This is a genomic window from Microbacterium sp. 71-36 (assembly GCF_001898305.1).
Lineage (GTDB): Bacteria > Actinomycetota > Actinomycetes > Actinomycetales > Microbacteriaceae > Microbacterium.
Genome location: NZ_MKTP01000001.1, coordinates 1,413,653 through 1,470,897, shown reverse-complemented (window position 1 = coordinate 1,470,897; position 57,245 = coordinate 1,413,653). Strand labels below are relative to the sequence as shown.

Sequence of the window (57,245 nt, the reverse complement as noted above, 5' to 3'; positions counted from 1 at the left end):
GGGCGACGGCGCCGACGCGGGCGGGCGCCCAGGTCGCGCCGTCGGACACGGTCTGGGCCGCGCGACGCAGGTCCTGCTCCTCGCCGGCGTAGATCCCGCTCGCGCGCACCGGGCCGTCGGCGGACGCCTCCCAGCCGGGGCCGGTCGCGGCGAGCGTCTCGACGAGACCGTCCTCGTACGTCACGCGCAGCTGCGCGAGGAACGAGGGCTGGTCGCCGTAGACGCGGTCGGTGAACGTGAAGAAGCCGTACTTCTCGGTGTACCACGCTCCCGCGAGCGTCGCCCCGAGGACGTTGTCGCCGACGGCGAGGAGCGTCGTCACGTCGACCGTCTCGTGCACGAGACGGTCGCGGTAGGAGGTCCAGCCCGGCGAGAGCACGTCGTCGCTCACCGGGGTCCCGTTGATCTCGGGCTCGGCCGCGCCGAGCGCCGTCCAGAACAGCAGCGCGCGGCGCACCGGGCGCTCCAGCCGGAAGGAGGTCCGCACGAGGGCGGGCTGGGCCTCGGCCGTGGCGTCGGCGAGGCCGACGGGGGCGGCGACCCACTCGTCGGCGCCGAGGAAGCCCGCGGCGACGGGCAGGGGCACGCTCCACGGGCTCGTCGTGCCGGCGGCGTCGGTCACGCGGACGCGCACCTCGCGCTCCTCGCCCGGGGCGAGCGGGCGGAACGGCCAGTCCACGAGCACCGAGGCGTCGCCCTCGAGGGCGATCGTGTCGGTGCCGTCGGTCAGCTCGGCGCTGCTCTGATGCCAGTCCGGCGTCTCGGTCCGCACGCGCCACGACAGGCGCGGGTGCGCCGTCGCGACGAACGGGGTGTCCTCGCGCAGATCGGCGCGGAGGGCGACCTCGGCCACGCTCACTCGTCGTTCCCTTCGGACATCCAGTTCGCCGCATCCACTCGGCCTTCGCGGGCGTACACACCCACGACCCGGCCCGTGAACGACTCCGCCGTCTCCGATGACAGGAACCGACCGTCGACCTCCGCGAGATCGATGCGTCGCCCTTCGACGGTCGCGGCGAGGTGGAAGACGTCGCTCGTGCGGGCGAACCCACGGTCGGTGTCGGGACGACGCGACTCGATGTGGAGCGTGATCCGATCGACGTCCAGCGGCACCGGCCACTCCTGGACGAGACCGGCGACGTTCGCGCGCGCCACGACGCGCCCGGCTCCTGCCTCGACCTCGACGTGGAAGTCCTCGTCGTAGCGCACGGCCAGCCCGCCGACGCCGGCGGTGCAGTCCAGCTCGACCGAGGTCGACTGCGTCAGGTGCTCCTGGCGCCGCCCGACGAACACGGGGCGCGGGTCGTCGAGGGTGGCCCCGTCGGCCCGCAGCACGAGCCAGCCGGGTCGCGCGGTCAGGTCGGCGATCTCTGTGGGGAGCCTCCGCGGGGTGATCCATTCGCCGTCCAGCGGCACGTCGGGGGAGAACGTGACGTCCACGCGCGTGCCGGGGCGCGGAGCGAGCGCGACCGGCTCCATCGTGGGCCAGCCGTCCTCGTGCCAGTGCACGCGGGTGACGAACGTCTCGCGGCCCAGGGCCGAGAACGCGCGCGTCATGCTGCGCGGGCGGACGCCCAGCAGCACGCACACCCATTCGCCGTCCGGGCCGATCACGAGGTCGCCGTGCCCGGTGTTCTGCACCGGCCGGATCGTCGAGCGGGCCGACACCAGGGGATTCGCGGGGCCCGTCTCGAAGGGGCCCTCGGGGCGATCCGCGCGGGCGATCGAGACGCCGTGTCCGCGCTCGGTGCCGCCCTCGGCGATCAGCATGTACCAGCGCCCGTCGATCTCGTACAGGTGCGGGGCCTCGGGGAACATCCCCCCGGTGCCCGACCAGAGCGAGCGCGGTTCCTCGAGCGCGCGATGGGTGTCGAGATCGACGCGGGCCTGCAGGATGCCGAGGTGGCGCCCGGCGTCCTCCCCACCGAGGATGAGTCCCGAGTAGGTGATGAGCGCCGTCCCGTCGGCATCCCACGCGATGTCGGGGTCGATGCCGTCGAGCGAGGCCCGCCCCTCGGAGTCGGTGATGAGGTCGCCGTCGCTCCACGGCCCGGCGGGGTCGGCCGCGGTGAAGTGCAGCATGCCCCGGCCCATGGCATCCGTGACGACGAGATGGAACACCCCGTCGCGGTGCCGCAACGTCGGCGCCCACGCGCCGCCGGCGGTGCGGACGTCGTCGACGCCGAGCTGTCCCGGACGCGTCGCGACGTGGCCGATGAGCTCCCACGTGACGAAGTCCGTAGACCGGTGGATCGGGATGCCGGGGAGGTACTCGAACGTCGAGGTCGCCAGGTACCAGGCGTCGCCGACGCGCACCGCCGAGGGGTCGGGGTGGAAGCCGGGGATCAGGGGGTTGGGGTACGTGGTCATGCGGAGGTCTCCAGGGTCTGGCCGATCTCGGCCGCGAGGGCGATGGCGCGGGGATCTCCGCCGCCGGGCCACGGGCCGCGCACGATCGTCCACGCGAATGCGACGCCGGTGTCGGGGTCGACGCAGGCGAAGCATCCCGCCGCGCCGTCGTGGCCGAAGGCCCGCGGCCCGCCGAACGGCATGGCCGCCGAGGGCTTCTGGAAGACGATCGCGTGCGCGCGGTCCTGCTGGCCGAGCACCTCGTCGAACCCGCGGACCTGCTGCTGGCCGACGGCCGCGACGGTCTCGGTGGACAGGAACGGTGCGCGCCCGTCGACGCCCGTGACGGCGGCGGCGAGCAGCCGAGCGATGCCGCGGGCGCTCCCGGTGGCCGAGGTCGCCGGGTGCCCGTAGCCCCAGCTGCGGCGGTCGTTCGCCATGTCGACGCTCGAGCGTCCGGGGCCGAACACGAGGGCGCCGAGGGGCGTCGTCTGCCGCTCACCGGGCCCTGCGGCGGGCGGGACCATCGGGAGGACGTCCACGCGGCGGGCTTCCTCCTCGGCGGGGAGGCCGAGGAAGAAATCGATGCCATGGGGAGCGCGGATCTCCTCCTCGTAGAAGGCGTGCAGGCTCCGGCCGGTCACGCGCTGCACGAGTTCGGCGCCGAGCGTGCCGATCGTCGTCGCGTGGTAGCCGAACGCGCTCCCCGGATGCCAGAACGGGACGCTCGCGGCCAGGCTCGCGGCGGCGGCGGTCTGGTCGAGCATGTCGAGGAAGTCCAGCGCCGGTGTGGCCTGGGGGAGTCCGGCCTGGTGCGACAGCAACTGGCGCACCGTGACCGCCGCCTTGCCGGCCGCGGCGAACTCCGGCCAGTACTCCGCGACGGGGGCGTCGAGATCGAGCAGACCCCGCTCGACGAGCAGGCCCGCGGTGATCCCGATCGTGTTCTTCGACACCGAATAGGGCACCAGGACGCTGTCCTCGTCGAGGTGCGGCCCACCCCACACATCCAGCACCGGGGTGCCGTGGTGGAACGCCGCGGCCTGGAAGGACAGGTCGGGATCCGCGGCCAGCGCCGCGGCCAGTCGGTCGCCGGCGGCGGCCAGTCGCGGGTCGACGTGACCCTGCAGCGGTGCCGTCACTCGCCCGCCTCCCACGCGACGCTCAGGGGCGTCTCCGCGACGGAGGCTCCGACGCACAGCGTGAAGGCACCGGCCTCGACCTCCCAGCCGCCGTTCCAGTGGGCGAGCCGACGGGTCGGGACACCGACACGGATCGTGGCGGTCTCACCCGCCGCCGCGCGGACGACGCCGAAGCCCACGAGCCAGCGCACGGGACGGTCGACCTCCGAGTCGGCGCGCTCCGCGTAGACCTGCACGACCTGGCCGCCCGCGCGTGCGCCCGTGTTGGTCAGGGTCACCACGACATCATCGCCGTCGCGCACGACCCCGTCCCACGACCACGTCGTGTAGCCGAGGCCGTGACCGAAGGGGAACGCGGGGCGCGCGTCCGAACGCAGCCACGCGCGATAGCCGATGTGGATGCCCTCGCTGTAGCGCAGGACGCCCTGGTCGGGCGTGACGTCGCGGACCGGCACGTCCGCGAGCGCCGCGGGCCAGGTGGTGGGGAGTCGCCCGCCGGGTTCGGCGGCGCCGGTGAGGACGTCTGCGAGCGCGGTGCCGAACTCCTGGCCGCCGAAGTACCCCTGCACGATCGCGGCGGCGTCGTCGGCCCACGGCAGCACGACCGGCGAACCCGCGTTGATGATCACGATCGTCCGGGCGTTGGCGGCGACGACCGCGCGGACGAGATCGTCCTGACGTCCGGGCAGGTCGAGGTTCGCGCGGTCGTAGCCCTCCGACTCGACCTTGGAGTTGGTGCCGACCACGACGACCGCGACATCGGCGGCCGCGGCGGCCGCGGCCGCGCGGGCGATGAGCTCGTCGGCATCCGTGTTCTCCGGTGCGATGCCGAGCGTGACGCTCATCGCCCCCGGGATGCCGCTCTCGTCGCTGCGGTCGAACTCGGCGCGGACGGAGATCTCCCGACCCGCCTCGACGGTCACCGCCGCGGTCAGCGACGGGGGGTTGAGGAATGCCGCGCCGAGGTCGGACCCCTCGACCACCGGCGCATCATCGAGCAGGAGCTCGCCGTCGACGAAGAGGCGTCCGGGGTACGCGCCCGCGAATCCGAGTTGGATGGTGCCCGCCACGTCGGGGGTGTAGACGGTCTCGAGCACGAGGGTGCGCGTCTGCGCGATGGGGGCGTCGCCCCCGAACCACACCAGCGCCGTCGCGCGACGGTCCTCGGTGAAGAGCTCCTCACCGGCGTCGCCGAGGAACGTCACGCGCATGCCGAGGCGTCCGGTGGCGGGGTTGCGCAGCTGCGCGAGGGGGATCTCGGCCACGCCCTCCTGCACGACGGCGCCCAGCTCGTAGGCGACGCGGTCGGATCCGTAGGCGCGGCGCAGTCCTTCCAGCGGCGAGACGATCCGCTCGGGCACGACCGTCGCGCTTCCACCGCCCTGCGTGCGGGCGTCCCGCGCGTTCTGGCCGATCACCGCGAGCGACGTGATCGACGCGGGCTCGAGGGGCAGGATGCCGTCGTTGGCGAGCAGGACCGTGCCGGCGACCCCCGACTCGCGCGCGAAGGCCGTGGCATCCAGAGGGGCGGGCTCGATCGCGGGGGCGTCGCCGAGGGCTCCGACGCGCTCGGCGAGCAGCAGCATGCGCAGCACCTTGCGGTCGAGGTCGGCCTCGGGAACCCGGCCGTCGCGGACGGCGTCGGCGAGGTCCGCCCACGCCGGGGCCGGCCCGGGCATCGCCAGGTCCTGCGAGGCGGTGGCGGCATCCAGCGAACGCACCGCGGTCCAGTCGCTCATCACGACGCCGTCGAAGCCCCACTCGGAGTTCAGCGGCGTCTCGAGGAGGTCGTTCTCGGTCATCGTCACACCGTCGACCGAGTTGTAGGCGCTCATGATCGACCAGGCGCCTGCCTCCACGGCGCGCTCGAACGGCGCCAGGTAGAGCTCGCGCAGGGTGCGCTCGTCCATCTGCACGTCGACGGTGAAGCGATCGGTCTCGGAGTCGTTCGCGACGTAGTGCTTGGGGGTCGCGGCGACACCGTTGTCCTGCAGACCGCGCACGTACGCGGCGCCGAGTTCGGCGGACAGCTCCGGGTCTTCGCTCAGGCATTCGAAGTGCCGGCCGCCCAGCGGTGAACGGTGCAGGTTGATGGTCGGTCCGAGCACCACGTCCACGCCCTTGCGTCGGGCCTCGGCGGCCGCCGCCGCGCCGTAGCGGTACGCCAGCTCGACGTCCCAGGAAGCGGCGAGGGCCGACCCCGACGGCATGTTCAGCGAGGGCTCGCGCTCGTCCCACCGCGGTCCGCGGACACCGGCCGGACCGTCGGACAGCGTCATGGCCCGCAGCCCGATCTCGGGCAGCGGAACGGTCGTCCAGAAATCGGCGCCCTGCACGAGGGCCGCCTTCTGCTCGAGGGTGAGCTTCTCCAGCAGGGGGACGAGGTGGGCGGTCGCGGGCGCGTCGACAGAAGGCAGGGTCACGATGATCTTTCCGGGTGCGAGGAGGACGAGACGGTCAGGATGCCGAAGAGGCCAGGAGCGCGCGACGGGCGGCGCGACGCTCCTCCTGCCGGTCGGGGTCGGGGACGGGTGCGGCCATGAAGAGGCGCTGCGTGTAGGGGTGCTCGGGACGCGAGGTCACGCGCTCGGCGGGACCGGTCTCGACGATCTCGCCCTTGTACATCACGGCCACACGGTGACTGATGTGACGCACGACCGCGAGGTCGTGCGTGACGAAGAGGTAGGCGACCCCGGTGCGGTTCTGGATCTCGATGAACAGGTCCAGCACACGTGCCTGCGTCGACAGATCGAGCGCCGACACCGGCTCGTCGCACACGATGAGCTTCGGCTGCAGGGCGAGCGCGCGCGCGATCGCGATGCGCTGACGCTGACCGCCGGAGAACTCCCGGGGGAGGCGGCTGCGCGCATCGGAGGGGAGCCCCACCTGATCGAGCAGGTCCCGCACGCGGGACCGGGCCTCGGATCCCGCGACGCCCGACGCCGTCAGCGGCTCGGCGAGGATCTGCTCGATCGTCATCGAGGGGTTGAGCGACGAGTAGGGGTCCTGGAAGACGACCTGGATCTCCGAGCTCAGCGCCCGGCGCTGGGCACGGCCGAGGTGCGAGATGTCGCGTCCGCCATAGGTGACGGTGCCACCGCTGACCGGCGCGAGACCCAGGACCGCACGGCCCAGCGTCGTCTTGCCCGAGCCGGACTCGCCGACCAGGCCCATCGTCTCGCCGGGCAGGATGTCCAGCGACACCCCCTTCAGGGCGCGGAAGGGCTGGGCGCGGAAACCCTTGCCCGGGTACTCGACGACGAGGTCGTCGACCGTGAGCAGCGGAGCGGTCATGCCCGCACCCCTTCCTCGGCGCCCAGCGGCGGCCGTGCCGGACCCTCGTCGAGGATCGCGTCCAGCAGCGCCCGCGTGTACGGGTGCTGCGCTTCGGTGAAGATCGCCCGGACCGGGCCCTGCTCGACGAACACGCCGTTCTGCATGACCGTCACGCGGTCGCAGAGGTCGGCGACGACGCCGAAGTTGTGCGTCACGAGCAGCATCGCCATGTGCCGCTCCTTCTGGAGGTCGCGCAGCAGCTCGAGGACCTCGGCCTGCACCGTGACGTCGAGGGCGGTGGTCGGCTCGTCGGCGATGATGAGCTCGGGATCGGTCGAGACGGCGCCGGCGATCAGCACGCGCTGGGCCATGCCGCCGGAGACCTCGAACGGGTACGCGTCGAACGTGCGCGCCGGGTCGGGGATGCCGACGCGGGCGAGCAGCTCGAGGGCGCGCTCGCGCGCCTGCTTCTTCGACAGCCCGAGGTTCTTGCGCAGCGGCTCGACGAGCTGGCTGCCGATGGTGAAGGCCGGGTCCAGGTTGCTCATCGGCTCCTGGGGGATGTAGGCGATGCGCTTGCCGCGCACGCCCCCGTAGACCTTCTCGTCGGCGTCGGCCAGCTCGGTGCCGTCGAAGAGGATCGACCCGCCCGTGACCGAGCCGCCGCGGGGGAGGAGACCGAGGACGGCGAACGCCGTCTGGGACTTGCCCGAGCCGGACTCGCCGATCAGACCGTGCACCTCTCCCTTGCGGACGTCGAGCGAGACGCCGTGGACGACCTCGATGTGGGAGCCGTCGGCCTGGTCGTACCCGACGTGGAGGTCGCGGACGCGCAGGAGCGTGTCGGTCGCCTTGCTGCGGGTGTCGTCGGCGTGCACGATCACGTCGCTGTCCACGATCGGGAGCTCGTCCGGGTCGAGCACGTCGCCGCCGGTCAGCGAGACCGAGGTGGTGACGGCGGCGATCGAGCCGGTACGGCTCGACACCGCGCGACGGCGGCGGCGGCGCACGGTGACGGTGCGTTCGAGCTCGTCGCGGAGGACGTTGGCCAGCAGCGTCAGGGCGATGCAGGTGAGGGCGATCGCGAGCGAGGGCCAGATCAGGCCGGCGGGGTTCTTGTAGATGTTCTTGAACGCGTCGGTGAGCATCGACCCCCAGGTGGGGACGTTGGAATCGCCGAGACCGAGGAACTCCAGCCCGGACTGGATCGCGATGGCGATGCCCGAGACGATCGCGGCCTGGATGATGATGGGCGCGCGGACGACCGACAGCACGTGCCGGCCGATGATGCGCGTGTCGCTGAGGCCCGAGACCCGGGCCGCGTCGACGTAGAGCTCGCCGCGGACGGCGGTCACCGAGGCGAAGACCAGGCGGAAGAAGCCGGGCGAGAGGAGGATGCCGAAGATCACCATCGACAGCCACACGGAGGGTCCGAGCACGGCGCGCGCCGCGAGCAGCACGACGATGCCCGGGAGGGCCATGGTCAGCTCCGTGACCCACGTGGCCACGGTGTTGAACCAGCCCTGGTAGTACCCGGCGATGAGGCCGCTGATCACGCCGATCAGGACGGCGACGACGACCGCGACGAGGGCGGCGGCGATGCTCGTCTGCGTGGCGGCGAGGAGGCGGGACAGCACGTCGCGGCCGCTGCCGTCGGTGCCGAGCAGGTGCGCGGGGCTGGGCCCGGACAGGATGCTGCGGATGTCGGCGAAGTTCGGGTCCTGCGGCGCCACGAGCGGACCGATGAAGGTCAGCACCGCGACGATCGCCAGGAAGATCAGTGAGACGAGCCCGACCGGGCGGCGCACCAGCCGTCGGAACAGGGCGACCCGTACGGGGGCGACGGGGACGGCGGGAGGGACGGCGATGGCGGTCATGCGAGTCGCACCTTCGGGTTGAGGGCCGCCTGGGCCAGGTCGATCAGGAGGTTGACGACGACCACGATGATCGCGAAGGCGATCACGAGGCCCATGACGACGGGGATGTCGCCGAGGGTCGTCGCCCGGACGCTCAGCTGACCCATGCCGGGGATGGCGAAGATCTGCTCGACGATGACGGCGCCGCCGAGGAGCCCGACGAACTGCACGGCGAGCACCGCGAGGGCGGGACCGCCGGCGTTGCGGAGCACGTGCTTGTAGACGACGGAGCGCTCGCTGAGGCCGCGCGAGCGGAGCGTGCGGACGTAGTCGCGGGAGGTGGCGTCGAGGACCGAGCCGCGCACCTGCTGCGCCACGGTCGCGATCGCGCCGATCGACAGCGCGGTGATGGGGAGGATCACGGAGGAGAGCCAGCCGCTCACGGACGTCGTGATCGGCGTGAAGCCGGTCGCCTTGAACCAGCCGAGGTTGACGGCGAACACGAGGACGAGGACGAGGGCGATGAGGAAGCCCGGGACGGCGAAGCCGACGAGCGAGAGGAACTGCACCGTGGCATCCACCGCGCCTCCGCGGCGGGCGGCGAGGACGCCGAGCAGCACGGAGAGGACGGCCGACACGAGCGTGGCGCCGATGACGATCGACAGCGTCACCCCGAGGCGCCCGGAGACGCTCGTCGAGACGAGCTCGCCGTTGAACCAGCTCCGACCGAGGTTCCCGGTCAGGGCGGAGGTCACCCAGTCGGTGTACTGCGTGAGCAGCGGCCGGTCCAGGCCCAGCTCCGCGGTCTTCTTGGCGACGGTCTCGGCGGTGGCGGTCTCGCCCAGGATGCGGCGGGCGATGTCGCCGCCCGCGGCGTAGAGCAGGGTGAAGGCCAGCAGCGAGATGACGGCGACGAGGACGACGCCGGACAGCAGCCGGCGCACGATGAATGCGAACATATGTGGTCCCTCGGGGCGGACCGGGCCCACCCGACGTGTGCGGGTGGGCCCGGTCGGCGGGTCAGTTCTTCGGCGAGAAGTCGAAGATCGACGGGTAGGCGTTGGTCGGCCAGAACTCGAGGTTCGTGTTCGGGTCGGTGGCGAAGGTGCCCTGGACGCGGAAGAACGGGGCGAACCACGCCTGGTCGACGATGTACTTGTTGAGCTCCTTGAGGGCGGAGTCGGACTCGGCCTGCGAGCCGGTCTGGATCGTCGAGATGAGCGCGTCGACCTTCGGGTCCTCGGACTTGAAGGGGTTGAAGGTCGCGTTCGGCGCGATCATGAAGTTGATCAGCTGCCAGTCCGGGTTCTGCTCGAGGGCCATCCAGGTCGCGGGGTACTTCGGCGCGAGCATGTCCGCGATGAAGTTGGCCGAGCCGGGATCGGTGTAGTTCACCGTGATGCCGATGTCGGACAGCTGCTGGGCGACCAGGTCGAACGTCTGCTGGAACGCCGGGGTGGTCGGCATGTTCAGCGTGAAGCCGTTGGGGTAGCCGGCCTCGGCGAGGAGCTTCTTCGCGGCGGCGGGGTCGTAGGCGTAGGTGGAGTCCAGCGACTCGTCGTAGGCGACGGAGGTCGCGGGGAACACCTGCTCGGTGACGGTGCCGTAGCCGGTCTGCAGCGACTGCAGGAGGGCTTCGCGGTCGAACGCCATGTTGATCGCCTGGCGCACCTTGACGTCCGCCAGCTCGGGCGCCATCGTGCCGGCGCGGTCGAGCAGGAGGAGGCCCTGGAAGTCGAGCTCGTTGGACTCGATCGTCCAGCCGGCGCCCTCGACCTCGGTGATCGTGTTGTTGTCGGCGATCTTCGCGCCGTTGAGCTCACCGGCCTTGATCGCGTTGATCGTCGCGGTGACGTCGTCGAAGACGTTGATGGTGAGCTTCTCGTACTTGACGGCGTCCTTGTTCCAGTAGTTGGGGTTGGCCGTGTAGTTGTACGTCGTGCCGGTCACCGAGGAGGCGGTGTCGAGGATGTAGGGGCCCGAGCCGACGGGGTTCGTCGACACGTCGGGGTTGTCGAACGACGACGGCGCCTCGACGAGACCGGGGGCGATGGAGAGCAGGTTAATGAGCGAGGGGTCGGGCGCCGACTGGGTGATGGTCACCGTCGTGGCATCCGGGGCGGCGAAGGTCTTGCCGGCGAGCGTCGCGGCCTGCGGCGAGGTGCCGTCGCGGAAACGCTCGAGGCTCTTGACCACGGCGTCCGCGTCGAGCTTGGTGCCGTCGGAGAACGTCACGTCGTCGCGGAGCGTCAGGGTCAGGACGGTGTTGTCGGCGTTGTACTCCCACTTCGTGGCGAGCCACGGTTCGATCTCGCCCTGCGCGTTCTTCTGCAGGATCGTGTCGAAGACGGCCTGGAAGAACGGGCTGCGGTTGCCGTACTCCGCTCCCGCGCCGATGTCGTAGCTCGTCGGTGCGGCGATCGCGCCCAGCGTCAGCTGTGCACCTTCTCCGCCGGTACCGCTGCCGGTGTTGTCACCGGCGCATCCGGTCAGTGTCAGCGCTGCCGCGACGGCGAGGGCTGCTGTGGCCTTCCATCGGAACATCCTTGTCCTCTTCTCTCTGGTGCGGGGCTCGGGTGAGTGGCCCTGCGGCGAGAAACTAACACCAAATCCGAGTGGCCGCTAGATTTTTGCAGCAAAAAACTAGCGACCACTAGAAATTCGTTGTAGAACGGTTCGTGAGAGGGCTCCCACCCGGCGATCGGTTCGGTGCGGGCGTTACGGTGATGCAATGACGGAGACGACGCAGGCTCCCCGCCGACAGCGGGGCGAGTATGCGAAATCCGAGGCGACCCGGCAGGCGATCCTGGATGCCGCGCTGGAGGTCTTCGCCGAAGCCGGCTATCGGTCGGGGTCGCTGCGTGAGATCGCGCAGCGCGTCGGCATGAGCGAAGCGGGGCTGCTCCACCACTTCCCGCGCAAGAGCGCGCTGCTGCAGGCGGTGCTCGACCACCGTGACGAGCTCGCCCGCTCGATCGTGGACTTCACCAAGGACGACGGCGTCGAGACCCTGCGCAACCTGGTCGACCTCGCGCGGCACAACGCCTCCGTCCCGGGTGTCGTCGAGCTGTACTGCACGGTCTCGGCCGAGGCGACCGCGCCCGACCACCCGGCCCACGATTACTTCCGCCGCCGCTACGAACAGGTGCGGGAGAGCACACGCGAAGCCTTCGAACGCATCGAGGCGGCGGGACGGCTCGCCCCCGGACTCCACCCCGGTCGCGCGGCGGTCGCCACGATCGCCCTGATGGACGGTCTGCAGGTGCAGTGGCTCCTCGATCCGGCGTCGACCGACATGGCCGACGCGCTCGCGGAGTACTTCCGGGGCATGGTGCGCGGGTTCGATCTGACCGCGCTGGAGGACCTGCTCGACACGGTGGCCGAGGACGCCTCGTGATCCGCACGCCCCTGCTCCACGGCTGGACCGTGGGGCCGAAGCTCGGCGCGTTCGAACAGCGCGACGCGGCCACCGCCTACGTCCCCGTCACCCTCCCGCACGATGCGCTGCGCGACCTCCCCCGCGATCCCGCCAGCCCGCAGGGGGTGACCTCCGGCTACTACCCGGGCGGCGTGTTCGAGTACGTCCGTGAGCTCGACGTCCCCGACGACTGGCGCGAGAAGACGGTGCTGTTGGAGTTCGAGGGCGTCTACCGCGACGCCGTCGTGTTCGTCAACGGCGACCGCGCCGCGCACGAGGCCAGCGGGTACGCCGCCTTCACCGTCCGCCTCGACGCCTACCTCCGCTTCGGCCGGGTGAACCGCATCACCGTCGAGGCCCGCGTCCACAAAGACTCTCGCTGGTACACGGGAGCCGGCATCCACCGTCCCGTGCACCTCGTCGTCGCCGATCCCGTTCACCTCGCCCTGGATGCCACGCGCATCACCACGCCCGACGTCGACGACGAGCGCGCGATCGTCGCGGTCTCGTCGGTGGTCGAGAACGAGACCCGCCACACGCGGACCGTGCGCGTCCGATGGGAGGCGACCGCGCCCGACGGCACGGTCGTCGCGACCGGCGACTCGCCCGTTTCGGTGCTCCCGGGCGAACGCGCGACGGCGCGGCAGCGCCTCTCCGTGCCCGCCCCGCGACGCTGGGGCATCGACGATCCCCAGCTGTACGGCCTGCGGACGACGCTCGTCGAGGAGGGCCGTGAGGCGCCGCTCGACGAGGAGACGACGGTGTTCGGCATCCGGACCCTCCGGCTCGACCCCGTGCACGGTCTGCGGATCAACGGCGAGAGCGTGACGCTCCGAGGCGCCTGCGTGCACCACGACAACGGGCCTCTCGGGGCGGTGACGATCCCCGCGGCCGAGGACCGGCGGATCCGGCTGCTGAAGGAGGCCGGGTTCACCGCGATCCGCAGCTCCCACAATCCCGCGAGCCGCGCGATGCTCGAGGCCTGCGACCGTCACGGGATGGTCGTGATGGACGAGCTCGGCGACGTCTGGACCCGGGCGAAGACCGGATTCGACCACTCCGTCGGCTTCGCCGATCACTGGCGCCGCGACGTCGAGGCGATGGTGGCGAAGGATGCCAACCACCCCAGCGTCGTGCTGTACTCCATCGGCAACGAGATCCTCGAAGTCGCGAGCGCGCACGGTGCCGTGTGGAGCCGGCGTCTCGCCGAAGCCGTCCGCGAACTCGACGACACCCGCTTCGTGACCAACGGCATCAACGGGATCATCGCGAACCTCGACCGGATGGCCGAGGCGAGGGCCGAGGCCGAGGCCACCGACCCGAACACGCTGATGGCCACGATGGGCGAGCAGATGGCCCTGCTGAACGCGTCGTCGCTCGTGACCGACTCGATCGAGGAGTCCGCCGCGGTCCTCGACGTCGTCGGCTTCAACTACGCCGACTCGCGCTACGCGTTGGATGCCGAGCTGTTCCCGAACCGCGTGATCGTCGGGTCCGAGACGTTCCCGGAGCGGATCGGGGCCCTGTGGCCGCTCGTGTCGAGCCAGCCCCACGTGATCGGCGACTTCACGTGGACCGGGTGGGACTACCTCGGCGAGGCCGGGATCGGGCGCGTCGACTACACCGACGAGCCGGGGTACGTCGCCACCGGCACCGCGGGACCCTACCCCTACCTGGCGGCCGAGTCCGGCGACCTCGACATCACCGGGCACCGCCGCACCGTCTCCTACTTCCGCGAGATCGTCTACGGCCTGCGCGACGAACCGTTCATCGCGGTCCACCCGCCGCGTCACCACGGCCGGCCGACCGCGGTCACGCCGTGGTCGTGGGACGACACCGTCGCGTCGTGGACCTGGGGCGTCGCGTCCGGATCGCCCGTGCGCGTCGACGTGTACGCCGACGCCGACGAGGTCGAGCTGCTCCGTGACGGCGTCCCGCTCGGCGTCGCGCCGGTCGGTGAGGCGCGCGAGTTCACCGCGCGCTTCGAGACCGAGTACGTCCCCGGCGAGCTCGTCGCGGTCGCTCGACGCGACGGCGTCGAGGTCGGCCGGACGGCGCTGCGGACGGCGGCCGCCGAGGTCGCGCTCACCGCGCGCGCCGAGGCCGGCACGATCGCCGCCGATCCCGACGCGTTGGGATTCGTGCGGATCGCGCTCGAGGATGCCGCGGGCATCGTCCCGTGCGACCGTGACGTGCCCGTCACCGTCCGGGTCGACGGGCCCGCGGTGCTCGCGGGCCTCGGCACCGGTCGCGCGGCGACCGAGGAGGCGTTCTCCGCGGCATCCGTGACGCTCTTCCACGGACGGGCGCTCGCCGTCGTCCGCCCCACCGGCGCGGGCGAGATCCGCCTCCGGGTCTCGGCCGAGGGGCACGGCGACACCGAGGTCGTCGTCCGGGCCGAGTGATCCCGGATACGACAGAAGGCCCCCGAGTACTCTCCGAGGCCCTCCGCAACGGATCCGACCATACGGAGACGAACGGGACGTGTCGGGGGGATTGCCATTCCGGCGCTGTTGACCTAAGCGCGACTCTGCCACACTCACCGCATGAGGTTCGAGACGACGCTGTTCCAGATGGGCAACAACACCGGCATCGAGGTGCCCCCCGAGGTGGTCGAGGGACTGGGTGGCGGCAAACGGGCCGCGGTGACGGTCGACGTCAACGGGTACGTCTACACCAGCACGCTCGCGGTCATGGGCGGGCGTCATCTCATCCCGTTCTCGGCCGACAAGCGGAAGGCCACGAAACTCGCGGGCGGTGACCCGATCACGGTCGAGCTGACCCTCGACACCACCGAGCGCATCGTCGAGCTTCCCGACGACCTCGCCGCCGCGCTCGACGCCGCGGGCGTCCGGGCGGCGTTCGACGCGCTGGCACCCAGCACACGCAAGGCGCACGCGGGCAGCGTGGGCGAGGCGAAGGCGGCCGAGACGCGGGCCCGTCGCATCCAGAAGATCGTCACCGCCCTGTCCTGACCGCCGTCGACCGACGGCGCGACCGATAGCCTGGAGAGGGAGGTCGTGTGGGCCGGACGAAGGATGCCATCGCCGAGGGGCTGTCGATCGCGACGGCCGCGGCGCGGCTCGCCGTACGCAACCGCATCCTGGTCGAGACGATCGCCCGCGGGGGACACTTCGACGGCGAGGTCTTCGCGGAGTTCGCCCGCGAGACCCTGCGTGCCCTCGCCACCGAGCAGGACCAGGCCGCGGATCGCGTGACCCAGCAGCGCAAGCGCGCGTGGGGGCGCTTCTCCGACTCGTCGGGCACGCACGACTACCGCGACCGCGACACGCGCAACCTCCGCCGTCGCGCCCGGCAGTCGCACGGGGTCGCGAAGGAGCTGCGCGCGTTCGCCGACGATCCCGTGCGCGTCGACGCCCTCGTCGCCGCGGCCCGCGCGGCCGCGTGGGGCGACGTCGAGGCGAACCTCTCCCAGCGGCTGGACGTCGAGGGCATGACGGCGGACGCCGATCCCGACTACGCCACCATGCGCCGCGCCCGCATGGATGCGCTGCGCATGGTCGATCTCGCGCGCCTGGCCTCCCAGGCGAAGAAGCGCGCGAAGGAGCAGGCCGCGGTCGCGGGCGACGAGGCCGAGGCCCCGGTGCCCAAGAAGAAGAAGTCGACCTCGGCCTGACGCGAACCGATGATGGCGATTTCCGCGGGTGAGCGACGTCGGGCGAGCGTCGTGGTGATCGGTGCGGGGCAGGCGGGGCTCTCGGCCGCCCATCACCTCGCCCGAGCCGGATTCGTGAGCGCCCTGGACCCCTCCCGCGACCCCGACGCCCCCTCGTTCGTGGTGCTGGATGCCGAGTCGGCGGCGGGCGGCGCCTGGCGGCACCGCTGGGAGTCTCTCACGATGTCGACGGTCAACGGCATCTTCGATCTGCCCGGCTTCCCGAAGCCGCCGATCGATCCGACCGCGTCGAGCCGGGATGCGGTGCCCGCGTACTTCGCCGCGTACGAGGAGCACCTGCGGCCGCCGATCCTGCGCCCGGTGACCGTGACCGCGGTGCGCTCAGCGGATGTCGACCCCGACGGCGACCTGCGCGTGGAGTCGACCGCGGGGGTGTGGGAGACGCGGGCGGTGATCAACGCGACCGGCACGTGGAACAACCCGGTGCTCCCGCACTATCCCGGACAGGAGACCTTCCGCGGGAGGCAGCTGCACACGCGCGACTACGTCTCGCTCGACGAGTTCGCGGGTCTCCGCGTGGCGATCGTCGGCGGCGGCATCTCGGCGGTGCAGCAGTTGGAGGAGGTCTCCCGGGTCGCGACGGTGTTCTGGTACACCCGGCGGGAGCCGGTGTTCCGGGCGGGGGAGTTCACCCCCGAGACGGCGGGCCGGGAGGTCATCGCCAAGGTCGTCGCCGACGTCGAGGCGGGGAACCCGTCCGGCAGCGTGGTCTCCTACACGGATCTCGCGTGGCTGCCCTACGCCGTCGCGGCGAGGGAGCGCGGCGCCCTCGTGCGGCGCCCGATGTTCACCGCGATCGAGCCCGACGGCGTGCGGGAGGCCGGCGGCGGGCTGACGCGCGTCGACGCGATCCTGTGGGCGACGGGCTTCCGGGCCGATCTGCGGCACCTCGACCCTCTCGGGCTCCGGAACGCGCGCGGGGGGATCCGGATGACGGGGACCCAGGTGGCCGACGAGCCGCGTGTCCACCTCATCGGATTCGGTCCGTCGCAGTCCACGGTGGGTGCCAACCGCGCGGGCCGCGACGCGGTCCGCGTGCTGCGGAAGCGGCTCCTGCCCGCGCGGACGACCTGACGCGGCGCCGCGCGGCGACGCGGAGCGGTGCTACTCGCCGCTGCGGAGGTCGCCCAGGGTGCGGCGCGTGAAGCGCGCGTCGCGGAATCGCGCGTCGCATCCGTCGCCGGTCGGGCTCTGCGCCTCGAAACCGACCCGGAGAATGTCGCGCGAGGCGCCGAGGCTGAACGCGCGGACGAAGTGCCACACGGTCCCGTCCAGGCTGTAGTGGAAGGCGAAGACGCCGCCCACCTTCGCGACACGCAGCGCGACGCGGTCGGCGGCGATCGTGGCGCAGTTGGCATCGTCGGAGACGCCGCGCGTGACGACCGAGACGACCATCGCCGTCCCCTGGGGCGAGCGCTCGAAGCACAGCTTCGCCCAGGTGGTCTCGTCGAGCCAGACCAGGAGCACGCCCGCGTCGAAGGTGGCCGCGAAGTCGACGGAGACCTCGGCCGACAGGGTCCAGTCTCCGTCGGGCGCCGCGCCGAGCAGACGCACGGCGTTGGACTGCGACTCCGCCGCCGTCGCCCCGCCGCCGCTCGGGTCGACGAAGAGATCGCTGTGGGCCCGCGCGCGGACGGTCAGATCGCCGTCGTGGACGGCCCACCCGGCGTCGTCGAGGTCGATCAGTTCGAGAGGGACGCCGTCGAGTGAGAGCATGCTCGTATTCTGGCCGGTCCGCGCTCCCCGCGAGCCGGGGCGCACCGCCGGGTGCGAAGACTCACGGGACGGTGTCGCCGAGGACGTCCACGATCGCGTCGAGGGTGCGGTCGATCTCCGGGAGGGCCGCGATCGGCGGGATGTTGAGGTGTCCGTGCGGCATCCCCGCGGCGACCTCGACGCGCACCGGGATCCCCGCGTCCCCCAACTGCACCGCGAACAGTTCGCCCGAGCCGCGCAGCTCGTCGATCTCGCTGAGGGCGAGGAGCGTGCGGGGCAGGCCGCGCGGATTCCGGCTCCCCGGGAGGGCATCCACGGGAAGGTCGTCGATGCGGCCGACGTAGGCGCGCATCACCTCGATGTCGCGGGCGAGTCCGAAGCGCAGGATGTCGGGCAGATCGTCGACCCCGTCGATCTCGACGCCGGGCACGGGGAAGTGCAGGAGCGGGTACCCGAGCACCAGGGCGGCCGGCTGCGGACCGCCCCGGTCGACGAGGCGGAAGGCCGTCGCGGCGGCGAGGTTGCCGCCGGCGGAGCACCCGCCGAGGCTCAGGCGTGCCGGGTGGATGCCGAACTCCTCGGCCCGTCCGCGGAGCCAGGTCCACGCGGCGTCGACGTCGTCCAGCGGAGCGGGGAACCGTGTCCCCGGGCCCGCGAGACGGTAGTCGACGCTCGCCACGACCGCGCCCGCCCGGGCGACCAGTTCGCGCGCCACGACGTCGGACTCGGCCATGTCGATGTCGCCGGCGGTGAAGCCGCCCCCGTGCACCCACAGGAGCCCCGGTACGTCGGTCGCGGCCTCGAGCGGGCGGTACACGCGTATCCGCACGGGTCCGCGTGGCCCCGGGGCGGAATGCTCCGACACGTCGACCGGCGGGCGGACGTAGGCGGACGTCAGGTCGGCGACCGCGCGGGCGTAGTCGTCCCATTCGAGCACGTCCCGCAGTGCGTGGGCCATGACGGCGTCCAGGCTCATGAACGCGGCCCCCGCGCGACGAACTCCACGGGGAAGACCTGTCGCACGCGGGCGCGGCGGGGGTCCTTCCGCTCGGCGAGCAGGATGTCGGCGCCCTGGTAGCCGATCGCCGTCAGGGGCGTCCGGATACCCGGGATGCCGAGGGCCTCGGCCACCTCCGAGTCCTGGCCGGCGATCACCAGGGGGCGTCGACCGCCGTTCGTCTCGCCGTCCTCGGCCAGTCGCCGCCAGGCTCCCGCGGCGGTGCGATCGTCCGGCAGGATGATCGCGTCGAAGCTCATTCCGCGCTCCCCGAGGAACTCCACCGCCGCGCGTCCGGCGGCGCCGTCGTGACCCCAGGCGTCGTGCTCGACGAGCACCTCGGCCGGGTCGAACCCCGCCGCGTGGACCGCCGCGCGCGCCGCCGTGCGCCGCAGCTCGGCGCCGGACCTGTCGTGCGGCGGATGGACGAGGACGATCCGCCGCCGCCCGTCGTCGAGGGCGTGCGCGACCGCCAGGGCGACGGCGGCCTCGTCGTCGACGGCGACGGAACTCAGCTCGGACGTGGCGGGCGAACCGATCACGGTCACCGAGACACCGCGTTCCGCGGCCTGCACGGCGACGGGTTCGGCTCCGGCGGTCAGTTCGATCAGGATGCCGCGGACACCGGCCCGCTCGAGGGCGCGCACCGCGTCGTCGAGCCCGGTGGGCTCGTCGGTGGGGAAGGTGACGAGCGGGTGTGCGCCGCCCAGCGCCAGCCGGCGACGGATTCCGTCCAGGAGTGCGGCGCGGTGCGGTTCCGCGCCCGCGAGGACGACGCCGACCAGGTCCGGACCCGCCGGTGCGCGTCGCCCGCGTCCGGTCGGTCGCCACCCGAGTTCGTCGATCGCGGACCGGACGCGGCGCAGCGTCGGTGGGGCCACGATTTCAGGCTTGTTCAAGACGTTGGAAACCGTCCCGATCGATACGCCTGCGACGCGGGCTACGTCGTGCATCGACGGAAAGTCCTGGTCTGCCATCGCTCGCCCTCCTTCCTTGGTGGCTGGGATCCATTGTGGCTCGTGTGGATCTCCATGTTCATCCTTGCATGAATTGAAATATTTCAACTAGCATCGCAGCGTCGCGATCCGCAGATCCGATCCAGCACTAGAGAGAGCTCGAGGTTTCAATGATGAATCTCCGTACCCGCGTCGGTTTCGGCGCGATCGTCGTGGGCGCGCTCGCCGTGTCCGCCACGGGGTGCGCCGGCGGGCAGCAGCAGCCGGCCATCGATCCCAGCGCCAGCGTCACCATCACCGTCGGCGACCTGCCCAGCACGAAGGCGGAGGCGGCGCGCAAGGGCTTCCTCGACGCCGTCGACCAGTTCGAGAAGGCGAACCCGAACATCACGATCGAACCCAGCGAGACGCGCTGGGACAACGGGTCGTTCTCCGCCCTCGTCGCCGGCGGCACCATGCCGACGGTCATGGGAGTGCCGTTCACCAACACGCAGCAGGTGATCGCCAACGGCCAGGTCGCCGACCTCACCGACGTCGTGAACCAGCTCGGACTGCTGGACCGACTCAACCCCGACACGCTCAAGCCCGCACAGGCCGACGGCAGGACGTACGGCATCCCGACGACCGTCGACACCGTCGCCCTCATGTACAACCGCGACCTCTTCACCAAGGCCGGCCTCGACCCGGACAAGCCGCCGACCACGTGGGACGAGGTCCGCACCGCGGCCAAGGCCATCACCAAGGCCACGGGCAACCCCGGCTACCTGCAGATCACGCAGGAGGGGCAGGCGGGCTGGATCTACACCGCGTCGGTGTACTCGCGCGGCGGGTCCATCGAGAACCCGGCCGGTGACGCGGTCACGATCGACGACCCCGCATCGATCGCGGCGCTCCAGGGTCTGCGCGACATGTTCTCCACCGACAAGTCCATGGGATCGTCCGTGATCATGGACCTCAAGACGATCATGCAGGAGTTCGCCGCCGGCCGCGCGGGCATGTTCGTCGCTCCCGTGGCGTCGTACGAGTGGCTCAACAACGTGTACGACATGGATCTGTCGGTCATCGGCGCCTCGCACCTTCCGCAGGGCAGCAGCACTCCGTCGGGCACGCCCCTGGGCGGCACGGTGCAGATGACGAACCCGAAGTCGACGCCCGAGCAGCTGCTCGCCGCCGCCAAGTGGGTCGACTTCTACTACTTCGGCAAGTTCACCAGCAAGGACACGGCCGTCGCGAACGCCCAGGCCGTGATCACGGACGGCGGCATCGTCGGCCTCCCCGGACTGTCGCCCCTCAGCGCCGACGCCTACACCCAGTACCGCGAGTGGATCGCGGACGACACCAACGTCGATGCGTCGCACTTCACGAGCTACACCGACTCGCTCACGAAGATCCCGCTGATCCCCGAGCCCGCGACCCGGGCGCAGGAGGTCTACGCCGACCTGGCGTCGACCGTGCAGGCGGTGCTGACCGATCCTTCGACGCCGATCGAGCCGCTCGTGAAGGATGCCGCTTCCCGCATCGAACGGATCATCTCGCAGTGACTCGAGTCCTCTCGGTACCGGTCGGGGTCCCCGCGCGCGAGGCGCGCGGGGGCCTCCTCCCGCGTGTGCAGCGCTGGGTGCGGAGCGGGGGACTGTGGTCCCTCGCCTTCGGCGCACCGCTGGTCCTCGTCTTCGCCTACTTCTCCTGGGGCCCGATCGTGCGGGGCCTCGTGCTGTCGTTCCAGAAGACGAACTTCCTCACCAGCAGCTGGGTGGGCCTGCACAACTTCGAGTACGTGCTGACCGACCCGGTGCTGCCCCGGGCGATCCTCAACACGGTGCTCTTCACCGCGATCGGGCTGCTGGTGGGCGCCCCGTTGCCGCTCGCGCTCGCCGTGGTGATGTCGGAGCTGCGCCGATGGAAGGGTCTCTACAGCGCGCTCGCCTATCTCCCCGTCGTGATCCCCCCGGTCGTGGCCATCCTGTTGTGGAAGGTCCTCTACATGCCCGGTCCGAGCGGGTTGCTGAACTCGCTGCTCGGCACGGTGGGGCTCGGACCCCTCGCGTGGCTGGACTCCGAGCAGCTCGTCATCCCCTCCATGGTGCTCGCGGCGACCTGGGCGGGTGCCGGCACGTCGGTCATCATCTATCTCGCCGCGCTCGGCGGCGTCCGGCCCGACCTCTACGAAGCGGCCGAGCTCGACGGGGCGGGCGTGTGGAGCCGGGTGTGGCACGTGACGTTGCCGCAGATCCGCGGCGTCATCCTCGTCCTCATCCTTCTGCAGCTGATCGGAACCATGCAGGTGTTCAACGAGCCGAAGCTCCTCACCGGCGGCGGCCCGAACAACGCATCGATCTCGATCCTGATGCTCATCTATCAATACGGCTTCGTGAACTCGAACTACGGCGCGGCGGCCGCGCTCAGCGTGATGCTCGCCGCGGTCCTGGCGATCGTCTCGATCGTCTTCCAGTTCTCGACGCGGAGGCTCAACGAGAATGACTGACACCTACACCCTGACCCAGCCGCCCGCGGCTCCGACGGCGCGGCGACGCCTCCGCCGCGACGACGACCCGGAAGAGGTCGTCCGTTCGGTCTCCTCCTGGGGCGACCGCCGGCGCCCCGTCGTGCGCTGGTCGTTGCGGATCGTCCAGGCGGTCGTGCTCGTCGGCCTGATCGTCGCGGCCGTGCTTCCGCTGGTGTGGCTCGCGAAGGCATCGGTCTCCACGACCACCGAGCTCGTGACCGACCCTCTGACGCTGATCCCCTCGGTCTTCGACTGGTCGAACTACGCCGTGGTCTGGAACGACCTCGGGATCTGGCGCTACCTGCTGAACACCCTCCTGATGGCGCTCGGGAGCGCGGCCGTCACCCTGTTCGTCTGCGTGACCGGCGCCTACACGCTGTCGATCCTCCGGCCGCGGTGGGGTGACGTCGTCTACTGGGCGGTGCTCGCGACGCTGTTCATCCCCGGGATCGTCTCCCTCGTGCCCCTCTATCTGACGGTGCTGGATCTGCCCGGTCTCGGGATCAGCCTCCTCAACACGATGTGGGCGGTCTGGCTGCCGGCCGGGGCGAGCGCCTTCTCGCTCGTGCTCGCCAAGCGCTTCTTCGACTCCATCCCCCGCGAGCTCATCGAGGCGGCGCGCATCGACGGCGCCGGTCCCGTACGGGTGCTCTGGTCGCTCGTCATCCCGCTGTCGCGTCCGATCCTGTCGGTGCTGGCGCTGCTGAGCGCCGTCGCGGCGTACAAGGAGTACCTGTGGCCGCTGCTGGTGCTCCAGGACCCGGGGGTTCAGCCGATCTCGGTCGCGCTGCCGCGGATCGAGCCCGCGCTGGAGTACTCGGTGATGATGGCCGCGCTGTTCCTGTCGATGGTCGTCCCGATCGGGCTGTTCCTGCTGTTCCAGCGGCAGTTCCTGCGCTCGGTCGGCATGGCCAACGGCATCAAGGGCTGACGGAGACGGCCCTGAGCTATCTTCGGAGGTATGGAGCGCGAGATCCGATGAGTGCGCCGGACGACACGGGCGCACGACGGGCGAATCTCCGCGAGGTCGCCGCGCTGGCCGGGGTGTCGGTGTCGACGGCATCCCGCGTGCTGTCGGGGACGTACCCGATCGCCGAGGCGACCCGCGGGCGCGTGGTCGCCGCGATGCGCGAGCTCGGGTACTCCGAGGCCCGCGCCCGCCGTCGTGAGGCGACCCGGACCATCGGCGTCATCGTCCCCGACGTGCGCTCGTCGCTGGTCTCGGGGGTGCTGGGCGGTATCGACGCCGCGGCCGTCGAGCACGGGCGCATCAGCATGATCTTCCCGACCGAGGGGGACGTCGATCGCGAACGCGACATCGTCCGTCTCGTCGCCCGCCAACGCGAATTGGATGCCGTGGTCTTCGTCGGCGGCGTCTACGCGTCGGCCGACTACGCCGACCGGCTGGGTGACTACGCGACGATGCTCGAGGAGATCGACGCGCGCCTGGTGATGTGCGCACGCCCGGGTCCGATCCCCGCGGATCGTGCGCTCGCGGCGGGGTACGACAACACCGGCGGGGCGTTCGCGATCACGAGCCACCTTCTCTCGCGCGGACACACGCGCGTCGCCTGGGTCGGCGGCGTCGAGGAGTACTCCACGACCGAGGGCCGTATCGCGGGCATGCGCGCCGCGCTCGCGGCCCACGGGCTGGACCCGGCGGCCGTCTACACCGACCCGTCGCCGCGGCGGTCGCGCCGGAGCCCCGCGCCCGATCAGGCGTACGCCCACACCGTCGCGCTGCTGCGCGAGCATCCCGACGTGACGGCGATCGTCGCCAACAGCGACTTCCACGCCCTTGACGTGGTACGGGCGCTGACGGATGCCGGGCTGTCGGTGCCCGAGGACATGTCGGTCGTCGGCTATGACGACGACCGCGTCGCGCAGCGCCTGCACCCGCCGCTCACGACGGTGCACCTGCCGGTGTTCGATCTGGGGTGGGAGGCCGCGCGCCTCGCCGTGGAGAAGCCGCTCCCCGGCCACGCCGGTTCGGTCGTCGAGCTCGGCACGCACGTCGTCGTGCGCGATTCGGTGGCGGCGCCGCGCCGCTGACACCCTTTCTCTCGGACACGAGCCCCGCCGTCTCGGCGGGGCTCGTTGCCGTTTCGTGGCCCGTGTTCGCTTGCGCTAGCAACTTGTTTCTGTAATGTTGCTACGCGAGAGCAGCATTGTTGCTGTCTCGCCGCCAGCCGAAGGAGTCCTCGATGATGCGACGACGCGCTTTCTCCACGCTCGGGATGAGCGAGGCCTCCCTCGTCGAGGTGGTCGCCCTGGCGATGGAGTCCGGCTGGACCGGCGTCGAGGTCGGCTCCGCCGACGACCGTGCCGTGAACGTCCATCTCTCCGCCGCGCAGCGCGCGGACGCCCGTGCCGTCCTCGCCGAGGTCGATCGCGTATGCCTCGCCACCTACGTGAACGTCGCCGACCCCGCCGCGACGGATGCCGATGTGCGGGCGCGCCTCCGCGCGGAGGCCGACCTCGCCCGCGACCTCGGCTTCCCGGCGATCCGCGTGTTCCCCGGCGGCGCGGACGATGCCGTCCTGGTGCGCCGACTGCGCGCGGCGGCCGGCGTCGCGCGCGAGACCGGGGTGGACCTCTGGCTCGAGACCCACGACTCGCACCCGACCGGCCTCGCCGTGGCGCGGGTCCTCGACGCCGTCGACGACGAGCACGTCGGCGCGATCTGGGACATCGCGCACCCGTGGGTCGCGGGGGAGCCCGTCTCGACGACGATCGCGCTCCTCGCGCCGTGGCTGCGGCACGTGCAGGTGAAGGATGTCGTCGGACGCGGCGACGGACGTCCCGTGCTGCCCGGTGCGGGTGGCATCCCGCTCGACGAGATCCTGCTGCAGCTCGACGCCCGCGGATACGACGGCCATCTCAGCCTCGAGTGGGAGCGCCGGTGGCATCCCGAGCTCCCGCCCCTCCGGGACGCGCTCGCCGCCGCCACCGCATGGCTCGACGCGCATCCCGTGCCCGAGCGGATGCCGGTCGTCGGCGTCGAGGGGGCGCTCGCCGCCCTGACGCTCGACGAGAAGATCACGCTCGTCACGGGCCGCGACTTCTGGTCCACCGCCGCCGTGCCGCGCATCGGCCTCCGGCCCCTCGTGCTCTCGGACGGACCGGTCGGGCTGCGCGGCCCGACGATGGACGAGCGGCAGCCGTCCGTCGTGTTCCCGTCCGCCGGCGCCCTCGCGGCGACGTGGGATCCCGCGCTCGCGCGCGACGCGGGACGCGCCGTGGCGGACGAAGCGGTGCGCCACGGCGTCGACGTCGTCCTCGGACCCACCGTCAACCTCCACCGCAGCCCGCTCGGGGGCCGGACGTTCGAGTCGTTCTCCGAGGACCCGGTGCTCTCGGGAGAGATCGCCGCCGGGTACGTCCGGGGTCTGCAGGACGGCGAGGTGGTCGCCTGCCCCAAGCACTACGTGCTCGGCGACTCCGAGACCGAGCGCATGACGGTGTCCGTGGATGCCGATGAGCGCACGCTCCACGAGCTCTACCTCGAACCCTTCCGCGTCGCCCTGGAGGCGGGGGCGGGGGCGATCATGAGCGCGTACAACGCCGTGGACGGGGTCACGATGAGCGAGAACCGTCTCCTGGACGACCCGCTCGTCAGCGCGTGGGGATTCGACGGCGTGGTCGTCTCGGACTGGTCCGCGGTGCGGTCGGTCGCCGCCGCGGCGGCGGGGCAGCACCTCGAGATGCCCGGGCCGCGCGGCGCATGGGGCGCAGCGCTCCGCGCCGCCGTCGAGGCGGGCGACGTGCCCGAGGCGATCCTCGACGAGAAGGTCCGGCGCATCCTGCGTCTCGCCGAGCGCACCGGCGCGCTCGGCGGTGGACTCCGGCCGCGGCTCTCGTCGGTCGACCCCGGCGGCCCGGCGCGCACGGTGCTGACGCGGGGCGCCGTGCTGCTGCAGAACGACGGCATCCTTCCCCTCGCCGGGACGCCCGACGCGCCGCTGCGCGTGGCCCTTCTCGGGCCGGGCGCGACGCGTCCGCGCGTGCAGGGCGGCGGGAGCTCCGAGGTGTTCCCCGTGCGCGTGTCGACACCGGCCGAGGCGCTCGCGGCGGAGCCCGGCATCCATCTCACCGTCGTCGACGGGACCGCGTCCGATCGGGTGGAGCCGTTCGAGGCCGACGAGCTGCGTGCACCCGACGGGACCGTCGGCGCCGTGCGCGCGCGGCTGTTCGACGGCGACGGCGCCGTGCTCTCGGACGAGCGGCGGGAGACCGCGCGCGTGATCTGGCTGGGCGACCTGCCCGACGCCGCACGTCGGTTGGAGATCGAGTTCGACGTCGTGCCGCCGCATTCGGGGCTCCTGCGCCTGGGGATCGACGTCCCGGCCGCGGGCACCCTCTCGATCGACGGCGTCCCCGTCGCCGCCGCGGACGGCGGAGCGCGCGTCGAGGGGGCGCACATCGCGCACACCGACCCGCTCGGCGTCGCGATCGACGTCGTCGCGGGGCGGGCGATCCGCGTCCGCGTCTCGGCGGAGGCGCCGGAGGACCTGCCGCTGCGGATCCTCGACGTCCGCCTCGGCCGCGCGTACGCGGTCGATCCCGCGTCCGCGCTCGAGGCCGCCGTCGCCGCGGCGCGGGAGGCGGACGTCGCGATCGTGTGCGTCGGCACACCCGCCGGAGGAGAGTCCGAGGGGCACGACCGCACCGACCTGACGCTGCCGCCCGAGCAGGACGCCCTCGTCGCCGCCGTCCTCGCGGCCCACCCACGCACGGTCGTCGTCGTGGCCGCGGGCGCGCCGGTCGAGATGCCCTGGCGTCACGACGCGGCGGCGGTGCTGCTGACGTGGTTCGGCGGGCAGGAGCTCGGCGCGGCGCTCGCGGACGTCCTGCTCGGCCGCGAAGAACCCGGCGGACGCCTCCCCACCACGTGGCCCGCGCGCCTCGAGGACGCCCCGGTCTCGGACGTGGTGCCGCGCGACGGCATCCTGAGCTATCGGGAGGGCCTGAACATCGGGTACCGCGCGTGGGCGACCGCGGACGCGGCACCCGCTTACCCGTTCGGGCACGGACTCGGGTACACGGCGTGGGCGCTCGGTGCCGTGCGCGTGGAGGAGGGCCGTGACCGTCTCTTCCTCGTTGCGGACCTCACCAACACCGGTCGTCGCCGTGGACGGCACGTCCTCCAGGTGTACCTGTCCCGCGGCGAATCCGCCGTGCATCGACCGCCGCTGTGGCTGGCGGCGTTCGCCGCGGTCGAGGCGGACGCGGGCGTGCGCAGCACGGTGCGGATCGAGATCCCGCCGCGCGCGTTCGCGCACTGGTCTCCGGCCGCGGGCGCGTGGACGACGGAGCCCGGGGAGTTCACCGTGTCGCTCGGTTTCTCGGCCGACGACGTCCGCTGGAGCGGGCGGGTCCAGCCCCTCGTGGGTGCCTCCCTCGGCAGCATCGTGACGGGGGCCGGCGCATGACCCGGCGTCCTCGTGTCCTGCTGTCGATGTGGGAGGACGTCGTTCCCGAGGTCTTCCCGCCGCGCCTGCGGGACGCACTCCACCGCACCGTCGACCTGCTCGACGACCGGCCACTGCACTCCCTCGACGACCCGGTCGCCGAGCACCTGCCGGAGGCCGAGCTCCTCCTCACCAGCTGGGGGGCGATCCACGTGGACGACGACCTCCTCGCCCGCGCGCCCCGGCTCCGCGGGATCTTCCACGCCGCCGGATCGGTGAAGAACGTGGTGGGCGATGCCGCGTGGCGCCGGGGACTCGATGTGACCTCGGCCGTGCGGGTCGGTGCCGCCCCGGTCATCGACTACACGGTCGCCATGGTGATGCTGAGCGCCCATCGTGCGCTGCCCCTCGCGCAGGAGTACCGGCTCGGGGGGTTCCCGCCGGTGCGCGGACGCCGCGGACGTTTCGGCCTGCGGATCGGCGTCGTGGGGGCGTCCGCGATCGGTCGCGGGGTGATCCAGCGGCTCGTCGCCGACGGCTGGGACGTCGCCGTGTACGACCCCGTCGTCGACCCCGCCGTCGTGCGGGCGATGGGCGCGCGGCAGCTCGAGCTCGACGAGCTGTGCGCCCACAGCGACATTCTCACGCTTCATGCGCCGAGCCTCCCCGGCACGCGCGGCATGATCGACGCGCGGCGTCTCGCGCTGCTGCCCGACGGCGCGACACTCATCAACACCGCGCGCGGAGCCCTTCTCGACCACGATGCCCTCCGCGCCGAATGTCTCAGCGGACGCCTGGACGCCGTCCTCGACGTGACCGAACCCGAGCCGCTGGCGCCGGGAGACATCCTGCTGAGCCTCCCGAACGTCGTGTGCACACCGCACGCCGCGGGCGTCCAGGGGAGCGAGATCGGCGAGATGGGGGCGTTCATCCTCGATGAGGTGCAGCGCTATCGCGCCGGCCAGCCCCTCACCGGCGCGGTCGATCCGGGGCTGCTGCCGACGCTGGCCTGAGGCCGGGTCCCGCGCGGCCCGCCCACGCCCCACCTCCTTCACCGATAAACGCGATCGACGGCGGGAAACGGCGCGACGTCGCGTTTCCCGCCGCGGATCGCGTTTATCGCTGAGGGGACTGCTCGGCTCACGGCATCCGTCGCCCTCAGAGGGAACTCCCGCCCGCGCACCCCTGTCGGGCGCGGGCGGGAGCTCCGGTCTGTGGCGTCAGGGGCGCGGGACGAGGACCTCGTGCCGGTCGGCCGGGGTGAGCGTGACCGTGACCTTCCCGTCGCCGCCCACCGTGAGGTGACGGACCGTCCCGTCGACGGTGACGTCGATCGCCCCGGGTGTGAGCTGCCCGACCACGAGGTCGGCCCCCGGCAGGTCGTCCGGCAGCACGCCGACGAGCGAGATGCGGATGTCGCTCGTCTCGACCTCGAGGCGGAGGTTCCGGCGACCGCCCTGGACGGCCACGCTGACTCCCGCCACGACGGCGGACGCGGCATCCACGACGGTCAGGACGCTCGGGTCGGCCGAGGAGGAGGCGCGGCGGACGACGAGCGCGCGCGCGTCCGCCTGGGCGCCCGGCGTCGAGAGGCTGCCGCGGCCGTCGGTGGTCGTCGCGACGGCCACCGTGTCGATCCGTCCCGGGCGCGTGAGGTCGGCGCTCAGCTGCCCGCTGGCCGTCGCCGACGTGAGCGTCGCGGCGTCGGCGGCGGACCGCTGCGGCACGAGAGCCGCCGCGAAGTGGGCCGCGGTGGTCGAGGGGACGGTCGACCGCCACGTCGTGCCGAGCACCGCCAGTGTGTCGGCCGCGTGCGAGTACGTCGCGCCGCTGTCGGGCGAGGCCTGCAGGTAGCGCGCGGTCACGGTGCTCGAGCCGATCGTCTGGGCGATGTCCGACCCGCCGGTGACGTCGGTCACGGTGCCCTTGCTGTGGAAGAGCGAGTGGATGTCCTTCGCGGTCCCGGCCGTCACGTCGTCGACGATCACGGCGGTCTGCCGGTCGAGGAACGCGATCGTCCGACGCGCCCGCGTGATCCCGGAGGTGCTCGGCGCGGCGTACAGCCCCGTGACGTCGGCCGCGATGATCGTGTCGTCGCCGAGACTGCACACCGCGGGGATCGACGCGCGATCGCGCATGTCCGTGTAGGGCTGCATGAAGCCGGTCCCCCGTTCGCCGGCCTGCCCCACATCGCTTCCGGCGACGATCGCGTTCGTCTGCTTCGTGAGGTAAGCGCCGTAGGGGGCGTAGGAGCCGAAGACGGCTCCGCCGAACGACATGCTGAAGTGGCCGCCGTCGGGGTGGTCGTGGCCGACGTTGATGTAGGTGGCGTTGGGGCCGAGGCGGTCGCGCCACTGGTTCAGGCGCCGACCGCCCATGACGCCGGCCTTCACGTGCAGCGAGACGTCGGTGCTCGCCCATCCGGACCGGGATGCCACGACCCCCAGGTCGCTGTACAGGCGTGTGGTCGGCCGGTCGTCGAGCCCCGTGGCGGCGAGGGAGTCGTCGAACCACAGCAGATTCCACGCGTTGTAGAAGAACGACGTCGCACCGGCGGACCCCGAGGTGTACAGCCGATGCAGGAAGTCCTGGACCTGCTCGTCGCCGTACTTGCCCGCGATCCGCCACAGGAACGGGTTGAAGTAGTACTGGCTGCCGTCGGTGTCGCCGTACCAGAACTGCGCGGGGTAGCCCGGCAGTGACATGTCGACCTTGAACGAGGCCATGCCGGGGAGCTCGGGCTCCGCCCACAGGTCGCCCCCGCCGATCCCGTCGAAGATGTCGACCGCGCGGACGATGTGCTCGTTGCCGTAGTTCGCGTACGTGATGCTCTCGTGCTGCGACCCGTCGGGCGAGATCCAGGTCAGGACGTGACGCAGCTGGGAGCGCGCGAACTCGAGGCGGTAGTCGTCGCTCTCTCCGGTGTCGGACGCCCCGTCGCCGTGGATCGCGGCGGCGGCCGCGGTGATGCCGTCGACGCGGAAGTGGCGGTGGTTGGGTTGCGGGTCGTTCTTCCAGTAGGCATCCGTCGCGACCGAAGTGTTGCCGAACTGTTCGATCAGGCGGTCGGCCTGCAGGGCGAGCTTGTCGCGGATGGTGGCGCGCTCGGCGGGGGAGAAGAGGTCGTAGCACCAGTCGTAGGCGATGGACACGCCGATGAGGCCGGCGGCGGCACCCATCGACCCGCCGTTCTCCCCGCCCCATTGCGGCCGTGTGGCCGGGTCGCAGACGTACAGCGTCCAGTTCCGCAGCTTCGTCGAATAGGTCGAGTTGCCGGTGATGAGGTACGCCATCGCGAGCTCGGGCAGGGTCCAGTACACGGTCTGCCACTGCCCGTCGTCGCCGTTGCCGGTGATCGTTGGGAGGGCCGCGCGGCCGTTGGCGTAGCTGATCAGGCTGTTCACGAACGGGGCGTAGGCGGGCGCGGCGGCGCGGCGGGCGAGCTCGGTCAGCGACACCCGCGTGCCGAGGATCAGGCGCGGGTGAACGCCCGCGAGGGCCGGGTCGATGAGCCCGCCGGCGGCGGGGACGGTGCCCAGGGCGGGGCGGTTCAGGCCGCCGCCGAGCGCGGCGCCGGCCGCGACGGCGCCGACGAGCGACCCGAGCAGCATGGAGCGCCGCGAGAAGTCACGACGGGGAAGGGGAAGGGACGGCTCTGTCACATCAAGTCCTTAGTCGCAGAAACAATGAGGATTTGTTGCGCAAACTAGCGCGAACACGCGCCGTGGGTCAAGAGATCCGCGAGCCTGAGTCGCCGAGATTCGTCGCCGCGCGGCGCGCGGAGGCGACAGATCTCGGCGACCCACGCCGCGGTCAGGCCGGGGGCGGTGGGGTCCTGCGGGCGCGGCCCGCGGCCAGACGCGCCGCACCGGCGAGGATCCGCGGGACGAAAACGTAGACCGCCGGCGGAACGACGATCACGGTCACCAGCGCCGAGCGGCCGACGGTCTCCAGAACGTTCGCCGACGGGGACAGCAGCACGTTCACCAGCGCCACCTCCGGGAAGATGACGCACCAGGTGACGAGGGCGCGCAGGTGCACCGACGGCGGTGACGGAGCGGATGCCTCGGTCACCGGCATCCGCTCCTCATCCCTGGTCCTCCTGGTGACGCTCGAGCGGCACGCCTTGCGCGGCCTGCGCCTCGCTCGCTGAGGCGGGGCCCCGGAGGATCCGCGCGATGCCGACGGCGAGGAGTGCGCCCGCGAGGGGTCCGACGACGTACGCCCAGTAGCCCGTGAAGTCGCCCGTCGCGACGGCCGGACCGAGGCTGCGGGCCGGGTTCATCGACGCCCCCTCGAACGGGCCGCCCATGGTGCCCCACGCGATGATGTAGCCGCCGACCGCGAGCGGGACGAACGGCCCGTTCAGCTTCGGGCCGTTCGCCATGTTCAGCACGAGGAGCACGAGCCCGCACGTCAGGACGGCCTCGAAGGCCGCGGCCTGCCACTCCATGCCCGGCTGAGGTCGGGTGGCGGCGAGGTTGCCGCCGTCGCCGGCGAAGAACCTCGCCAGTAGGGAACCCGCGCAGGCGGCCGCCGCCTGCACGAGCCAGTAGAACAGCGCCATCACCCAGCCGATGTCACCGCGCAGGGCGAAGGCGAAGGTCACCGCGGGGTCGAAGTGCGCCGAGATGTCGCCCAGGAAGAACACCGCGACCATGAGCCACAGGCCGGACACGGCCGAGAGCACCAGCGCGAGCTGCCACCCGCCCGCCGGGCCGCCCCAGCGCGTGATGATCGCGGCACCTCCGGACAGGATGAACGTCAGTCCGCCGACACCGATCGCCTCCGACATCAGGCGGCGGGCCCGGTGACGGGGGTTGGTCCAGTCGGCGTAGGCGCGCTGTCCGCCGATCGAGGCGATGAACGCCTCCTTGCCGATCTCGCGGCGGTGCGCGGTGTTCGTGGAGGTGGCCATGTCCGCGTGCCTCGCCTCAAGCCCCGCCGACGCCGGAGCCGACCATGTGGCCGGGCACGACGACCGCGTCGAACTGCTCGGCGGTGACCTTGCCGGAGGCCAGCGCCGCCTCCCGCAGCGTCGTGCCCGAGGCGATGGCGTGCTCGGCGATGTGCGCGGCGTTCTGGTAGCCGATGACCGGGCTCAGCGCGGTGACGAGCATGACGCTGTCGCCGACGTACTCCTCGATCTTCGGGCGGTTCAGCTGCGTGCCCTCGACCGAGTAGGTGAGGAACTTCTCGCATCCGTCGCCGAGGATCCGCGCCGAGTGCAGGAAGTTGTTGATGATGATGGGGCGCATCGCGTTGAGTTCGAAGTTGCCCTGGGACCCGGCGAACGCGACCGCCGAGTCGTCGCCGATCACCTGGATCGAGATCATCACGATGGCCTCGCACTGGGTCGGGTTGACCTTGCCCGGCATGATCGACGATCCCGGCTCGTTCTGCGGCAGCAGCAGTTCGCCGAGACCGCAGCGCGGACCGGATGCCAGCCACCGCATGTCATTCGCGATCTTCATGAGCGCGACGGCGACGCCCCGGAGGGCTCCGTGCGCCCGCACCATGGCATCCAGCGATCCCTGCGCCTCGAACTTGTTCGGGTTCGTGATGTATTTCTTCCCGGTGAGCGAGGCGATCTCGGCGGCGACGTTCTCCGAGAACCCCGCGGGCGCGTTCAGGCCGGTGCCCACCGCCGTCCCGCCGAGGGCCAGACGCAGCAGCCCCTCCCGGGCGTGCACGATCTCGCGGATGCACTCCTCGAGTTGGGCGGCGTAGCCCGACCATTCCTGCCCGACCGTCAGGGGCACCGCGTCCTCGAGGTGGGTGCGGCCGATCTTCACGACCGACATCCACTCCGCCGACTTGCGGGCGATCTCGCGGTGCAGGGCCCGCAGGCGCGGCAGGAGCCGTTCGTCGATCTCGGTGATCGCGGCGATGTGCATGGCCGTGGGGAACGAGTCGTTGCTGGATTGGCCCATGTTCACGTCGTCGTTGGGTCCGATGGGGACCTGGCTTCCCAGAACCCCGCCGAGCAGCTGGATGCCACGGTTGGAGATGACCTCGTTCACGTTCATGTTGCTCTGCGTGCCCGATCCGGTCTGCCACACGTAGAGCGGGAATTCGGCGTCGAGCCGACCGGCGATCGTCTCCTCCGCGGCTTGGACGATGACCTTCGCCTTCCAGTCCGGCAGGCGGCCGGCCCGCTGATTGACGAGCGCGGCGGCCTTCTTCACCACCCCGTACGCGCGATAGACCTCGATCGGCATGTGGTCGTGCCCGATCGAGAAGTGCTGCAGGGAGCGCTGGGTCTGTGCACCCCAGTAGTGCTCGGCGGGCACCTCCACCTCGCCCATGCTGTCGAATTCGGTGCGGGTGCCGATGGCATCCAGGCCGATGGGAACGTCCTGGTAGGTCGGCGCGGTCGTGGTGCTCATCGGGGGGATTCCTCTCTCTCGCGTGCCCGGCGACCCGATCGGATCGTCACGGGCCGAAGCTACGGCGGGGTGGGGCGGCGGGTCTCGGCCATGCGTCCCGATGTCGCTCGACGTCTGTCGAGCGGGCGGTCAGCGCAGCGGGACGATCCCCTGAGGGCCGCGCGGGAAGGTGCGCAGGACGTCCTCGGGGATGTTGAGGTGCTGCGAGACGAGCGCGGGAGGCACGTGCGCGAGCCAGTTGGCGAGCGAGACCTCTTCGTAGCGGTCGCTGCGGAACACCTCGAGGAACTGCAGCACGTCGTCGCCGGTGTTCTCGATGTAGTGGCCCAGGTTCCGGCGGACGACGCCGACGTCTCCCGCCCGGAAGTCGGTGGTGTTCGCGTGCGGCCCCGTGTTGAACACCGTCATCCGGGCCGAGCCGCGGAGGTAGTACTGCCACTCGTCGGCGTTCGGATGCCAGTGCAGTTCGCGCATCGACCCGGGTTCGACCGTGACGAGAGCCGTGGCGACGGTCGTCGCGACGCGGAAGTTGGTGCTGTCGGCGATCTGGATGCGGCCGCCGCTGTTCTCGTGCACGGGGGTCGAACGCGACAGTCGGAAGATCACGGGCTCGTCGCCCCATTCGACGCCCGCGGCGGCCTGGTCGGTCTCGAGGTCGCCGGGCTCGTCGCCGGGGAAGATCCACAGGTTGTGCAGCGGGATGTCCGCGAAGACGCTCTGCGCGACGCCGAAGTTCTTCGCCAACACCTCCGGAGGGGTGTGCGCGAACCAGTCGGTGAGAAGGAGCGTGTTCGACTCGGACTGCGAGCCGTCGTCGAAAGCGAGCACGAACTCCGCGCCGTCGGGGCCCAGGCCCTGCAGCGAATGGGGGAGTCCGGGCGGGAAGTACCAGAGGTCGCCCTCCTCGACGTCCTCGACGCTCGGCAGTCCGCGGCGGTTCAGCGTGGTGATGCGGCAACGACCCCGCGTCATGACGGCCCACTCGGCGGTCTGGTGCCAGTGGAGCTCGCGGATGCCGCCGGCCTCGAGGTACATGTTGACGCCCGAGATCTCTTCGGAGACGGCGAAGTCCTGCTGCGTCACTTCGCGCGCCCACCCGCCGCGTTGGATGCGGCGGGGGGAGATGTTGAACGACGACCAGAAGAACGGCTGCGTCGACACGTCGGTCGCGGGCGGGTCGATCTGGTTCGGGAACTGCGCGGCGAGCTCGGGGTTCTGCGGCCCCGACATCGTCAATGACGCCGCGTCGTCGGCGGCGTTCACCGCGCCCTCGGCGGGCAGGTCCGGATCGCCGAAGCGCGGGGCATCGTGGTTCGGGGCGGTCGGGGTCGTCATGACGGTCTCCTTCGTCGCGGTTTCTGCGGTACCGACAGGAGACACCGGCGCGCGGGCGCGGCGATCAGACGGATGACCGAAGCTCGTTCGGCATCCGGAGGGAAGCCCGGAAAGGGACGGAAAAAGCCCCGGCCGGAGAAATCTCACGACCGGGGCTTGTCACTGTCTCAACACAGTGTGCGCCCGAAGGGACTCGAACCCCTAACCTTCTGATCCGTAGTCAGATGCTCTATCCATTGAGCTACGGGCGCAGGGCCTCCGCGCGAAACGGCGCGCAGGCCGTGGTCCAGCATAGCCCGGACCCGCGTCGAGGTCTAATCGGCGCCGGAGGCAACGCATCCCGGGCGTGGCGCGCGAGTATCCGGACGGTGACGCGCGCGCGACGTACGCTGGACGGATGAGCGCCTACGTCTCGGCGTTCGAGCTGTTCTCCATCGGTGTAGGACCCTCGAGCTCCCACACGGTCGGCCCCATGCGGGCCGCCGCAGAATTCGCCGCACGCCTGCGCTCCACCCGAGCGCTCGACCGCGTGGCATCCGTCTCGTGCGCCCTCTACGGGTCGCTCGGCGCGACCGGGATCGGGCACGGCACACCGGATGCCGTCGTCGCGGGCCTGCAGGGGCTCGAGCCCGAGACGGTGGAGCCGGATGCCGTGCGCCGGGCGTGGTCGGACTGGCCCGATGGGCAGACGCTCGCGCTGGCCGGGAGCCATGGCATCCCGTTCTCGAAGAGCGACATCGTGCTGGCGCCGCGCACGCGGCTGCCCGGACACCCGAACGCGATGACGCTGTTCGCGCGCGACGCCGACGGCGCGATCCTCGCCGACGAGACCTATTACTCCGTCGGCGGAGGGTTCATCCGCCGGGACGGGGAGCCGCCGCGGGTCGCCGCAGCCCCCGTGCCGTTCCCCTACACCGACGCCGCGACGCTGCTCGCGCTGTGCGACGAGCACGGCATCACCATCGCCGAAGCCGCGCGGCGCAACGAGGAGGCGCTGCGCTCCGACGAGGAGATCGCCGAGGGGCTCGACAGGATCTGGGATGCCATGGCCTCCTGCGTGAACGCCGGGCTGCAGAGCGACGGCGTGCTCCCCGGCATCCTGAAGGTCAAGCGGCGGGCGTCGGTCATCCGCGCGCAGCTCGAGGAGATCCAGGCCGAAGGGCACCGCGAGCTTCCCGGGGAGTGGCTCGGGGCCTTCGCGCTGGCCGTGAACGAGGAGAACGCCGCCGGCGGGCGCGTCGTGACGGCTCCTACGAACGGAGCGGCCGGCATCCTCCCCGCTGTGGCGATGTACTGGTGGCGCTTCCTCGCGGATTCCGGGCTCGGCGTGGGGAACGCCGTCACCCCGCACGGGGAGCTCGTCGGCAGCGCGCTGCTCGGGTTCCACGGGCACGCCGCGACGCGCGCCGAGGCATCCGGGTGGGACGACGCGCAGGTCGCCGAGGCGAACCGGCGCCGTGGCATCCGTCGCTTCCTCCTGACGGCGGCGGCCCTGGGGTCACTGTTCAAGAACAACGCCTCGATCTCGGGAGCCGAGGGCGGATGCCAGGCCGAGGTCGGCTCCGCGTGCGCCATGGCCGCGGGCGGGCTCACGGCGGTCATGGGCGGGACGAACCGGCAGATCGAGAACGCCGCGGAGATCGCGATGGAGCACCACCTGGGGCTCACGTGCGATCCGGTCGGCGGGCTCGTGCAGATCCCGTGCATCGAGCGCAACGCGATCGCGGCGTCCACCGCTGTGACCGCAGCCCGCCTCGCGCTGCGCGGCGACGGCACGCACTACGTCTCGCTCGACACAGTCGTCGAGACGATGCGGCAGACCGGCATCGACATGTCGACGAAGTACAAGGAGACCAGCGAGGGCGGCCTCGCGGTGAACGTCATCGAGTGCTGACGCAGGGCGGCGGCGTCGCACCGCGCGCCAGTGTCCGAGACACGCCGATGCGGCGCGCGCGGAACGGCGTGTCCTGGACACTCGACCCGCGAAACGCCGGGCGCGTCAGCGCGTGTCGCGGAGCTTCGCCGTCAGCGCGTGGAGCTGGGTGAGCTCGGCGTCGTCGAGTCGCGCCATGCGCTCGGCGATCGACGTCGCGTGCGCGGCGGCGAGCTGCCGGAACGCCGCGGCGCCGGCCTCGGTCGCCGTCACGAGCGAGCCGCGGCCGTCCTCGGGGTCCGCGCATTTGGTGAGCAGGCCGCGGGCGACCATGCGCTCCACCAGGCGCGAGACGCTGGGCTGACTGATGAGCATGTTCGCCGTGACGTCGCGGAGGCGTGCGGTCATTCCGCGGCGACGCGTCACCGTCAGGAGCACGTCGTACTCGGCCTGCGACAGCTCCGTGCCCTCGAAGTCGTTCCGCAGATCCTCGAACACCTCGTGCTGCGCGCGGAACAGGCTCTCCCAGGCGCGGACGGCGAGGCGGCGATCGGTCATGCACTCAGGGTAGGGCGTTCTGACCCGACGGGGGCGGAGCCACGTCCATGTCGCTGAATACAGGAAGGGCCGGTCGAAGCGGCATCCGACCGGCCCTCTGCACCAGAGTGTCCTGCAATCACATGTCGGCAACCGCCACAGCAAAACAGTTACCGTGCGACGACTCTATAACGGTGAGGTAACGGAAGGGAAGAGGTTTCCGTGACCTTTTCGTGATCGCGCCGGCTCAGCGTCCGCGCACGTGGTTCCACTGCGTGATGACCTCGGAGCCGTGCTCGAACCCGAGCTCGCTGACCGCCGACGTCCCCAGCACGAAGTACTTCCCGCCCGCGGCCGTCAGGCCGAGCCACGTGCCCGCGAGGGCGCGGAGGAAGTGCGAGTGCGAGAACAGCAGCACCTGTTCGCCGGCGCGTACGCGCGGGCGCAGCTCGTCGAGGAGGGACTCGGCGCGGGCCGTGACCTGCGCGACCGTCTCGCCGGGGGTGGCGCCCGCGGGGGCGCCGGCCTGCCAGATGGTCCAGTCGTGGCCGAGCCGAGCGCTGATCTCCGGGGTCGTGAGGCCCTCGTAGGCGCCGTAGTCCCACTCGACGAGGCGCGGCTCGATCTCGGCCTGGGGGTACCCGGCGCGGGCCGCGGTCTCGACCGCACGCGCGAGGGGGCTCGTCAGGACGAGATCCCAGTGCCGTGTCGCCAGCAACGTACCGGCGAGCTCGGCCTTGTACGCGCCGGTCTCGGTGAGCGGGATGTCGGTGAGCCCGGTGTGGCGGCCCGTGCGGCTCCATTCGGTCTCGCCGTGGCGCACGAGCACGAGGCGCCCGTCGGGGTCGGTCAGATCCTCGTCTTTCACGTCCCCATCCTCCCGCGTTCCGACCCGGCGGTCGCCGACGGCGTCGAGAACGGACGAAGGGCCGGTCGAGGAGTCTCGACCGGCCCTTTTCCCTGCACCAGAGTGTCCTGCAATCACATGTCGGTGGCTGCCACAGCAAAACAACCACCGTGCGATGACTCTATAACGGTGAGGTAACGGAGCGGAAGGGGATGCCGTTATCTTTTCGTGACTTCATAGCTGCTTCATCAGTTCGCCCCTCGCCGTCACGACAGCCAGGTGTTCCAGCCGACCCTCACCGGCGACGTGACGGTCGAGGTGCGGCTCTCGACCGCCTCGCAGGACGGGCCGTACAGCGTCTCGGTGCCCGTCACCGTGACGGTGTAGACGCCGTACTCTCCGTTGCCGGTCTGCCCGGGCGGGATGTCGATGGTGATGTCGTTGCCGAGGCCGGCCGTGAGACTCGCCGAGAACGACGTGCCGTACGTCGCGGACATGCTCGCGAGCTTGGCGTCCAGGCTCACGTTCGCGCTTCCGCTGACGCTCGCCTCCACCGTCGCGGACGCCTGGGCGCTGAACGTCGTCGACGCCGTCGACCCGGTGCCGTTGTAGTTCGACTGGGGCGGCCCGGCCGAGACGAGCGACTCGGCGCTCTCGGTCTCCGGGCTGAACAGCCACTGGCCCGACTCCTCGCACGCGGCCTGAGCGGGGAGCGATCCGGCGGTGAGCATCGCGGTGATCAGTCCGACCGAGGCCGCCGTGCCCCCGAGCAGGCGGCGCCGACGGCGGGGGGAGCGGGTCTCGGTTGCGGTGGTCTGGCTGTCGGTCACGATGTCTCCGATCGTCGTGCGGATCCGAGGATCCGTCGTTCGTTCTGCCGACCGCCCCGTCGTCTGTGCGGGACGCGTTGCGTTCGACGTTTCTCCGCCGACCGGCTCGGATCAACCGGCCTCGCGAGTTGGGAGCGCTTTCATGGCACGACTCTCATCTTCCGCTGGATGCGGGGTGTGAGCCTTCTGGACAAGGTCGGTGAAGACGCCCGATGCGATCAGGGGAGTGGTTCGCTTCCGCCACTGTCCAGGCGGCGCGGCGGGTCGGCTCCGGCTCCTCGGCCGAGGGCTTCCCGGCATCCGTTAGCCTGACGTGCGCCGCGATTCGGGCCGAGGGTCGAAAGGTCGGCTGTGCGAGCCCCGGGTCCCGGTCTCTCCACGATTGCGAGTCCACATGACAACCTCCCCGGGTTCGTCCGCCCTGCCCACTGGGACCCCTGCCACGACGGCGCCGCCGCGCACTCTGCGGCGCGCGATGGATGCCAGGCATCTCGTCATGATCGCGCTCGGCGGGGTCATCGGGTCGGGACTGTTCCTCAGCTCGGGGTACACGATCCACCAGGCGGGCCCGCTCGGTGCCGTCATCGCGTACCTGCTCGGCGCGTTCGTCGTCTGGCTGGTCATGGTGTGCCTGGGCGAACTCGCCGTCGTCTACCCCGTTTCGGGATCCATCCACGTCTATGCGGCGCGCACGATGGGGCCCGCGACCGGGTTCGCGACCGCGTGGCTGTACTGGCTGTGCTGGGTGGTGGCACTCGGGTCGGAGTTCACCGCGTCGGGGATCCTCATGCAGCGGTGGTTCCCCGGCGTGGACGTCTGGGTGTGGTGTCTCGTCTTCGCGGCGGTGCTGTTCACCCTCAACGCCATCTCGGCGCGGGTGTTCGGTGAGACGGAGTTCTGGTTCTCGCTCATCAAGGTGCTGGCGATCGTGGCTCTCATCGTGCTCGGCGGCCTGGCGATCTTCGGGTTCACCCCGCTGTCGTCGTCGCCCCACGAGGCCGTGCTGTTCAGCAACTTCATGACCCCCGAGGGGCTGCTGCCCGCGGGGCTCGGGGGAGTGCTGATCACCTCGCTCGCGGTGTTCTACGCCTTCAGCGGCGCCGAGCTGGTCGGAGTCGCCGCGGGCGAGACCAAGGACCCCGGTCGCAACATCCCGCGCGCACTGCGCTCGACCGTCCTGCGGCTGCTGGTGCTGTTCGTGCTCTCGATCACGGTGATCGCCGCGCTCCTCCCGTACGAGCGCGCCGGTCTCAGCTCGAGCCCTTTCGTCGACGTCTTCGAATACGTCGGCGTTCCCTACGCGGCGGACATCATGAACTTCGTCGTGATCACGGCACTGCTGTCGGTCGGGAACAGCGGACTCTACTCGTGCGCCCGCATGCTCTTCTCGCTCGCCGAGGAGGGCTACGCGCCGCGCGCGTTCACGCGCCTGACGCGGCGTGGCATCCCGATCATCGCGCTCCTGGTGAGCCTGGCGATCGGACTCGTGTCGCTGATCTCCAGCGTGGTCGCGGCCGAGACGGTCTATCTCGTGCTCGTGTCGATCGCCGGTTTCGCCGCGGTGGCCGTGTGGATGTCGATCGTGGCGGCGCAGTTCTTCCACCGCCGCCAGTTCCTGCGGCGCGGAGGCGACCTGTCCGCGCTGGCGTACCGGACGCCGTTCTACCCGGCCGTGCCGATCCTCGCGTTCGTGCTGCTGACGGCCTCGATCGTGGCCATCGCCTTCGACCCCGCCCAGGCGCCCGCGCTGTACTTCGGCATCCCGTTCGTCCTGCTCTGCTACGGGTACTTCTGGGTGCGCTACGGCCGCCGCGGCGCGCGCCCGGTCCCGCTGGACGAGGAAGCGCCCGTCGACTCGCGCGAGTGATCTGCGACGCGCGTGCGGCGGCACCGGGGATCAGGGGAAGGTCCCGCGGTCGCTCGCACGGTCGCCCAGGTCGCGGCGGGATCGGGCGCCGACCTTGGCCCGCGCCTGGTAGATGTGGGACTCGACCGTGCGCACGGACAGGAACAGGCGATCGGCGATCTCGCGGTTCGACATCCCCGCGGCGATCAGACCGGCGATCTCCCTCTCCCGCCGGGTCAGCGAAGACGCGTCGGTCGTCCTCGACCCCGGGAGAAGGGCGGGCGACTCCGTCGGCGGGTGCGAGGCGGAGCGCGGCACCAGCGTGCGCACGAGGGCGTCCCGGAGATCGGAGTGCCGGCGACCGGCGACGAGAGGGACCGGCGCATCGTCCCAGATCCGGCGGACGGATGCCGTGGACCCGGAGAGCAGGCGACGGATCTCGTCCTGGAGATCCTGCTCCGCCACCCCCAGCGTCACCGCCCGATGGAGATCCCGCACCCGCAGCATCGGTGCCGGTCGCTCCGTCGTCAACGACAGTGCGTGCCGAGCCGCCCGGGCGGCGTCGTCGTAGCGCGCGTCCAACGCGTCGACCATCGACCGCGCGGCGACGCAGTCGTGACGGAGGCTCAGCGGGCCGTCCGCCCAGAGGCCCGAGACCCGGTCGACGATGCGTCGTGCCTCCGGGATGCGGCCGCGGACGGCGACGAACTGCGCGATCAGCAGCTTCACGCCCGCCACCGCCATGTCCTTGCGGATCAGGTGGAACCGCCCCCGCGCCGCGTGGAGATCGCGGAGGGCCCCGTCGTCGTCCCCGGTGACGGCCGCCGACAACGACGCGGCCAGTCCGGCCGCCCCCAGCGCGCGGTCGTCCCCCTCCCGCGCGGCTCGGCGTCGTTCATCGGCGATCCGTCCGTGGATCAGCGGGACGTCGGCGCCCAGCGTGAGGTGCGTCATCAGGGAGACCGTCAGCGCCCACGCCCGTTCCGCGGTGTCGAGACCGGCGACACCGCTCTCGTAGACGAACTCCTCGACGCGAGCCGACAGCCGGTCGGCGCCGTCCGCGTCCCCCAGCTGTGCGCGGGCGTACGCCTCCCGCAGCCACGCCCAGACCCGCCGGGAGCCGGAAGCCGTACGGGCCGTCTGCTGCGCGACGTCGCGCGCGAGCGGCCACTGCAGCGCGAACCCGAGAGTGTCGACCCGTGCGGAGGCGGGATCCTCCTCCGCACTCGGTGCGCGACCGCGGTCGAGCGCGGCGTGCAGGGCGCGGGAGGCGGAGGAGAACCCGCGCATCTCCCAGGCCGTCGCGATCTCCTGCGCCCGATGCCTGTCCCTCTCCGACGCGACCACCGGCGGCAGCGGGCTCTCGGTCTGCGGGGCGCCGGCGGAGACCCGCGCGTGCGCGAGTTCCAAGCGGAGGGCCCCGTCGTCGGGGTCGCCGGCGAGCCCGGTCGTCGCGAACGCCTCCGCCGTCGCGAAGCGCCCCTGGTCGTTGGAGTGTCTCGCGGCGTCGAGCAGCGCGCGGCGACACAGATCCTCGGTCGCCGGGACGGGCGGGGGATCCCCGCGGAGGAGTGACTCGGCCACGACGGCCGCGATCGGCGGGCTCCACCATCGGCCGCCGGCCTCGAACATCTGCGCCGCTGCGGCCTCGACGATGTCGCGGACGTGCGCGTCCCCGAGGCGGCGCGTGGCCTCGGCGGCCAGCACGGGATTGGCCCACAGGGCACCGGCATCCGAATCGTCTCTCCAGATGCAGCCGTACGCGCGGAGCGTCTCGACCTCATGACAGGGGCGGATGCGGGCCGCGTGCGACGACGATATGCCCGGGAAACGCCCGACGGCCACCAGCGTCGAGAGATGCTCGACGTCCAGCGCCGACAGATGCGTGTGCACCGCGTCCCCCAGTCGCGTCCACATCGGGGCCTCCCGCAGGGCGGTGAGCGGATCGCGCCCATGCCTCGAGGCGTGGGTCGCGACCTCGGCGAACTCGGAGAGCAGGGCGCGCGAGCCGTTCGCCATCCACACCAGCGCGTCCTGGGTCACGCCGTCGAGCGCGTCCGCCCCGCACTCGCGCAGGAAGGCGGACGCCTCCGTCTCTCCCAGGGGCTCGAGGTCGATGCGGAGTGCGAAGCCGCGGCTGCCCAGCTCCAGCAGCGAGTGCGTGAGATCGTCGGATGCCGGGCGCGTGAACCGCGGCGTCTCCACCGCGATGCACGCCGTGACGCGGCGATGGCACACCGCGCGCAGGAGGGTCGCCCCGGAGCGCTCGTCCAGAGCGTGGGCGTCGTCCACCAGCAGCGTCGTCCCCGGCGCGGGGAGGTCCTCCATCACCGCGGACCCGGCCTCGGGGGCCAGCTCCACGCCGCGCACGAGCTGGGTGGGGACCTCCCGCCGCGCCAGCGCGTGCGCGACGCGGCTCATCGTCACGGTCTTCCCGACCCCCACGGGCCCGACCAGGACCACGGGTGTCCCGGCCGCCAGATGTCGCGCGATCACCTCCGGGTCCGCCGCATGTCGAACGGTCCGCGGAGTGCTCTCCCCACCGCGGAAATCTGCGATCGCCCCCATTGCCACCCCCTCGTGGAATCGGTCCCACATCACGATAGCCGCACTCACGCAGACCGGGTCGGGTGCCTCTACGCAGGACTACTCACTTTCTCGGGCTCAGTAGTCACCCGGAAATACGGGGTTCTCATCCGAATGGACGAGCGCTCATCGGCATCCCACTGGTGTTCGCTCTGGTTCGCGTCTCCGGACCTTGGCGCGCCCTCCACGCGCCGAGAGGCTCGCCATCGCGGGGTCGTCCCGCTCGCTGGGCATCGGCCGAGCGGTCCTGAACCAATGGGGGTTTCCATGGAGAAGCAGAAGCACCGGGTCGTCCGGCGCCGGATTTTCGCCGTCGCCGCGGGAGGCGCGGCCCTCGGGGTCGGCGTGGCCGCCACCCTCGCGGCCTGGACGGACACCGAGTGGGTGTTCGGCGGGGACGGCACGGGGGGACCGGGCGTCGGGACCTCCACCTTCGCGATCGAGCAGAACACGGACCCGGGCTTCGACGCGGCCGCCTGGACCGATGAGCCGGACAACCCCGGCGGCGAGATGGTCTTCTCCGCCGCGGGTCTTCTCGGCACCGAACTGACGCCGGGCGACAGCGTCTACGCCGCGGTGGCGCTGCGCACCAAAGCCGCGTCGATCGCGGGCGACGTCGAGCTCCAGCCGGCCGTCACGGCGGCGGGGATCACCCCCGTCGACGCGGGCGACCTGCTCTTCGACGCGCTCGACGTGCGCGTCGCCACCGCGACCGCGGCCTTCACCTGCGACGCCTCGGCCTTCACCGGCGGTGCGACCATCATCGCCGACGGTCCGCTGTCCGGCACCGGCGGGTCCGTCACGCAGTCGCTCGCGGCGGCGGCCGGCTCGGTGCAGTACTACTGCTTCGAGGTCACGCTCCCCGACCCGATCCCGCTGGCTCCCGGGTTCGACGCCGCGGACTACATGGGCCGGACCATCGCCCCGGCCTGGGAGTTCGTGGCCACCTCGTGAACGATCTGGTCACGGCATCCCGGCCGATCGCCGCACACGCCGCCGGCGCCCGGCACAGGTCATCCTCTCGAGCGTCCGCCGTCGGAACGGTCGCACCGATCGAGCGGGTGCGGGATGCCGTGACCATCTTCGTCGGATGCCTCGGCATCCTCACCGTCGCCTGGTTGGCGGCCAGCGCCGTGTGGGGGCTGGGGATCATCGTCTTCGTGACCGGGTCGATGTCCCCCACGCTCCCCACGGGGGCCGCCGCCATCACCCGCACGGTCGACGCCGTCGATCTCGCCGTCGGCGACGTCGTGACCGTGCGACGGCCCGGCAACGGGGCCCAGGTGACCCATCGCATCATCGACATCGCGCCCGTCGCGGGGGACCCGCAGGCCCGCAGCCTCACCCTCCGCGGCGACGCGAACGACTCCGCCGACCTCCGGCCGTACGTCGTCACCAGCGCCCCTCGGGTCCTCGTCGGCGCACCCGGCGCGGGGTCGATCGTCACCGCCGCCAAGACGCCGGTGGCCATGCTCGGCGGGTCCGTTCTCGTCGCCGCCGTGATCGCGTGGGCACTGTGGCCCGCATCGGTCCGGACGCGCGCCGACGACGCGGACCCGCAACCGTCGCTTCCTTCCCGCTGATCCCAGGAGACCCATGTCCCTCTCTCCCCGCGCCGGTCGTCGGCGCGTCAGCGCGGTCCTCGCCGCCGCCGCCTCCCTCGCGCTCGTCGGCGCGGGAGGCCTGTTCGTCGCCGATGCCGCCCGTGCGGCGTTCATCGACGTCCCGCCCACCGGGGCGCCGGGACGGCTGGTGCTCTCCTCCGACCCGTACCCGGCGGAGTTCCTCGATCTCAGCCCCGGCGACCCTGCTTTCTGGCAGATCCGCGCCCGTCTGGAGGACGCCAGCCGGGCGACCCTCGCGCTCGAGCTGCGCAAGAGCGGTCCGCTCGCCGAGGCCCCTCGCGGCTTGATGATGCAGGTGGACGTGTGCGATTCGCCCTGGGCGGGGGTGCCCGAGCAGCCCACCTGCGCCTCCGGGAGCCGTGCGGTGACCCTGGCCACGCCGGCCGAGGACTACACGTCGTCGTCTCCGTCGTTCGAGTTGCGTCCCTTGACGCCGTCGGCGCCGCAATACCTGCTCGTGACGCTCTCCGTGGAGGATTCCGCCGCAGCGCAGGGGGACACCGCCCTCATGGGGCTGCGCGGTCGGATGGGGATCGGTCTGACGGCCATGTCGATCGACGACGTGGCCGTGAGGCCGCCGGGCCGCCTGCCGGCCACCGGGTTCGACCCCATGGCTCTGATCGGCGTGGGCGCGCTGGCCGCGGGCCTGCTCGGGCTCGGGGCGTCGCTGCGGATCGCGCGGAACGGGGGACGACGGTGAAGACATGGATGCGCGCGGCACTGGCCGCGTCGATGGGGGCGGCCCTCGTGGTGCCGCTCGGCATCACCGCCACGACCGCCAGCTGGAACGACGGCGAGTGGGTCCACGAGGATGCGCTCGGGACGTCCACGCTCGACTGCGCGCAGAGCCCGGCACTGGAGACCCGTTCGCGCGGCACGTTCCTCGCCGGGGAGTTGCTCGGCGTCGACCTCGACACCGTCGCCGCGCTCGAGGACATGCTCCTGACCGTGCAGGCGGACGGCACCGCCGTGCCCGACCCGTCGAACGCGATCGACCTCGGCTCGACACCGCCGACGGCCACGTTCGCGAATCCTCTGGACGTCACGGCCCTGGGCATCGTGGGTGTGGACCTGACCGGACTCGCCGTTCCGCTTCCCGGTGCCGCCCTCGGTGCGGCCAACCAGTGGGCGCAGGGATCGAGCGGCGGGCGCGCGGCCGGCGCGGCCGGGCTCATCAACGACTCCGGTGGCGTTCTCGTCTCGGACAGCACCCCGGACGACGATCTTCCGCAGCCGGCGACGATCGACCTCACCGCGTTGCTGCCCTCCGTCGTGGGGCTGGACACGGCGACGCTCGAGGTCGGTGCGGTCGCCGCGAGCTCTCAGCTCGACGGGTGCGCCGCCCTCCTGCAGCAGGTCTGGGGGGTCGCTCCGACGCAGCCGACGGTCGAGCGCGACTACGGCATCGCGTCGCTCGGGGTGGTGCTGGACGCCCCCGCGGTGGGGGCGCTGACGGGTGCCGTGACCACGACGGTCGGGCAGCTGGAGACCGCGGTCGCCGGACTCGTCGGGCAGAACGGTCTGATCGCGCAGAACCTGCGCGCCGCCCTGGCCCTGCGGGTGCCCGGGATCGCCGCGGCGAGCCTCACGGGTACGGTCACGATCACCGGACTGGACCTGCAGTCGACGGTCGCCCCTCTCCTGGGCCTCCAGCTGGAGGGCGACGGCTTCACGATCGATCTCGCGAACGGCCGGATCCTCGTCGACATCGAACGACTCACCGGTCCCCTCAACGACGCGGCGCCGAACACGGAGCTCGTGCTGAACGCGGGGGTCGTGAACGCGATCGTCGCCGAGGCCGGGACGCTGCTGGACGACTGGGCGGACGACGTCACCGATGCGCTCAGGACGGCGATCCGGAACGCGCAGCTGAAGATCGCCCTGACCACCACGGTCTCGGCCGTCGGGTACACGCTCGCCACGGTGACCCTCGGTCTGGATGCCACGATCGGGGCCGTCGTCGACGGCACCGCCACGATCGGGGTGACCCTGTCGAACACGCCCACGGGACCGCTCGTGAGCACCATCAACCTCGCGCTCGGGGTCGCGGGTCTTCCCACGCTCACCTCGATCCTGTCCACGCTCACCTCCTCCGGGTCCGCGCTGACCACATCGGTGGCCAATCTGCTCACGACGCAACTGTTCGACCGAGTGACCACACTCGGTGCCACCCTGTCGTCGCTCTCCGCGCCGGTGGTGACCGTGCTCGCCACCGTGCTGAACGCGCTCCCGACGGTGGTGTCCCTGATGGTCAACGTCCGGCCGGACCAGCCCGGTGCGCCGCCGGGATCGACCTTCACGGCGGCGACGTCGCGGTCGACGGCGGAGTACGCGGTCACCGCGCTGCGACTCGGACTCGCCGACTTCGCCGTCCCGGACGACGTGGCTCACGTCCTGTTCGGCACCGGATCCGCCGGTCCCGTCACCCTGCCCTGAGCGGGCCGCGGCGGTGAGGGATCACCGCCGCGGCTAGCTCTTCGCTCCGGTCAGCGCCAGCGCCCCGCCGAGCCCGATCATCATGACCCCTCCGGCCCCCGCCAGCCCCGAGATCCGCCGCGGGGACCGCGCGAACCAGGCCCGGGCCGTCCCGGCCGCGAGCGCCCACGTGCTGTCGCAGACCAGCGCCATGGCCTGGAACAGCAGTCCCAGCGCCAGCAGCTGAGCCCACACGGGCCCCGCCGCGGGTGAGACGAACTGCGGCAGCACGGCGACGAAGAAGGCGATCGTCTTAGGATTCGTCACCCCGACGACCATCCCCTGGCGCAGCAGCGTCCAGGTCGACCGGGTCCCGACCGCGGCGAAGGCGGCGCCGTCCCGCCGGTGCCGGATCGCCTGGATGCCGAGCCAGACGAGGTACAGCGCACCGACGATCTTGATCACCGTGAAGGCCACGACGGACGACGCGACGATCGCCCCCACGCCGAAGGCGACGGCGACCACGGCCGGGATCGTTCCGAGGGAGTTCCCGACGACGCTCAGCACGCCGGCGCGCCGACCGAGGGCGATCGACCGGCCGATGACGAACAGCACGCTCGGCCCCGGGATCACGATGATCACGGCGGAGGCGAGTACGAACGCCACCAGGTTCTCCCACGGAATCATGCGCTCACCGTATCCCCGCGGGCGGCGGCGCGACGACTACTCTCGTGACACGGTCGTCTACCCGAGGGAGCCGTCATGCAGGAGCAGTTCGACACCGTCGTCGTCGGAGCCGGAATCGCAGGTCTCTCCGCGGCTCGGCTCCTCGCTCGCGAAGGCCGTCGCGTCGTCGTCCTGGAGGCGCGCGACCGCGTGGGCGGCCGCGTGCACTCGCAGCGCGACGGGCACCACGTCACCGATCGCGGGGCGTCGTGGATCCACGGCATCGACGACAGTCCGGTCGAGGCCGCCGCCCGGAGCTTCGGGATGCCGATGGCGGAGTTCACCGTCGGCGGCTACCAGCCCGACAGCCGCCCTCTGGCGTACTTCGGGCCGGATGCCGCGCGCCTCTCCCCCGACGAGGTGCGGGCGTTCGCCGACGACGTCCGCACCCTGAACGCCGATCTGGTCGACGTCATCGCCCGGTCGGCTCCGGATGCCACCTACGCCGACGTGGTGGAGGAGGCGCTCGCCGCCCGCGACTGGGCGCCCGAGCGCGCGCAGCGCGTGCGCGAATACAACGGCCGCCGCGCGGAGGAGCAGTACGGCGTCCACATGTCGGTGCTCGGGGCGCACGGCCTCGACGACGACACCGTCAACGGGATCGAGGTCGTCTTCCCGCGCGGCTACGACGAACTCGCCACCCACCTCGCCGCGGGGCTCGACGTCCGCCTCGAGCACGTCGTCACCGCGATCGACCGGTCCGACGCCGGGGTGACCGTCACCACCGACCGCGGCACGTTCCGGGGCGCGACCGCCGTCGTCACGCTCCCCATCGGCGTCCTGCAGTCCGGTGATGTCGCGATCACGCCGCCGCTGCCGGACACCCATCAGCGGGTGCTCGGGGTGCTGGCATCCAATGCCTTCGAGAAGGTCGTGCTGCGCTTCCCCGAGAAGTTCTGGGATGCCGGGGTCTACGGCATCCGTCAGTTCGGCGACGAGGGGGAGTGGTGGCACTCCTGGTACGACCTGGGACGGATCCACGACGAGGCGGCGCTGCTGACGTTCGCCGCCGGTCCCGCAGCGGTCGCCACCCGGCACTGGAGCGACGAGGAGATCACGGCCTCGACGATGACGCAGCTGCGTCGCCTGTACGGCGAGGAGATCCCCGACCCCGACAGCGTGGTCGTCACGCGCTGGCAGGACGACCCGTTCTCGCGCGGGTCGTACAGCTACATGAAGCCCGGCTCGGTCGGCCCCGACCACGACGAGCTCGCCGCACCGATCGGGGGAGTGCTGCACCTCGCCGGAGAGGCCACGTGGGGCGACGACCCCGCGACGGTGCCCGGTGCCCTGCTGTCGGGGCACCGCGCCGCCGAGAATGTGCTCGGCCGCGCGGTGCCGATCGAGGAGCTCTGGGCCTGACTCAGCGCGGCTCGGCGCCGGTCGCGACCGGCAGCTCCGGGTGGTTCGACCACTGGCTCCACGACCCGGGGAACACGCGCGGCGTGAACCCGGCGAGCGTCAGCGCGACCGCCTGGTGCGCCGCCGTCACACCGGAGCCGCAGTACACACCCACCTCGACACCGGGCAGCGCACCGAGCTCGGTGAAGCGCGCGCGCAGCGCCTCCGGGGCGAGGAACCGCCCGTCGGCGCCGACGTTCTCGGTGGTGGGGGCGCTCACGGCGCCGGGCACGTGCCCGGCGCGGGGGTCGATCGGCTCGACCTCGCCCCGGTAGCGCTCGCCCGCCCGCGCGTCGAGCAGGAGCGCCCCGTCGGCGAACCCGGCGACCTCGTCGAGCGGGAGCACGGGCAGCGCGCCGTAGGCCAGCGTCACCGACCCGGGCGCGGGGGGAGTGGCATCCCCCGTCTCCGCATCGAACCCGGCGTCGGTCCACGCGCGGAGCGACCCGTCGAGCAGACGCACGTCCGCGACGCCGGCGTACCGCAGCAGCCACCAGGCGCGCGCGCTCGAGAGGTTCTTGAGGTCGTCGTAGACCACCACGGTGTCGCCGTCATCGATGCCCCAGCGCCGGGCCGCCTCCTGCAGCGCCTCGACGGGCGGGAGCGGATGCCGCCCGTCGGTGGGCTCCCCGTGCGCGGCGAGCTCGTGGTCGAGGTCGACGTACTGCGCGCCGGGGATGTGCCCGGCGCGGTACTCGGGCAGCCCGTCGGGTCGGTCGAGGCGCCAGCGCACGTCGAGCACGCGCACGGGACCGCCGTCGGCGAAACCCCCCGCGGCGAGGGCGTCGCGCAGTTCGGTCGCGGTGACCAGGACGTCAGACATGCGCGTGCACCGCCTCGTGATCGTGGATGCCGGACAGCTTGAACGCCAGCCGACCGTGCGCGAACCCGCCGCCGGCGCGGATCGCGGTCGCGACCCAGGCGGCCTCGGCGAGCTCGGCCTTCGAGGCGCCGGCGCGGACGGCGGCCTGCGAGTGCCCGTCGATGCAGTAGGTGCACTGCGTCGTGATGCCGACGGCGAGCGCGATGAGCTCGCGGAACTTCAGCGGGATCTCGCGACCCTCGGGCGCGAACACGCTGTCGTTGAACGCCGTGAACGCGGCGAGCACGTCCGGCGTCGTCTCCTTGTAGTCGCGCGTGTACGCGCGGTCTCCCTCGCGGTCGAAGAAGTCGCTCATCTCTCACTCCTCGTGGCGGCGCCGATCGGATGGCGCACCGGTCCGAGCCTAGGAAGACCGCGCGCGGGCGAGCAATGCCGGGTCCGTGATGAGCACCCATCGCCGTGCCCGATGGATGCCATGTGAACCCGCGTGACCGTCGCCGAGCGGGTGGGGCACGCGGCCGTCTATCGTCCAGGCATGGCCGAGACGCTCGACATCATCCAACTGCGCACCTTCGTCGCGATCGACGAGTGCGGGGGATTCGGCCGTGCCGCGGTGGCCCTCCACATGTCCCAGCCCACGGTCAGCCAGCACGTGCGCTCCCTCGAGAAGCGGCTGCAGCAGCCGCTGGTCGAGCGGGACGGCCGGCGCGCCCGCTTCACGCTGGCGGGGGAGAAGCTCCTCGCCGAGGCCCGCCGCATCCTCGCCGTCCACGACGAAGCCCTCGCGCGTCTGGACGTCACGCGCGCTCGCACGATCGTCGTGGGGTCCACCGAGACGGCCGCCGAGCAGATCCTGCCGGAGCTCCTCGGGACCCTCCGCCGCGCGTTCCCCGACCGCCAGGTGCAGTTCCACATCGACCGCTCCACCAAGATGACGGATGCCGTGACCAAGGGCACCATCGACCTCGCCGTGGTGCTCGACACCGGATCGACCGTCGCCGGCGTCGAGGTGGGCGAGCTGCCGCTCAACTGGTACGCATCGCCGTCCTGGCAGCCGCCCGGGCACGGCGAGGCCGTGCCGCTCGTGGCGTACGTCGAGCCGTGCGGCATGCGACAGCGCGCACTTCAGGAGCTCGGCGACATCGGTGCCCGCGTCGACATCGCGGCCGAATCCGGCAGTCTCGAGGGCGTCATCGCCGCGGCCCGTGCCGGCCTGGGCGTCGCGGTCCTGCCCACCGCGGGTCGTGCGCCCGCCGGTCTCGTGGTGCGGCGCGACTTCCCCGACCTCGGCCGGATCTTCGTCCGGCTCATCACACGGCGGGGGCTCGAACCCGACGTGGAGCAGGCGGCGCTGGCCTCCCTCGACGGGTTCTTCGCGGTCCGACGCCACATCCACGCCGTCTCGGCGTGACGTCCGCGCCCATCGGAATGCCCGATGGGTGCGGTTCGAGGATCGCTGTTGGACGCGCGCGGCCCCTCCCGCGGAGCATGGGGGCATGACTGCCTCTCCGACCCTCTCGCGCGTCGACCTCGGCGCCCTCACCGCCGCCGTCGCCGAAACCGCGGAACGCTACGACCGTTCCGCCGACTTCCCCACCGACGGTCTCGCCGCCGTCCACGGGGCCGGAGTGTTCCAGGCGGTGCTCGGAGAACGTTTCGGCGGCGATCAGGTCGACGCCCTGGAGCGGCTCCGCATCCTGCAGGCGATCGGGCGCGGCGACCCCTCGGTCGCCCTCATCGTCGCGAACACGCTGGCGACGCACATCGCCCAGATCGACCGGGACGTCTGGCCGGCGCACCTGTACGAGAGGGTCGTCGCCGAGACCGCCGAGCGTCCCGTTTCCATCAACACGGCGCGCGCCGAACCGGAGCTCGGCGCCCCGGCCCGCGGCGGTCTCCCCGCCACGACGGTCCGCCGCACCGCCAACGGCTGGGCCGTGACCGGACGCAAGGCCTACGTCACCGCGAGCACCGGGCTCGACTACCACCTCGTGTGGGCCAAGACCGACGACGCGGAGCCGCGGGTGGGGCATCTGATCGTGCGGGGCGACGCCCCGGGGATCACGATCATCCCCACCTGGGACCACCTGGGCCTGCGGGCCAGCTCCACCCATGACGTCGTCTACGACGGCGTCGAGGCCCCCGAGGACCACTTCCTCGAGATCCCGTTCACGGGGGTCTACCGCGACCCCGCGGCGCAGGCGAGTGCCCTTGGCCTCACGCACGCGGCGCTGTACGTCGGCGTCGCCCGCGCGGCGCAGGACTTCTTCACCCGCTTCGCCCACGACCGGGTCCCGGCGGGGCTCGGACGCCCGATCGCGACCACCGACCGCATCCAGACGGTCGCCGGCGAGATCGAAGCGCAGCTCGTGCAGGCCGAGACGCTGCTGTACGGGGTGACCGAGAAGGCGGTCGCGGGCGATGCCGACGCCGTCGCGCGCGTCCCCCTCGCGAAGATCCTCATCGTCCGCTCGGCGATCGCCGCCGTCGAGGCGGCCGTGGCCGCGCTCGGAAACCCGGCCCTGAGCCGGACCAACCCCCTCGAGCGACACCTGCGCGATGTCCTCTCGGCGCGCGTGCACCCGCCCCAGGAAGACCAGGCGCTCCTCGGCACGGGGCGGAGAGTCCTCGGCGTCTGACGCAACACGGCGTCATCGGAGCCGCCCCCACCGCGCGCGCCTCAACGGCCTCCGACACCCCGAAACCCCCGGAATCCCGCGGATCCCGGGGGTTTCGGCATCCATCATCCGCACCGATCGTTTCCCATCGGTCGTCGTCGTTGGACGCGTCATCGCGGCCCGCTGAGACTCGCTGAAGAGTTCCCGACCGCGCCCGGCGGTCGGTCCCGACCAAGGAACACAGCCCATGTCCTCATTCCCGAAGCGTCGACGGCGAGCCGCCCTCGGCGCCGCCCTCGCCCTCTCCCTGACCCTCCTCGCCGGCTGCGCAGGCTCCACCACGGCGACCGCCCCGACGGACGCAGCCCCCACCGAGGGCGGCGACGTCGTCTTCCTCATCAACTCCCTCGGCACCAGCTGGGTCCCCAACGAGAGCTCGATCTCCAGCTACCAGGGCAACATCTGGGGCCAGGTCACCGACAAGCTCGTCTACGTCGATGACAAGGGCGCCGTTTCGCCGTGGATCGCCGAGAGCTGGGAGCAGAACACGGATGCCACCGAGTTCACGCTGCACCTGAAGGACGGCGTCACGTTCTCCGACGGCACGCCCCTCGACGCCGCCGCGGTCGTCACGAACCTCGACTACTGGGCGTTCGGCAGCGCCGACAAGGGCATCGCCCCGATCGGCCTGTTCCCGAAGGCGTACCAGAAGGCCACGGCCGTCGACGCGAAGACGGTCACGGTCACCTTCTCCGCGCCGGCCCTCGGCTTCATCCCGACCCTGGGCTACCACGGCTCGATCCTCGTCTCCCCGAAGACGCTCGCCCTCAGCAAGCAGGACCAGGGCAACCTCGACAACTTCTCGGGCTCGGGTCCGTTCACGATCAAGAGCTGGGCGGACGGCGACGACGTCGTGCTCGAGAAGCGCGCCGACTACAGCTGGGGTCCGCAAGCGCTCGGACACACGGGCCCGGCGTACCTCGACACGCTCACCTACAAGCAGGTCGCCGAGTCGAGCACGCGCATCGGCGCGCTCACCTCCAACCAGGCGCAGGTCATCTACAACGTCCAGCCGAGCGAGATCGCGAGCCTCACCGACAAGGGCTTCGTCGCCGGTCTCCCGCGCTATCTCGGCTTCACCAACGGGTACGCCGTCAACGTCCAGGCCGCGCCCTTCGGCGACGTCAAGGTGCGCCAGGCGCTCCAGCACGGCATCGACCGCCAGCAGATCCTCGACACCGTGTACACCGACGGGTGGCAGGCCGCGGAGGGCTTCATCCAGAGCGGTGTCCCCGAGGCGACCGACCACTCCGCGGACTTCGCCTACGACCCGAAGGCCGCCGCCGCCCTCCTCGACGAAGCCGGATGGGTCGAGGGCGCCGACGGCAAGCGCACCAAGGACGGACAGCCGTTGGCGGTGACGCTCTACGCCAACCCGTACCTCGCGACGTCCGCCTCGATCGACGAGCTCGTCTCGCAGCAGCTCGGCGACCTGGGCTTCGACGTCACGGTGCAGACCTACGACGTGGCGACCTTCGGCGAGAAGGTCAAGATCGGTGCCAACACGCCGCTGTACGAGGTGACCCGGTCCTTCATCGACGTGGGCACGGTGGCCGGCATCCTCACGAACGCCAACAAGGGCGAGGACTGGTTCGGGCTCGGCGAGACCGACCCGAAGCTGAACGACCTGCGTGACCGGATCGCCCGGGCCACCGACAAGGACACCCGCGCGACAGCCGTCGACGAGCTGCAGACGTACGTGCTCCAGCAGGGGCTGTTCGTGCCGATCACGCAGATCGTGCAGCGCATCTACGTCCAGAGCCCGAAGCTCCAGGGCGTCACCTACAACGGCGTCGCGATCGCCGACTACGCGACCGCGTACCTGCAGAAGTAGGCCTCCGACATGAACTCCGCCTACCTGATCTTCGCGGCCAAGCGCCTCGGCCAAGCGGTCGTCGTGGTGCTGCTGGCCTACGTGCTGACCTTCGTGGTGATCAGCGTGCTCCCCGGCGATCCGCTGTCGAGCACCCTGCGCAACCCCGAGAACGGCTTCACCGAAGACCAGATCCAGAAGATGGTGGAGTTCTACGGACTGGACCGCCCGGTGTGGGTGCAGCTGGTTGAGGCGCTGGGGCGCTTCGTCCGCGGCGACCTGGGGATCTCGCTCCGGTCCAGCCAGCCGGTGGCCACCATCGTGGGAGACGCCCTGCCGTCGACGTTCGCCCTGGCGGCGTCGGCGCTGGGCGTCGCCCTCGTGCTCGCGTTCGCCCTCGCCTACGGCACCCAGGTGCTGCCGCGCCGAGCGGCGCAGCTGCTGCGCTCGGTTCCGGCCCTGTTCCTCTCGGTGCCGAACTTCGTCATCGGCCTGCTGCTGCTGAACGTCTTCGCGTTCCAGCTGAGCCTGTTCTCCGTGATCGACCCGGACGCCCCCGTGGCGACCTTCTTCGCGGCGGTGGCGCTCGGCATCCCGGTGTCCGCCCAGATCGCGCAGGTCCTCATCACCGGACTCGACCACGAGTTCGGCGAGGACTACGCGGTCGTCGCCTACGCCCGGGGGCTCGGGCGGGCGCGCCTGTTCTTCGCGCACCTGCTCAAGCCCTCGGCGCTCCCGGTCGTCACGATCATCGCGCTCACGGTGGGGGAGCTCCTCGGCGGCGCGCTCATCACCGAGACGGTGTTCGGCCGTGCGGGCATCGGCAGCGTCGTCCAGACCGCCGTCGCCACCCAGGACCTCCCGGTGATCCAGGCGGTGGTCGCGCTCGCGGCGGTCGTCTTCGTCGCGGTGAACCTGATCGCGGACCTCCTCTACCCCGTGCTGGACCCGCGGGTCTCCCTGCTCCAGCCGAATCGTCCCGCGGTCCCCTCCCCGGCCGCCGACCCGGCCCCCCTCTAGAAAGCGACCGTTCGATGACCGCCGTCCTCTCGCCCCTCCTCGCCGGTGCCGACGCGACGGCCCGTCGTCGTCGCGGCATCCCGGTCGCCGTCGTCGTGTCCTTCCTCGTGATCGTCGTCGCCGCGGCGTGGGCGCTCGCGCCCGCCCTCTTCACGGGCTACGACCCGATCGTCGGCGACACGAGCGAGAAGCTGCTGGCCCCGAGCGCGGTGCACTGGTTCGGCACCGACAACCTCGGCCGCGACGTCCTCGCGCGCGTCATCTTCGGCACGCGCTCGTCGGTGCTCAGCGCCCTCATCGCGGTGGGCATCGCGGTGGTCGTCGGTGGCCTGCTCGGGCTCGTCGCGGGATTCTTCGGCGGCCTCGTCGACGTCGTCACGGCCCGCGTCGTCGACGTGCTGCTGGCGATCCCGAGCTTCCTGCTCGCGGTCGTCGTCGTCAGCTCCCTGGGCTTCCAGACCATCAACGCCGCCATCGCGACCGGTGTCTCGGCCGTCGCCGTCTTCGCGCGCGTCATGCGCTCCGAGGCGCTGAAGGTGCGCGGCACCGTCTACGTCGAGGCGGCGGAACTCCAGGGCGGGTCGCGCGCGCACGTGCTGCTCACGCACGTCCTGCCCAACGCCTCCCGGTCGGTCCTGTCGCTCGCGGTCCTGCAGTTCGGGGTGTCGATCCTCGTCATCGCGGGACTCGCGTTCCTCGGCTACGGCGACCCGCCCCCGGCATCCGACTGGGGACTCCTGGTCTCGGCCGGGAAGGACTACCTCGTGTCGAGCCCGTGGCTCGTGTACGCCCCTTCGGCGGTCATCGTGGCCGTCGTGCTGTCGATCAACCGGGTCAGCCGCTGGCTGCGAGCGAAGGACTGAGCCATGACTGACACCCTCCTCTCCGTACGCGACCTGGCGGTGTCGTACGGCGGCCGTCGGGTCGTCTCCGACGTCTCGTTCGACCTGCACCGCGGCCGGAGCCTCGCGCTCATCGGCGAGTCCGGCTCGGGCAAGTCGACGATCGCGAAGGCCGTGCTGCGGCTCCTCCCGCGCGACTCCGGTCACGCCGAGGGCCGTGTCCTGCTCGAGGGCGACGACGTGCTCGCGCTGCCCCTCGCCCGCTTCCGCCCGTTGCGCGGCCGCCGCCTCGGTTTCGTGCCGCAGGACCCCGCCTCGGCCCTCAACCCCGTCCG

The 57,245-nt window shown here is 71.7% G+C and carries 47 protein-coding genes and 1 tRNA gene (2 of these 48 running past the window's edge); 24 read left to right on the top strand and 24 right to left on the bottom strand.

Annotated elements, in window-relative coordinates; all coding sequences use genetic code 11:
* The 8 genes from BGO45_RS07145 to BGO45_RS07110 form a co-directional block, all read right to left on the bottom strand.
* On the bottom strand, positions 1 to 859 hold the beginning of the coding sequence (locus BGO45_RS07145; protein ID WP_292692161.1) for a family 78 glycoside hydrolase catalytic domain. It extends 1,958 nt beyond the left edge of the window; the window shows 859 of its 2,817 coding nt (coding positions 1-859); the start codon lies at positions 857 to 859; its stop codon lies off the left edge, out of view.
* The gene (locus BGO45_RS07140) at positions 856 to 2,370 is read right to left on the bottom strand and encodes a glycoside hydrolase family 43 protein (RefSeq protein WP_292692159.1); all 1,515 of its coding nucleotides are present in this window, start codon (positions 2,368 to 2,370) and stop codon (positions 856 to 858) included. Before BGO45_RS07140 ends, BGO45_RS07145 begins: the two co-directional genes overlap by 4 nt.
* On the bottom strand, positions 2,367 to 3,491 hold the full coding sequence (locus BGO45_RS07135; RefSeq protein WP_292692157.1) for a serine hydrolase domain-containing protein: 1,125 nt from the start codon (positions 3,489 to 3,491) through the stop codon (positions 2,367 to 2,369). The genes BGO45_RS07140 and BGO45_RS07135 overlap by 4 nt, the downstream gene beginning before the upstream one ends.
* The gene (locus BGO45_RS07130) at positions 3,488 to 5,770 is read right to left on the bottom strand and encodes a glycoside hydrolase family 3 protein (RefSeq protein ID WP_292692921.1); all 2,283 of its coding nucleotides are present in this window, start codon (positions 5,768 to 5,770) and stop codon (positions 3,488 to 3,490) included. The genes BGO45_RS07135 and BGO45_RS07130 overlap by 4 nt, the downstream gene beginning before the upstream one ends.
* A 178-nt stretch (positions 5,771 to 5,948) precedes the next feature.
* Positions 5,949 to 6,785 carry an ATP-binding cassette domain-containing protein gene (locus BGO45_RS07125; protein ID WP_076495030.1) on the bottom strand — a complete coding sequence of 279 codons (837 nt, stop codon included), beginning with the start codon at positions 6,783 to 6,785 and terminating at the stop codon, positions 5,949 to 5,951.
* Positions 6,782 to 8,644: a dipeptide/oligopeptide/nickel ABC transporter permease/ATP-binding protein gene (locus BGO45_RS07120; RefSeq protein WP_292692153.1), complete on the bottom strand. Its 1,863-nt coding sequence runs from the start codon at positions 8,642 to 8,644 to the stop codon at positions 6,782 to 6,784. The genes BGO45_RS07125 and BGO45_RS07120 overlap by 4 nt, the downstream gene beginning before the upstream one ends.
* Positions 8,641 to 9,582: an ABC transporter permease gene (locus BGO45_RS07115; protein WP_076495034.1), complete on the bottom strand. Its 942-nt coding sequence runs from the start codon at positions 9,580 to 9,582 to the stop codon at positions 8,641 to 8,643. Before BGO45_RS07115 ends, BGO45_RS07120 begins: the two co-directional genes overlap by 4 nt.
* A gap of 61 nt (positions 9,583 to 9,643) precedes the next feature.
* Complete coding sequence (locus tag BGO45_RS07110) at positions 9,644 to 11,167, bottom strand: ABC transporter substrate-binding protein (protein ID WP_292692151.1); 1,524 nt, start codon at positions 11,165 to 11,167, stop codon at positions 9,644 to 9,646.
* 187 nt (positions 11,168 to 11,354) lie between these two features.
* Between BGO45_RS07110 and BGO45_RS07105 the strand changes: the two genes are divergently transcribed.
* From BGO45_RS07105 to BGO45_RS07085, 5 genes are all read left to right on the top strand, one after another.
* Positions 11,355 to 12,020, top strand: a complete 666-nt coding sequence (locus tag BGO45_RS07105) for a TetR/AcrR family transcriptional regulator (RefSeq protein ID WP_292692149.1) — start codon at positions 11,355 to 11,357, stop codon at positions 12,018 to 12,020.
* Positions 12,017 to 14,446, top strand: coding sequence for a glycoside hydrolase family 2 TIM barrel-domain containing protein (locus BGO45_RS07100; protein ID WP_292692147.1), 2,430 nt, complete (start codon positions 12,017 to 12,019; stop codon positions 14,444 to 14,446). Before BGO45_RS07105 ends, BGO45_RS07100 begins: the two co-directional genes overlap by 4 nt.
* A 141-nt stretch (positions 14,447 to 14,587) precedes the next feature.
* Entirely contained in the window at positions 14,588 to 15,016 is a 429-nt protein-coding gene (locus BGO45_RS07095) for a YdeI/OmpD-associated family protein (protein ID WP_292692145.1), read from the top strand.
* 47 nt (positions 15,017 to 15,063) lie between these two features.
* A complete protein-coding gene (locus BGO45_RS07090; RefSeq protein WP_292692143.1) occupies positions 15,064 to 15,678 on the top strand; it encodes an asparagine synthase in 615 nt (204 codons plus the stop codon).
* A gap of 9 nt (positions 15,679 to 15,687) precedes the next feature.
* Positions 15,688 to 16,812 (top strand): NAD(P)-binding domain-containing protein, encoded by a 1,125-nt coding sequence (locus tag BGO45_RS07085; RefSeq protein ID WP_292692142.1) that lies wholly within the window; start codon positions 15,688 to 15,690, stop codon positions 16,810 to 16,812.
* A 30-nt stretch (positions 16,813 to 16,842) separates the two neighbouring features.
* On the opposite strand, the gene BGO45_RS07080 is transcribed toward BGO45_RS07085, so the two are convergent.
* From BGO45_RS07080 to BGO45_RS07070, 3 genes are all read right to left on the bottom strand, one after another.
* Positions 16,843 to 17,454 carry a DUF1349 domain-containing protein gene (locus BGO45_RS07080; protein WP_292692140.1) on the bottom strand — a complete coding sequence of 204 codons (612 nt, stop codon included), beginning with the start codon at positions 17,452 to 17,454 and terminating at the stop codon, positions 16,843 to 16,845.
* 61 nt (positions 17,455 to 17,515) lie between these two features.
* Entirely contained in the window at positions 17,516 to 18,430 is a 915-nt protein-coding gene (locus tag BGO45_RS07075; protein WP_292692138.1) for an alpha/beta hydrolase, read from the bottom strand.
* On the bottom strand, positions 18,427 to 19,404 hold the full coding sequence (locus tag BGO45_RS07070) for a LacI family DNA-binding transcriptional regulator (RefSeq protein ID WP_292692919.1): 978 nt from the start codon (positions 19,402 to 19,404) through the stop codon (positions 18,427 to 18,429). Before BGO45_RS07070 ends, BGO45_RS07075 begins: the two co-directional genes overlap by 4 nt.
* 176 nt (positions 19,405 to 19,580) lie before the next feature.
* Here BGO45_RS07070 and BGO45_RS07065 point away from each other — a divergent pair, with 176 nt between their 5' ends.
* From BGO45_RS07065 to BGO45_RS07040, 6 genes are all read left to right on the top strand, one after another.
* Positions 19,581 to 20,948 carry an extracellular solute-binding protein gene (locus tag BGO45_RS07065; RefSeq protein ID WP_292692136.1) on the top strand — a complete coding sequence of 456 codons (1,368 nt, stop codon included), beginning with the start codon at positions 19,581 to 19,583 and terminating at the stop codon, positions 20,946 to 20,948.
* On the top strand, positions 20,945 to 21,892 hold the full coding sequence (locus tag BGO45_RS07060) for a carbohydrate ABC transporter permease (RefSeq protein ID WP_292692134.1): 948 nt from the start codon (positions 20,945 to 20,947) through the stop codon (positions 21,890 to 21,892). The genes BGO45_RS07065 and BGO45_RS07060 overlap by 4 nt, the downstream gene beginning before the upstream one ends.
* Positions 21,885 to 22,844, top strand: a complete 960-nt coding sequence (locus tag BGO45_RS07055; RefSeq protein WP_292692132.1) for a carbohydrate ABC transporter permease — start codon at positions 21,885 to 21,887, stop codon at positions 22,842 to 22,844. Before BGO45_RS07060 ends, BGO45_RS07055 begins: the two co-directional genes overlap by 8 nt.
* A 47-nt stretch (positions 22,845 to 22,891) precedes the next feature.
* Complete coding sequence (locus BGO45_RS07050; RefSeq protein ID WP_292692130.1) at positions 22,892 to 23,965, top strand: LacI family DNA-binding transcriptional regulator; 1,074 nt, start codon at positions 22,892 to 22,894, stop codon at positions 23,963 to 23,965.
* A 152-nt stretch (positions 23,966 to 24,117) separates the two neighbouring features.
* Positions 24,118 to 27,345: a glycoside hydrolase family 3 C-terminal domain-containing protein gene (locus BGO45_RS07045; RefSeq protein ID WP_292692128.1), complete on the top strand. Its 3,228-nt coding sequence runs from the start codon at positions 24,118 to 24,120 to the stop codon at positions 27,343 to 27,345.
* Positions 27,342 to 28,337: a hydroxyacid dehydrogenase gene (locus BGO45_RS07040; RefSeq protein WP_076495058.1), complete on the top strand. Its 996-nt coding sequence runs from the start codon at positions 27,342 to 27,344 to the stop codon at positions 28,335 to 28,337. The genes BGO45_RS07045 and BGO45_RS07040 overlap by 4 nt, the downstream gene beginning before the upstream one ends.
* 207 nt (positions 28,338 to 28,544) lie before the next feature.
* On the opposite strand, the gene BGO45_RS07035 is transcribed toward BGO45_RS07040, so the two are convergent.
* The 6 genes from BGO45_RS07035 to BGO45_RS07010 form a co-directional block, all read right to left on the bottom strand.
* Entirely contained in the window at positions 28,545 to 30,986 is a 2,442-nt protein-coding gene (locus BGO45_RS07035) for a hypothetical protein (RefSeq protein ID WP_292692126.1), read from the bottom strand.
* A 151-nt stretch (positions 30,987 to 31,137) separates the two neighbouring features.
* Positions 31,138 to 31,404, bottom strand: a complete 267-nt coding sequence (locus BGO45_RS07030; RefSeq protein WP_292692124.1) for a hypothetical protein — start codon at positions 31,402 to 31,404, stop codon at positions 31,138 to 31,140.
* Between the two features lie 7 nt (positions 31,405 to 31,411).
* Positions 31,412 to 32,242: an MIP/aquaporin family protein gene (locus BGO45_RS07025; RefSeq protein ID WP_292692122.1), complete on the bottom strand. Its 831-nt coding sequence runs from the start codon at positions 32,240 to 32,242 to the stop codon at positions 31,412 to 31,414.
* A 16-nt stretch (positions 32,243 to 32,258) separates the two neighbouring features.
* On the bottom strand, positions 32,259 to 33,659 hold the full coding sequence (fumC, locus tag BGO45_RS07020) for a class II fumarate hydratase (RefSeq protein WP_366515026.1): 1,401 nt from the start codon (positions 33,657 to 33,659) through the stop codon (positions 32,259 to 32,261).
* A 183-nt stretch (positions 33,660 to 33,842) separates the two neighbouring features.
* Positions 33,843 to 35,048: a cupin domain-containing protein gene (locus BGO45_RS07015; RefSeq protein ID WP_292692118.1), complete on the bottom strand. Its 1,206-nt coding sequence runs from the start codon at positions 35,046 to 35,048 to the stop codon at positions 33,843 to 33,845.
* A 178-nt stretch (positions 35,049 to 35,226) separates the two neighbouring features.
* Positions 35,227 to 35,299, bottom strand: a tRNA-Arg gene (locus BGO45_RS07010).
* A gap of 146 nt (positions 35,300 to 35,445) precedes the next feature.
* Here BGO45_RS07010 and BGO45_RS07005 point away from each other — a divergent pair.
* A complete protein-coding gene (locus tag BGO45_RS07005) occupies positions 35,446 to 36,942 on the top strand; it encodes an L-serine ammonia-lyase, iron-sulfur-dependent, subunit alpha (protein WP_292692116.1) in 1,497 nt (498 codons plus the stop codon).
* Between the two features lie 105 nt (positions 36,943 to 37,047).
* Here BGO45_RS07005 and BGO45_RS07000 read toward each other — a convergent pair whose 3' ends face one another.
* The 3 genes from BGO45_RS07000 to BGO45_RS06990 all read right to left on the bottom strand — a co-directional run bounded on the left by BGO45_RS07000 (position 37,048) and on the right by BGO45_RS06990 (position 39,135).
* On the bottom strand, positions 37,048 to 37,479 hold the full coding sequence (locus BGO45_RS07000; RefSeq protein ID WP_076495158.1) for a MarR family transcriptional regulator: 432 nt from the start codon (positions 37,477 to 37,479) through the stop codon (positions 37,048 to 37,050).
* 226 nt (positions 37,480 to 37,705) lie between these two features.
* Positions 37,706 to 38,326, bottom strand: coding sequence for a histidine phosphatase family protein (locus BGO45_RS06995; protein WP_292692115.1), 621 nt, complete (start codon positions 38,324 to 38,326; stop codon positions 37,706 to 37,708).
* A 245-nt stretch (positions 38,327 to 38,571) separates the two neighbouring features.
* Entirely contained in the window at positions 38,572 to 39,135 is a 564-nt protein-coding gene (locus BGO45_RS06990) for a hypothetical protein (protein WP_292692113.1), read from the bottom strand.
* Positions 39,136 to 39,610: 475 nt separating this feature from the next.
* Between BGO45_RS06990 and BGO45_RS06985 the strand changes: the two genes are divergently transcribed.
* Positions 39,611 to 41,002, top strand: a complete 1,392-nt coding sequence (locus tag BGO45_RS06985) for an amino acid permease (protein WP_292692111.1) — start codon at positions 39,611 to 39,613, stop codon at positions 41,000 to 41,002.
* A 30-nt stretch (positions 41,003 to 41,032) separates the two neighbouring features.
* On the opposite strand, the gene BGO45_RS06980 is transcribed toward BGO45_RS06985, so the two are convergent.
* Positions 41,033 to 43,402, bottom strand: a complete 2,370-nt coding sequence (locus BGO45_RS06980) for a helix-turn-helix transcriptional regulator (protein ID WP_292692110.1) — start codon at positions 43,400 to 43,402, stop codon at positions 41,033 to 41,035.
* Positions 43,403 to 43,834: 432 nt separating this feature from the next.
* Between BGO45_RS06980 and BGO45_RS06975 the strand changes: the two genes are divergently transcribed.
* Genes BGO45_RS06975 through BGO45_RS06960 form a run of 4 tightly spaced genes read left to right on the top strand, consistent with a single transcriptional unit; the run spans position 43,835 to position 47,628 of the window.
* On the top strand, positions 43,835 to 44,521 hold the full coding sequence (locus tag BGO45_RS06975) for a SipW-dependent-type signal peptide-containing protein (protein WP_292692109.1): 687 nt from the start codon (positions 43,835 to 43,837) through the stop codon (positions 44,519 to 44,521).
* Entirely contained in the window at positions 44,518 to 45,150 is a 633-nt protein-coding gene (locus tag BGO45_RS06970) for a S26 family signal peptidase (protein ID WP_292692107.1), read from the top strand. The genes BGO45_RS06975 and BGO45_RS06970 overlap by 4 nt, the downstream gene beginning before the upstream one ends.
* Before the next feature lie 13 nt (positions 45,151 to 45,163).
* Positions 45,164 to 45,892, top strand: coding sequence for a hypothetical protein (locus tag BGO45_RS06965; RefSeq protein WP_292692105.1), 729 nt, complete (start codon positions 45,164 to 45,166; stop codon positions 45,890 to 45,892).
* Positions 45,889 to 47,628: a choice-of-anchor G family protein gene (locus BGO45_RS06960; protein WP_292692103.1), complete on the top strand. Its 1,740-nt coding sequence runs from the start codon at positions 45,889 to 45,891 to the stop codon at positions 47,626 to 47,628. The genes BGO45_RS06965 and BGO45_RS06960 overlap by 4 nt, the downstream gene beginning before the upstream one ends.
* 33 nt (positions 47,629 to 47,661) lie before the next feature.
* Here the strand turns inward: BGO45_RS06960 and BGO45_RS06955 are convergent, their stop codons facing one another.
* Positions 47,662 to 48,294, bottom strand: a complete 633-nt coding sequence (locus tag BGO45_RS06955; RefSeq protein ID WP_292692101.1) for a LysE family translocator — start codon at positions 48,292 to 48,294, stop codon at positions 47,662 to 47,664.
* Between the two features lie 75 nt (positions 48,295 to 48,369).
* On the opposite strand from BGO45_RS06955, the gene BGO45_RS06950 reads away from it, so the two are divergent.
* Positions 48,370 to 49,695, top strand: coding sequence for an NAD(P)/FAD-dependent oxidoreductase (locus BGO45_RS06950; protein ID WP_292692099.1), 1,326 nt, complete (start codon positions 48,370 to 48,372; stop codon positions 49,693 to 49,695).
* Between the two features lies 1 nt (position 49,696).
* Here the strand turns inward: BGO45_RS06950 and BGO45_RS06945 are convergent, their stop codons facing one another.
* A complete protein-coding gene (locus BGO45_RS06945) occupies positions 49,697 to 50,557 on the bottom strand; it encodes a sulfurtransferase (RefSeq protein WP_292692097.1) in 861 nt (286 codons plus the stop codon).
* Positions 50,550 to 50,912, bottom strand: a complete 363-nt coding sequence (locus tag BGO45_RS06940; protein WP_292692095.1) for a carboxymuconolactone decarboxylase family protein — start codon at positions 50,910 to 50,912, stop codon at positions 50,550 to 50,552. Before BGO45_RS06940 ends, BGO45_RS06945 begins: the two co-directional genes overlap by 8 nt.
* 180 nt (positions 50,913 to 51,092) lie before the next feature.
* Here BGO45_RS06940 and BGO45_RS06935 point away from each other — a divergent pair, with 180 nt between their 5' ends.
* The 6 genes from BGO45_RS06935 to BGO45_RS06910 all read left to right on the top strand — a co-directional run.
* A complete protein-coding gene (locus tag BGO45_RS06935; protein WP_292692093.1) occupies positions 51,093 to 51,968 on the top strand; it encodes a LysR family transcriptional regulator in 876 nt (291 codons plus the stop codon).
* 85 nt (positions 51,969 to 52,053) lie between these two features.
* Positions 52,054 to 53,196, top strand: a complete 1,143-nt coding sequence (locus BGO45_RS06930) for an acyl-CoA dehydrogenase family protein (protein ID WP_292692091.1) — start codon at positions 52,054 to 52,056, stop codon at positions 53,194 to 53,196.
* Between the two features lie 226 nt (positions 53,197 to 53,422).
* The gene (locus BGO45_RS06925) at positions 53,423 to 55,069 is read left to right on the top strand and encodes an ABC transporter substrate-binding protein (protein WP_292692089.1); all 1,647 of its coding nucleotides are present in this window, start codon (positions 53,423 to 53,425) and stop codon (positions 55,067 to 55,069) included.
* A gap of 9 nt (positions 55,070 to 55,078) precedes the next feature.
* Complete coding sequence (locus BGO45_RS06920) at positions 55,079 to 56,068, top strand: ABC transporter permease (RefSeq protein ID WP_292692087.1); 990 nt, start codon at positions 55,079 to 55,081, stop codon at positions 56,066 to 56,068.
* Positions 56,069 to 56,082: 14 nt separating this feature from the next.
* Positions 56,083 to 56,931: an ABC transporter permease gene (locus BGO45_RS06915; protein WP_292692085.1), complete on the top strand. Its 849-nt coding sequence runs from the start codon at positions 56,083 to 56,085 to the stop codon at positions 56,929 to 56,931.
* A gap of 3 nt (positions 56,932 to 56,934) precedes the next feature.
* A protein-coding gene (locus BGO45_RS06910) for an ABC transporter ATP-binding protein (RefSeq protein WP_292692083.1) crosses the window boundary here: on the top strand, positions 56,935 to 57,245 show its 5' portion. The gene runs 1,309 nt beyond the window's last position; only the first 311 of its 1,620 coding nucleotides appear in the window; its start codon is at positions 56,935 to 56,937; its stop codon lies beyond the right edge, outside the window.

What these genes read in the sequence shown, in the direction of transcription:
- BGO45_RS07055 (WP_292692132.1), top strand. Translation starts at nt 21,885, where the DNA reads ATGACTGACACCTACACCCTGACCCAGCCGCCCGCGGCTCCGACGGCG.
- BGO45_RS07040 (WP_076495058.1), top strand. Translation starts at nt 27,342, where the DNA reads ATGACCCGGCGTCCTCGTGTCCTGCTGTCGATGTGGGAGGACGTCGTT.
- BGO45_RS06935 (WP_292692093.1), top strand. Translation starts at nt 51,093, where the DNA reads ATGGCCGAGACGCTCGACATCATCCAACTGCGCACCTTCGTCGCGATC.
- BGO45_RS07015 (WP_292692118.1), bottom strand. Translation starts at nt 35,048, where the DNA reads ATGACGACCCCGACCGCCCCGAACCACGATGCCCCGCGCTTCGGCGAT.
- BGO45_RS07080 (WP_292692140.1), bottom strand. Translation starts at nt 17,454, where the DNA reads ATGCTCTCACTCGACGGCGTCCCTCTCGAACTGATCGACCTCGACGAC.
- BGO45_RS07050 (WP_292692130.1), top strand. Translation starts at nt 22,892, where the DNA reads ATGAGTGCGCCGGACGACACGGGCGCACGACGGGCGAATCTCCGCGAG.
- BGO45_RS06980 (WP_292692110.1), bottom strand. Translation starts at nt 43,402, where the DNA reads ATGAGCCGCGTCGCGCACGCGCTGGCGCGGCGGGAGGTCCCCACCCAG.
- BGO45_RS06950 (WP_292692099.1), top strand. Translation starts at nt 48,370, where the DNA reads ATGCAGGAGCAGTTCGACACCGTCGTCGTCGGAGCCGGAATCGCAGGT.
- BGO45_RS07140 (WP_292692159.1), bottom strand. Translation starts at nt 2,370, where the DNA reads ATGACCACGTACCCCAACCCCCTGATCCCCGGCTTCCACCCCGACCCC.
- BGO45_RS06985 (WP_292692111.1), top strand. Translation starts at nt 39,611, where the DNA reads ATGGATGCCAGGCATCTCGTCATGATCGCGCTCGGCGGGGTCATCGGG.
- BGO45_RS07005 (WP_292692116.1), top strand. Translation starts at nt 35,446, where the DNA reads ATGAGCGCCTACGTCTCGGCGTTCGAGCTGTTCTCCATCGGTGTAGGA.
- BGO45_RS06915 (WP_292692085.1), top strand. Translation starts at nt 56,083, where the DNA reads ATGACCGCCGTCCTCTCGCCCCTCCTCGCCGGTGCCGACGCGACGGCC.
- BGO45_RS06925 (WP_292692089.1), top strand. Translation starts at nt 53,423, where the DNA reads ATGTCCTCATTCCCGAAGCGTCGACGGCGAGCCGCCCTCGGCGCCGCC.
- BGO45_RS07070 (WP_292692919.1), bottom strand. Translation starts at nt 19,404, where the DNA reads ATGCACGACGTAGCCCGCGTCGCAGGCGTATCGATCGGGACGGTTTCC.
- BGO45_RS06975 (WP_292692109.1), top strand. Translation starts at nt 43,835, where the DNA reads ATGGAGAAGCAGAAGCACCGGGTCGTCCGGCGCCGGATTTTCGCCGTC.
- BGO45_RS07065 (WP_292692136.1), top strand. Translation starts at nt 19,581, where the DNA reads ATGAATCTCCGTACCCGCGTCGGTTTCGGCGCGATCGTCGTGGGCGCG.
- BGO45_RS06930 (WP_292692091.1), top strand. Translation starts at nt 52,054, where the DNA reads ATGACTGCCTCTCCGACCCTCTCGCGCGTCGACCTCGGCGCCCTCACC.
- BGO45_RS07095 (WP_292692145.1), top strand. Translation starts at nt 14,588, where the DNA reads ATGAGGTTCGAGACGACGCTGTTCCAGATGGGCAACAACACCGGCATC.
- BGO45_RS07120 (WP_292692153.1), bottom strand. Translation starts at nt 8,644, where the DNA reads ATGACCGCCATCGCCGTCCCTCCCGCCGTCCCCGTCGCCCCCGTACGG.
- BGO45_RS07000 (WP_076495158.1), bottom strand. Translation starts at nt 37,479, where the DNA reads ATGACCGATCGCCGCCTCGCCGTCCGCGCCTGGGAGAGCCTGTTCCGC.
- BGO45_RS07110 (WP_292692151.1), bottom strand. Translation starts at nt 11,167, where the DNA reads ATGTTCCGATGGAAGGCCACAGCAGCCCTCGCCGTCGCGGCAGCGCTG.
- BGO45_RS06945 (WP_292692097.1), bottom strand. Translation starts at nt 50,557, where the DNA reads ATGTCTGACGTCCTGGTCACCGCGACCGAACTGCGCGACGCCCTCGCC.
- BGO45_RS06955 (WP_292692101.1), bottom strand. Translation starts at nt 48,294, where the DNA reads ATGATTCCGTGGGAGAACCTGGTGGCGTTCGTACTCGCCTCCGCCGTG.
- BGO45_RS07045 (WP_292692128.1), top strand. Translation starts at nt 24,118, where the DNA reads ATGATGCGACGACGCGCTTTCTCCACGCTCGGGATGAGCGAGGCCTCC.
- BGO45_RS06965 (WP_292692105.1), top strand. Translation starts at nt 45,164, where the DNA reads ATGTCCCTCTCTCCCCGCGCCGGTCGTCGGCGCGTCAGCGCGGTCCTC.
- BGO45_RS07075 (WP_292692138.1), bottom strand. Translation starts at nt 18,430, where the DNA reads ATGAGCCTGGACGCCGTCATGGCCCACGCACTGCGGGACGTGCTCGAA.
- BGO45_RS07115 (WP_076495034.1), bottom strand. Translation starts at nt 9,582, where the DNA reads ATGTTCGCATTCATCGTGCGCCGGCTGCTGTCCGGCGTCGTCCTCGTC.
- BGO45_RS07125 (WP_076495030.1), bottom strand. Translation starts at nt 6,785, where the DNA reads ATGACCGCTCCGCTGCTCACGGTCGACGACCTCGTCGTCGAGTACCCG.
- BGO45_RS07085 (WP_292692142.1), top strand. Translation starts at nt 15,688, where the DNA reads ATGATGGCGATTTCCGCGGGTGAGCGACGTCGGGCGAGCGTCGTGGTG.
- BGO45_RS07025 (WP_292692122.1), bottom strand. Translation starts at nt 32,242, where the DNA reads ATGGCCACCTCCACGAACACCGCGCACCGCCGCGAGATCGGCAAGGAG.
- BGO45_RS06920 (WP_292692087.1), top strand. Translation starts at nt 55,079, where the DNA reads ATGAACTCCGCCTACCTGATCTTCGCGGCCAAGCGCCTCGGCCAAGCG.
- BGO45_RS07030 (WP_292692124.1), bottom strand. Translation starts at nt 31,404, where the DNA reads ATGCCGGTGACCGAGGCATCCGCTCCGTCACCGCCGTCGGTGCACCTG.
- BGO45_RS07130 (WP_292692921.1), bottom strand. Translation starts at nt 5,770, where the DNA reads ATGACGCTGTCCGACGGTCCGGCCGGTGTCCGCGGACCGCGGTGGGAC.
- BGO45_RS06940 (WP_292692095.1), bottom strand. Translation starts at nt 50,912, where the DNA reads ATGAGCGACTTCTTCGACCGCGAGGGAGACCGCGCGTACACGCGCGAC.
- BGO45_RS07105 (WP_292692149.1), top strand. Translation starts at nt 11,355, where the DNA reads ATGACGGAGACGACGCAGGCTCCCCGCCGACAGCGGGGCGAGTATGCG.